This window comes from Clostridium amazonense, from assembly GCF_056431285.1.
In genome coordinates this window covers 1,018,645-1,076,315 of record NZ_JBWKMH010000033.1, presented here as the reverse complement: position 1 = coordinate 1,076,315, position 57,671 = coordinate 1,018,645, and the positions used below count along the sequence as shown (strand labels likewise).

50 protein-coding genes and 1 other annotated feature (1 of these 51 running past the window's edge) are annotated in these 57,671 nt (G+C 26.7%); of the genes, 46 read left to right on the top strand and 4 right to left on the bottom strand.

Translation table 11 applies throughout. The features are described from left to right. The 3 genes from AC07E4_RS19770 to AC07E4_RS19760 form a co-directional block, all read left to right on the top strand. Nucleotides 1-545, top strand: the end of a protein-coding gene (locus tag AC07E4_RS19770; RefSeq protein WP_478217267.1) for an ABC transporter ATP-binding protein. Its footprint begins 1,204 nt before the window's first position; 545 of the gene's 1,749 nt are visible here — the last part of the coding sequence; its start codon lies beyond the left edge, outside the window; the stop codon is at nt 543-545. Nucleotides 546-557: 12 nt separating this feature from the next. Continuing rightward, nucleotides 558-1,916 (top strand): MATE family efflux transporter, encoded by a 1,359-nt coding sequence (locus tag AC07E4_RS19765; RefSeq protein WP_478217266.1) that lies wholly within the window; start codon nt 558-560, stop codon nt 1,914-1,916. Nucleotides 1,917-2,332: 416 nt separating this feature from the next. Further along, the gene (locus tag AC07E4_RS19760; protein ID WP_040329969.1) at nt 2,333-3,250 is read left to right on the top strand and encodes a DMT family transporter; all 918 of its coding nucleotides are present in this window, start codon (nt 2,333-2,335) and stop codon (nt 3,248-3,250) included. A gap of 54 nt (nt 3,251-3,304) precedes the next feature. Here the strand turns inward: AC07E4_RS19760 and AC07E4_RS19755 are convergent, their stop codons facing one another. Next, entirely contained in the window at nt 3,305-3,820 is a 516-nt protein-coding gene (locus AC07E4_RS19755) for a ferritin-like domain-containing protein (protein WP_478217265.1), read from the bottom strand. Nucleotides 3,821-4,018: 198 nt separating this feature from the next. Here AC07E4_RS19755 and AC07E4_RS19750 point away from each other — a divergent pair, with 198 nt between their 5' ends. From AC07E4_RS19750 to AC07E4_RS19715, 8 genes are all read left to right on the top strand, one after another. After that, complete coding sequence (locus AC07E4_RS19750) at nt 4,019-5,098, top strand: uroporphyrinogen decarboxylase family protein (protein ID WP_040329970.1); 1,080 nt, start codon at nt 4,019-4,021, stop codon at nt 5,096-5,098. A gap of 654 nt (nt 5,099-5,752) precedes the next feature. Further along, nucleotides 5,753-6,730: a DUF4003 family protein gene (locus AC07E4_RS19745; RefSeq protein ID WP_040329971.1), complete on the top strand. Its 978-nt coding sequence runs from the start codon at nt 5,753-5,755 to the stop codon at nt 6,728-6,730. Nucleotides 6,731-7,138: 408 nt separating this feature from the next. Beyond that, nucleotides 7,139-7,507, top strand: a complete 369-nt coding sequence (locus AC07E4_RS19740; RefSeq protein WP_040329973.1) for a GntR family transcriptional regulator — start codon at nt 7,139-7,141, stop codon at nt 7,505-7,507. A 1-nt stretch (nt 7,508) separates the two neighbouring features. Then, nucleotides 7,509-8,384: an ABC transporter ATP-binding protein gene (locus AC07E4_RS19735; protein WP_040329974.1), complete on the top strand. Its 876-nt coding sequence runs from the start codon at nt 7,509-7,511 to the stop codon at nt 8,382-8,384. A 2-nt stretch (nt 8,385-8,386) separates the two neighbouring features. Beyond that, complete coding sequence (locus tag AC07E4_RS19730; RefSeq protein ID WP_478217264.1) at nt 8,387-9,181, top strand: hypothetical protein; 795 nt, start codon at nt 8,387-8,389, stop codon at nt 9,179-9,181. Between the two features lie 469 nt (nt 9,182-9,650). Then, nucleotides 9,651-10,124: an HAD family hydrolase gene (locus AC07E4_RS19725; RefSeq protein WP_478217263.1), complete on the top strand. Its 474-nt coding sequence runs from the start codon at nt 9,651-9,653 to the stop codon at nt 10,122-10,124. 92 nt (nt 10,125-10,216) lie between these two features. After that, nucleotides 10,217-10,443 (top strand) — a binding site (T-box leader). Between the two features lie 173 nt (nt 10,444-10,616). After that, the gene (aspS, locus tag AC07E4_RS19720) at nt 10,617-11,900 is read left to right on the top strand and encodes an aspartate--tRNA(Asn) ligase (RefSeq protein ID WP_478217262.1); all 1,284 of its coding nucleotides are present in this window, start codon (nt 10,617-10,619) and stop codon (nt 11,898-11,900) included. 436 nt (nt 11,901-12,336) lie between these two features. Continuing rightward, nucleotides 12,337-13,059: a LytR/AlgR family response regulator transcription factor gene (locus tag AC07E4_RS19715; protein WP_478217261.1), complete on the top strand. Its 723-nt coding sequence runs from the start codon at nt 12,337-12,339 to the stop codon at nt 13,057-13,059. Nucleotides 13,060-13,092: 33 nt separating this feature from the next. Here the strand turns inward: AC07E4_RS19715 and AC07E4_RS19710 are convergent, their stop codons facing one another. Beyond that, nucleotides 13,093-14,454, bottom strand: coding sequence for an MATE family efflux transporter (locus AC07E4_RS19710; RefSeq protein WP_478217260.1), 1,362 nt, complete (start codon nt 14,452-14,454; stop codon nt 13,093-13,095). 196 nt (nt 14,455-14,650) lie between these two features. Here AC07E4_RS19710 and AC07E4_RS19705 point away from each other — a divergent pair, with 196 nt between their 5' ends. Together AC07E4_RS19705 and AC07E4_RS19700 are read left to right on the top strand one after the other, a co-directional pair. Continuing rightward, nucleotides 14,651-15,457, top strand: a complete 807-nt coding sequence (locus AC07E4_RS19705; RefSeq protein ID WP_478217259.1) for a MerR family transcriptional regulator — start codon at nt 14,651-14,653, stop codon at nt 15,455-15,457. A 67-nt stretch (nt 15,458-15,524) separates the two neighbouring features. Further along, nucleotides 15,525-16,964: a lipopolysaccharide biosynthesis protein gene (locus tag AC07E4_RS19700; RefSeq protein WP_478217258.1), complete on the top strand. Its 1,440-nt coding sequence runs from the start codon at nt 15,525-15,527 to the stop codon at nt 16,962-16,964. Nucleotides 16,965-16,988: 24 nt separating this feature from the next. Here the strand turns inward: AC07E4_RS19700 and AC07E4_RS19695 are convergent, their stop codons facing one another. Continuing rightward, nucleotides 16,989-18,164, bottom strand: a complete 1,176-nt coding sequence (locus AC07E4_RS19695) for an aminotransferase class V-fold PLP-dependent enzyme (RefSeq protein WP_040329983.1) — start codon at nt 18,162-18,164, stop codon at nt 16,989-16,991. Nucleotides 18,165-18,354: 190 nt separating this feature from the next. Here AC07E4_RS19695 and yedE point away from each other — a divergent pair, with 190 nt between their 5' ends. From yedE to AC07E4_RS19550, 29 genes are all read left to right on the top strand, one after another. Next, nucleotides 18,355-19,443, top strand: coding sequence for a YedE family putative selenium transporter (gene yedE / locus AC07E4_RS19690; protein ID WP_478217257.1), 1,089 nt, complete (start codon nt 18,355-18,357; stop codon nt 19,441-19,443). Further along, nucleotides 19,436-19,642: a sulfurtransferase TusA family protein gene (locus tag AC07E4_RS19685; protein ID WP_478217256.1), complete on the top strand. Its 207-nt coding sequence runs from the start codon at nt 19,436-19,438 to the stop codon at nt 19,640-19,642. The genes yedE and AC07E4_RS19685 overlap by 8 nt, the downstream gene beginning before the upstream one ends. Before the next feature lies 1 nt (nt 19,643). Next, a complete protein-coding gene (locus AC07E4_RS19680) occupies nt 19,644-19,883 on the top strand; it encodes a putative Se/S carrier protein (RefSeq protein WP_040329986.1) in 240 nt (79 codons plus the stop codon). Between the two features lie 469 nt (nt 19,884-20,352). Next, the gene (locus AC07E4_RS19675) at nt 20,353-21,261 is read left to right on the top strand and encodes a hypothetical protein (RefSeq protein ID WP_478217255.1); all 909 of its coding nucleotides are present in this window, start codon (nt 20,353-20,355) and stop codon (nt 21,259-21,261) included. A 296-nt stretch (nt 21,262-21,557) separates the two neighbouring features. Continuing rightward, complete coding sequence (locus AC07E4_RS19670; RefSeq protein ID WP_478217254.1) at nt 21,558-22,613, top strand: uroporphyrinogen decarboxylase family protein; 1,056 nt, start codon at nt 21,558-21,560, stop codon at nt 22,611-22,613. Nucleotides 22,614-22,720: 107 nt separating this feature from the next. After that, nucleotides 22,721-23,395, top strand: a complete 675-nt coding sequence (locus AC07E4_RS19665) for a response regulator transcription factor (protein WP_478217253.1) — start codon at nt 22,721-22,723, stop codon at nt 23,393-23,395. A 1-nt stretch (nt 23,396) separates the two neighbouring features. Beyond that, nucleotides 23,397-24,425 carry a sensor histidine kinase gene (locus AC07E4_RS19660; protein WP_478217252.1) on the top strand — a complete coding sequence of 343 codons (1,029 nt, stop codon included), beginning with the start codon at nt 23,397-23,399 and terminating at the stop codon, nt 24,423-24,425. An 88-nt stretch (nt 24,426-24,513) separates the two neighbouring features. Then, the gene (locus tag AC07E4_RS19655) at nt 24,514-25,278 is read left to right on the top strand and encodes an ABC transporter ATP-binding protein (RefSeq protein WP_478217251.1); all 765 of its coding nucleotides are present in this window, start codon (nt 24,514-24,516) and stop codon (nt 25,276-25,278) included. Continuing rightward, nucleotides 25,265-27,169, top strand: coding sequence for an FtsX-like permease family protein (locus tag AC07E4_RS19650; protein ID WP_478217250.1), 1,905 nt, complete (start codon nt 25,265-25,267; stop codon nt 27,167-27,169). Before AC07E4_RS19655 ends, AC07E4_RS19650 begins: the two co-directional genes overlap by 14 nt. 666 nt (nt 27,170-27,835) lie before the next feature. Further along, nucleotides 27,836-28,459, top strand: coding sequence for a DUF4004 family protein (locus tag AC07E4_RS19645; protein ID WP_478217249.1), 624 nt, complete (start codon nt 27,836-27,838; stop codon nt 28,457-28,459). 124 nt (nt 28,460-28,583) lie between these two features. Then, nucleotides 28,584-28,964, top strand: a complete 381-nt coding sequence (locus tag AC07E4_RS19640; protein ID WP_040330309.1) for a DUF2089 family protein — start codon at nt 28,584-28,586, stop codon at nt 28,962-28,964. Nucleotides 28,965-28,991: 27 nt separating this feature from the next. Next, complete coding sequence (locus tag AC07E4_RS19635; protein ID WP_430830502.1) at nt 28,992-29,435, top strand: SHOCT-like domain-containing protein; 444 nt, start codon at nt 28,992-28,994, stop codon at nt 29,433-29,435. A 35-nt stretch (nt 29,436-29,470) separates the two neighbouring features. After that, nucleotides 29,471-29,725 (top strand): hypothetical protein, encoded by a 255-nt coding sequence (locus AC07E4_RS19630; RefSeq protein WP_040329995.1) that lies wholly within the window; start codon nt 29,471-29,473, stop codon nt 29,723-29,725. A 25-nt stretch (nt 29,726-29,750) separates the two neighbouring features. Beyond that, entirely contained in the window at nt 29,751-30,749 is a 999-nt protein-coding gene (locus AC07E4_RS19625) for an ABC transporter ATP-binding protein (protein WP_478217248.1), read from the top strand. A 9-nt stretch (nt 30,750-30,758) separates the two neighbouring features. Beyond that, entirely contained in the window at nt 30,759-31,583 is an 825-nt protein-coding gene (locus AC07E4_RS19620) for an ABC transporter permease (protein WP_478217247.1), read from the top strand. 10 nt (nt 31,584-31,593) lie between these two features. Further along, nucleotides 31,594-32,409 (top strand): ABC transporter permease, encoded by an 816-nt coding sequence (locus AC07E4_RS19615; protein ID WP_040329999.1) that lies wholly within the window; start codon nt 31,594-31,596, stop codon nt 32,407-32,409. Between the two features lie 30 nt (nt 32,410-32,439). Beyond that, on the top strand, nt 32,440-33,732 hold the full coding sequence (locus tag AC07E4_RS19610; RefSeq protein WP_478217246.1) for an MFS transporter: 1,293 nt from the start codon (nt 32,440-32,442) through the stop codon (nt 33,730-33,732). 1,078 nt (nt 33,733-34,810) lie between these two features. Continuing rightward, nucleotides 34,811-35,377, top strand: a complete 567-nt coding sequence (locus tag AC07E4_RS19605; RefSeq protein ID WP_478217281.1) for a CNNM domain-containing protein — start codon at nt 34,811-34,813, stop codon at nt 35,375-35,377. Nucleotides 35,378-35,742: 365 nt separating this feature from the next. Continuing rightward, nucleotides 35,743-36,495, top strand: coding sequence for an ABC transporter ATP-binding protein (locus AC07E4_RS19600; protein ID WP_040330001.1), 753 nt, complete (start codon nt 35,743-35,745; stop codon nt 36,493-36,495). After that, nucleotides 36,482-37,303 carry an ABC transporter permease gene (locus AC07E4_RS19595; RefSeq protein WP_040330002.1) on the top strand — a complete coding sequence of 274 codons (822 nt, stop codon included), beginning with the start codon at nt 36,482-36,484 and terminating at the stop codon, nt 37,301-37,303. The genes AC07E4_RS19600 and AC07E4_RS19595 overlap by 14 nt, the downstream gene beginning before the upstream one ends. A gap of 97 nt (nt 37,304-37,400) precedes the next feature. Then, on the top strand, nt 37,401-38,420 hold the full coding sequence (locus AC07E4_RS19590) for an ABC transporter substrate-binding protein (RefSeq protein ID WP_478217245.1): 1,020 nt from the start codon (nt 37,401-37,403) through the stop codon (nt 38,418-38,420). 170 nt (nt 38,421-38,590) lie between these two features. Continuing rightward, nucleotides 38,591-39,763 (top strand): MalY/PatB family protein, encoded by a 1,173-nt coding sequence (locus tag AC07E4_RS19585; protein ID WP_478217280.1) that lies wholly within the window; start codon nt 38,591-38,593, stop codon nt 39,761-39,763. Between the two features lie 144 nt (nt 39,764-39,907). After that, nucleotides 39,908-40,489, top strand: coding sequence for a biotin transporter BioY (locus AC07E4_RS19580; protein ID WP_478217244.1), 582 nt, complete (start codon nt 39,908-39,910; stop codon nt 40,487-40,489). A 392-nt stretch (nt 40,490-40,881) separates the two neighbouring features. Continuing rightward, entirely contained in the window at nt 40,882-42,591 is a 1,710-nt protein-coding gene (locus AC07E4_RS19575) for a methyl-accepting chemotaxis protein (protein WP_478217243.1), read from the top strand. A 495-nt stretch (nt 42,592-43,086) separates the two neighbouring features. Then, complete coding sequence (deoD, locus tag AC07E4_RS19570) at nt 43,087-43,788, top strand: purine-nucleoside phosphorylase (protein WP_040330008.1); 702 nt, start codon at nt 43,087-43,089, stop codon at nt 43,786-43,788. 721 nt (nt 43,789-44,509) lie between these two features. After that, on the top strand, nt 44,510-46,192 hold the full coding sequence (locus AC07E4_RS19565; protein WP_478217242.1) for a hypothetical protein: 1,683 nt from the start codon (nt 44,510-44,512) through the stop codon (nt 46,190-46,192). Nucleotides 46,193-46,475: 283 nt separating this feature from the next. After that, nucleotides 46,476-48,434 carry an OPT family oligopeptide transporter gene (locus AC07E4_RS19560; RefSeq protein ID WP_478217241.1) on the top strand — a complete coding sequence of 653 codons (1,959 nt, stop codon included), beginning with the start codon at nt 46,476-46,478 and terminating at the stop codon, nt 48,432-48,434. 130 nt (nt 48,435-48,564) lie between these two features. Then, nucleotides 48,565-48,903, top strand: a complete 339-nt coding sequence (locus AC07E4_RS19555; RefSeq protein ID WP_478217240.1) for a PqqD family protein — start codon at nt 48,565-48,567, stop codon at nt 48,901-48,903. 63 nt (nt 48,904-48,966) lie between these two features. Beyond that, nucleotides 48,967-49,323 carry a hypothetical protein gene (locus AC07E4_RS19550; RefSeq protein ID WP_040330012.1) on the top strand — a complete coding sequence of 119 codons (357 nt, stop codon included), beginning with the start codon at nt 48,967-48,969 and terminating at the stop codon, nt 49,321-49,323. 29 nt (nt 49,324-49,352) lie between these two features. Here AC07E4_RS19550 and AC07E4_RS19545 read toward each other — a convergent pair whose 3' ends face one another. Further along, on the bottom strand, nt 49,353-52,001 hold the full coding sequence (locus AC07E4_RS19545) for a cation-translocating P-type ATPase (protein ID WP_478217239.1): 2,649 nt from the start codon (nt 51,999-52,001) through the stop codon (nt 49,353-49,355). 1,151 nt (nt 52,002-53,152) lie between these two features. On the opposite strand from AC07E4_RS19545, the gene gcvT reads away from it, so the two are divergent. The 4 genes from gcvT to gcvPB are packed head-to-tail and all read left to right on the top strand — an operon-like array spanning nt 53,153 to nt 57,486. Next, nucleotides 53,153-54,265, top strand: coding sequence for a glycine cleavage system aminomethyltransferase GcvT (gene gcvT / locus AC07E4_RS19540; protein ID WP_430830813.1), 1,113 nt, complete (start codon nt 53,153-53,155; stop codon nt 54,263-54,265). 28 nt (nt 54,266-54,293) lie between these two features. Further along, a complete protein-coding gene (gcvH, locus tag AC07E4_RS19535; protein ID WP_040330016.1) occupies nt 54,294-54,686 on the top strand; it encodes a glycine cleavage system protein GcvH in 393 nt (130 codons plus the stop codon). Nucleotides 54,687-54,688: 2 nt separating this feature from the next. Next, entirely contained in the window at nt 54,689-56,029 is a 1,341-nt protein-coding gene (gcvPA, locus tag AC07E4_RS19530; protein WP_478217238.1) for an aminomethyl-transferring glycine dehydrogenase subunit GcvPA, read from the top strand. Continuing rightward, on the top strand, nt 56,029-57,486 hold the full coding sequence (gene gcvPB, locus AC07E4_RS19525) for an aminomethyl-transferring glycine dehydrogenase subunit GcvPB (protein ID WP_478217237.1): 1,458 nt from the start codon (nt 56,029-56,031) through the stop codon (nt 57,484-57,486). The genes gcvPA and gcvPB overlap by 1 nt, the downstream gene beginning before the upstream one ends. The last annotated feature ends 185 nt before the right edge of the window (nt 57,487-57,671 follow it).

Below are 57,671 nucleotides of genomic sequence, written 5' to 3'. Positions count from 1 at the left end.
CAAAGGTTTCACTGTCTGAACTTATGGATCAAATTAGCATGGTATTTCAAAGAGTATATCTTTTCCAAGATTCAATTTACAATAATATATGTATGGGAAATCCCAACGCTACAAAAGAAGAAGTTTATGAAGCTGCAAAAAAAGCACGGTGTTATGACTTTATAATGGAACTCCCAGAGGGATTTGAAACATTAGTTGGCGAGGGTGGGACAACTTTATCAGGAGGAGAAAAACAGAGAATATCGATAGCTCGTTGTATTCTTAAAGATGCCCCTATTGTAATTCTTGATGAAGCAACTGCTAGTGTTGACGTTGATAATGAAAGTTATATTCAAGAGGCGATAAATGAATTGGTTAAAGGAAAGACCTTATTAGTTATTGCACATAGGTTAAATACTATAAAAGCAGCAGATAAAATTTTAGTTGTTTGTGATGGTAAAATTGTAGAAAGTGGAACACATAATGAACTGATGGAACAATACGGTATATATGAAAAAATGATAGAAATAAAAAATGGCTCAAATAATTGGAAACTTGTGAATTAGGAGGATGTTGTAATGAAGAAAGATATAAAAGAACAGTTACTAACAAAAAGACCAATAGATTTATTGTTTCAATTATCTATTCCGGCTGTAATAGGAATGATTGTAATTGGACTATATCCATTGATGGATGGGATATTTGCAGGCAATATTATAGGACAAAATGCAATGACAGCTTGTGGTGTTGCTATGCCACTTACTTTTCTAAATAGTGGAGTATCTACACTTCTTGGAGTTGGTTCTGCATCGATTCTTTCAAGAGCATTAGGAAAAGGGGATAAAAAAACTGTTGATAAAATGATGGGAAATCTTATCTTTTGGGTAATACTACTATCTTTAATCATCACAGTAGTAGGTATATTGATTGCTCCACACTTTCTTACAATGGTGGGAGCAAAAGGAGAAATTAAGGATTTGGGAGTTCGATATTTACGAGTTATTCTTATTGGTTCTTTATTCGTAAATTTTACTCAAAGTGCAAATATGGTTATGCGTGGTGAAGGGTTTATGAAAAGAGCTATGATGATTATGGGGCTCGGTGCATTATTAAATATTATACTTGATCCAATTTTTATGATTGCAATGGGAGATAAAGGTATAGAAGGCGCTGCACTTGCAACAATTACAGCTCAATTTGTTCAAGCAGTTGCAACATTGTATTACTTTAAAAATAAAAGTAAAACTGTAAAAATAAATAGAATAAAGTCTGATAAAAATATTGCTTCTGAAATGTTTGCAATAGGATCATCAGCGATGATGATGCAAGTATTATTTATGATTCAGCAAACTATGTTATATAAAATGGCATTTAAATATGGTGGAGATAATAATGGTATTTTAATGGCTGCATCACTAAGAATTTATGCTTTCTCATTTATTCCATTATGGGGAATGAGTCAGGGGTTACAGCCTGTTATTGGAACTAACTTTGGAGCAAAAAAGTATGACAGAGTTAAAGAATCAATGAAGGTATTTTCTTTAGGAGGATTGATTCTTGCAGCAGTATTTTGGATTCCAGCACTTGTGTTTTCAAGCCAAATTTTATCTTTGTTTGGAGTGGAAGCAGATATAATATCTCAAGGAGTAAATAACTTTAGATTATTCTACTGTGTATTTATTTTATATGGAATTATGGTAATGACTATTACATTTTTCCAATCCATAGGTAATGGTAAGAAAGCTGGAATTATCGTTATGTTAAGACAGTTTATAGTCTTTGTTCCAGCGATAATTTTACTTCCTAAAATATTTGGCGTGAGTGCAGTGTGGTATACGCAGCCACTTGTTGATTTTATTATGATAATTATAGGGATTATTATGATGTTGAATGAGCTTAAAAAAATTAGTAAACAAGAATACTCTCATAATTGTTAAAATCAATAAACTAGCTAAGAAGTAAGTTTCTTGGCTAGTTTATTTTTAATATTTTAAAATTTAATTGAAATAAATGATATGAAATTCTAAATTAATATGGAAATAAAATTAATCAGAAGGTAGTTAATTTATGTTTGCAAAAAAGATATATATGAAATTATAAAATGGTAGTTACTTATATTATGGCGGATATTTATGATGTTGGAGAACACTGTTTTGAAAATCATATTGTTTCCTAAAATTATCACATTACAGGATTCTGATATAGGAGTTATTAGATTAGCAATACAGTATATTTTAAAATAATATTTAAGGTTTAGAAATTAAATTAATTCCCCAAAAAATACTATTACTTTTATATGTATTTTGTAATATAATTCAATAGGAAAATAAATTTATTTATTGGAGGGGGAGAAATGAAGGATAGAAACAAAGGAATATTATTAGTTGTAATTGCTACAATTTTTTGGGGCATAATGGGAGTGACGAGTAGAAGTTTAGCTAATGCAGGCTTAGATCCAATGAGTATATCTTTTTTTAGATGTATAATAGCAAGTGTAGGATTTTTATTATGGCTTCTTAAAACTAACAAAGAAGTTTTAAAAATTGATAAAAAAGGAATTATAGTATGTAGTTTATATGGAATATTTACATTTGCATTATGCTTTGTTGCATTTAATATGTCGGTGGCTAAAATTCCAATATCTATAGCCACAGTTTTAATGTTTACGAATCCAATATGGGTTACTATTTTTAATGCCATATTCTTCAAAGAAAAAATAACATTAAGAAAAATAATTGTAATTATATTTGCTATGATAGGTTGTTTATGTATAGCAAATGTATTTAGTGGTGAAAAAATACAATTAGACACTATAGGGGTAATAGCTGGTGCTGTAACAGGGATACTGTTTGCTTTGCAAATTGTTATACCAAGGTTTTTTGAAAATACATATAAAAAAGATACAATGCTTATATATGGATTTATAGCAGGAACAATATTTTTAGCACTATTTACTGATTTTTCAGCTATTAATAAAGCAATTAGCACTAATTCTGAGCCAATAAAAGTTATATTAAATATATTATCCATAGGACTTTTAAGTACATTTATATCAAACACTTTTTATGTAAAGGCTACGGAATATATAGATACAGGGCTTACAAGCATATTAGTTGCTTTAGAACCAGTGCTTGGAAGTATATTTGCATTTATAATATTTGGTGAGACTTTAAATGGAATTCAAATATTTGGTGCATTAATAATTGTACTTTCAGCAATGTTGCTTGAATGTGATTTTAAGAGATTTAAAATATTAAAATTTAGCAAATAGATAAATAAGAAATGATAATGTGAAGTAATTTTTACATTATCATTTCTTATTTTTTTATATGAGCTTTTCATATAAATTACTAAATAATTTTAAATGAAGTTCTTCATCCATTATAATTCGTTCTATTATGGCTTTAATGTACTTATCATCTATTAAAGCTAAAGTTTGAATATATTGTTCAATGGCTTTTTCTTCAGCATCAATATCATCTAAAATCATCTCAGGTAAAGTCTTTCCATAATCTATAAATTTAGGGGTCCAATCTAGAAATTTACCTTTTCTGTTTATACCATATTTAGGACTACAACCAAGTAAAGTTACAATTTCACCAAGCATTTGTAAGTGCATCATTTCTATCATTGCAATTCCTTTAATAGTTAATGAAACTTCAGTATTATCATGAAATGCATATATTTCATGATAAATATATTGAGTAACTGCAGTAAACTCAGAAACCATTCCACTGTAATTTTGAAGAATTAAGTTAGCATATTTAGAATTTTTACTTTCAACTTTAATAGGAGGATAAGGCAAATTTACTTTAAATTTATCCATATTCATAGATGTCATAATTATCTCCTTATATAAAATAATTTTAATAGTATTTTATTCTTGGAAAATTTTAATAGAACAAGAAAAAACTATATCAATTTCTAATAGAAAATAATCATTTATAGAAATTTCATATGATTAATCAAAAGTAATTTAATAAATGTAATATATAGATATAAGCAAATAAAATTATTATGTTATAGGGTGGTATGAAAGATGTATAAAGATAAGATGACTCCAATGGAAAGAGCAAGAGCAATTACAAGAGGAGAAGAAATTGATAGAATTCAATGTAATCCTAATATTGCAAATGGAAGTGCAAAATATACAGGGTTCAAGATAGGTGATTTTAATACTGATGCAAAAGCACTTGCTAAGGCAACTATAGATACATATAAAAAATTAGGTTATGATAGTGTACGAGTTTTCACTGATTTATTTATTTTAGCAGAAGCTATGGGTGCTACTATGAAATATCCAGAAGATAATACTGTAGATTTGTTAAAACCAGCTATTGATGATATTAAGGATATAAATAAAATAAAAACAATAAATCCATACAAAGATGGAAGAATACCAGTTCAATTAGAAGCTATGAAGAGGGTCGTAGATGAAATTGGAGATGAGGTTCCTTGTGCTACAGCAATAATAGGGCCTTTTACTAATGCATCTTTTTTAATAGGTGCAGAGAAGTTAACTAAAATGCTTATAAAAGATGAAGAATCTGTATTTAAACTTATGGATATATCACTTGAAAGTTGTTTTAGATTTATAGATGCTGCAATAGAAACGGGAATAGGATTTAGTATTTCAGAACCTATGGCGTCATGTACTGTTATAAGTCCTAAACATTTTAAGAAATTTGTTAAACCATATTTAGAAAAAGTAATAGAATATTTAGCACTAAAAAATAAGAAAACGGCTATACATATATGTGGGAAAACGGAAGGACTTTGGGATGATCTTAGTAAGATGGGATTTAGTGGTTTTAGCATAGATAATGTTGTAAGTTTAAAAGACTGTGTAGATAAAATAGGTAGTGAAATAAAGATAATGGGTAATATTCATCCAACAACAGTAATGTACAGTGGAACAGTTAATGAAGTTAAAGTGGAAAGTTTAAAATGTATTAAGGATGGATATAAATCACCAAAGGGGTATTTGTTAATGTCAGGATGTAGCTTGCCAGTAGAAACAGATATAAAGAATTGTGAAGCAATGATGGATATAGTAAGAGAACTTGGTTGGCCAATTACTGATGAAAAAATAGAGAATTTAATAAAAAAATATATTTAAAAAATAGCTGAGTTTTTCTCGGCTATTTTTTTATTTAAAGGTTAGTTTTGAATACTGTTAAATTTTGATATGTATACAAAATGAGTGTTATTAAGAGAGAAATTTAATATAGATAGCTTGGATAATTTAAATAAATATAGTAAAGTAAAGCTATATAGGGTTACTGAAGAATGAAATTATTCAAATATAAAATTAGAGTTTTAATTAATTAAATAATTAAATTGAAATTTGAAAGTGAATATTAGAATGGAGTTTCTAAGTATTGTTATTCTAAAATGTCATTACTACATTTGCATGAGAGAATTCATTCTTGCCAAACATTATTAGAAAATGTTGTTTTTAAGCGTTTATATACAAAGCAAAGACCGCCAAGGTTAAAACCTCAGCTACGAAGGTACTATAGCTTTTATCTACAAAGGAAAAATAAAATATTACAATTGAACTATATGAGAGGGTTCAACCTTGCCTAGCGACATTTGGATATATTATCTTATAATTCTAAATGTATTCCTATTATTATATATAGAACCAATTGATAATTATTCATTGTCAATTTTAAAAATATAGATTTAAAATTAATATTAAGATTCTTAATTTAAATATGTATGAATTATAATTCAAGTTTGGAGTTCTAGAGTTAAAGGAGATGTGGAAATGATTAAAAATGTATGTGATTTATTAGTTAAAAATTCAGATGAAGTTAAGAAGGCAACAGGGTTTTGGGGTTATGATATGATGAATAAAGCAGCAGCTTTATCAGCTACATTAAAAGGTGAAGTTTTGGATTCAGAAAAATTAAAAGAAAAAATAGAGATGATAAAAAAGAACACTTCAGCATTTTCATATTTTAGAGGTATAACTCAAACAATTTTAGCAATGGAATGTTCTATAAATAATTATGAGAAAGACGATTTGCTGAATATATTAGAAATATATAAATCTCTTAAAAGCGAAGGTGCATCAAGCTCAGAATATTTAGTTACATGTGCTTTAAACATATATAAAAATAGATATAAGTTTGAAATTTCAAGTATGGTTAGAAAAACTAGAGAAACTTATAAAGTTATGAGAAAAAATCATCCATTTTTAACTGGTGCAGAAGATTATATTATGGCGAGTATAATATCATTTAAAGCTATTAATATAGATGATGCAACAGTTGAGATTGAAAAGTGTTATAGGTATTTAAAAGAAAGATTTATGGCAAGTGATGAACTTCAAACATTATCTCATATTATGTATTTTGTGCCTGGGGAAGCTAAAGAAAAATGTTATGGAACAATTAATTTATATGATATGTTTAAAAATGAAAAAATTAGAGTTAGATATGTAAAAACATTATTACCAATTTTAGATTTAGTTTGTGAAGATAAGGGAAGATTAATAGAAGAAATTAAAAATACTGATGAGTATTTAAAACAATTTAAAGGATTTGGAAATTTATCATTAGGAAAAGATCTAAGATGTCTATTTGCTGCAAGTATTATATTGTCCGAAAATAGTAAGGAATATATTGATGAGATAAGTGGAATTTCGGAAAGTATAATTACTAATATTATAATAGCTATGCAAATAGCACTAATGACTGCAGTAATAGCTTCATCAGCTGCAGCAGCGAATAGTTCATCATAAGGAAATTTATCAAAATAAATTATTCAAAACTTTAAAATTAAATATAAAAAGATAATATAGGAATACAAGTTTGAACTTTAAGTTATTCATGTTTCAGTTGAGAAAGAACAATTTGAAGTGGTATACAAAATTAACTATTAATTGTTAATTGGTTCCAAGTATAATAATAGAATAAACTATAAGATTAGTAGTATCATTTAAGAAAGATGTTATTTAAAACTTGAACTTGGAACCCTATAGAATAATAAATAAACAAATTAAGTTTATAGACAAAGCGTGTGAAAACATGCTTTTTTTATTTTTTATAAAAATATGGTTGCATTTTTATTTAATAGTAGTATTATATAAGTATATGTTAGTTAGTTAAGTAATTAACCACTACACTAATAAGGTAGGTGAGACTAGAAAATGAAATTAATATTAAATGAAAATGAACCGATATTTACCCAAATAGCTAGAACTATAGAAGATGAAATAATAAGTGGGGGAATAGCTGAAGAGGACCAAATTCCATCTACAAATGAATTATCTAAGTTATATAAAATTAATCCAGCAACTGTTCTTAAAGGTATAAATACATTAGTTGAAAGAAATATATTATATAAAAAGAGGGGTATTGGAATGTTTGTATGTGAAGGAGCTAAGAAAATTATAAAAGATGATAGAAAACAAAGCTTTAAAAATATATTCTTGAAAAATTTATTAAAAGAGGCAGAAACATTAGAGATAAGCAAAGAAGAATTAGTAGAAATGATTAGGAGTTGTAAGGAGGATTAAAATGGATAAAATAATTGAAGTAAAAAATTTATCATATACTTTTAATAAAACACAAGCTTTAAAAAACTTATCTGTTAACTTTGAGGAAAATAAAATATATGGATTATTAGGAAAAAATGGAGCTGGAAAAACAACATTAATAAATATAATTACTAGACAACTTATAAATAAAGAAGGAGAAATAAAAATATTTGGTAAGTCCATAAATGAAGATATTACTTTGTTACAAGATTTATGCATAGTAAAAGAAAGAGAATTTTACAATTTAGATAAAAAAGGAAGAGATGTATTAGATATATACAGTTTATTCTACAAAGATTATGATAAAGAATTAGAGAAAAAATTATGTGATTTTTTTGAATTACCATTAAAAAAAAGTTATAAAAAGTACTCTAGAGGTATGAAAACATTAATATCTAATATAATAGGAATTTGTTCAAATGCAAAAATAACTATATTTGATGAACCAACAATAGGTCTAGATGCAGTTAATAGAGAACATTTTTATAATATTTTATTAGAAGAATATATAAAAAAACCTAGAACTATAATAATTTCAACACATCTTATAGAAGAAGTAGATAATTTACTTGAACATGTAGTTATAGTAAATAAAGGAGAAGTTATTTTAGATGAAGATATAGATAATATAAAGCAGAAATCATATTTTATAACAGGAAAAAAAGAAGATTTAAGTAGTTTAAAAATATTAAATGATAAAAAACCTAAACAAGAATTTGGAAGCACAGAGGTATATTCATATTATGGTGAACTTTCTGATGAAGATTTAAATACTATTGATGAGTTAAATATAAATTTAGAACCTATGGGACTTCAAAAATTATTTATAGAAATGACAAAAGGAAAGGAGTACTAATCATGGATAATTTAAAAACGTATTTAAACTTCTTTAAAAGAAACTATAAAAAAGATTATATTACTTATGCAATCACAGTAACTATTATAAGCTTAATATTGGTTGTTTTTACTATATGGACAAGTAAAGTATCATTAGCACCAGAAATGTCCTTTGCTTATTCCATAAGTGGCTTAAATTTAATATTTCTATTTGTTATGGGAATACTGTGGGGAAGTAAAGATTTCGCAGGAGCTATGACTATAAGAAGTGATAGGAAAAGTTATTTTAAAGCAATGATTATATTTTCAATAATATCAATTTTGATAATGTATGTATTAGATATGTTTGTTGTAGTAACTTCGAATATAGCTATAACTACTTTTACAGATAATGTAAAGGTAAATTCAATTAATATATTAAATCTTAGTAATAGTTTTAATTTAGATGGAGATGTAATTAATAATTTAATCAAAAATATGAATGGATTGCAAATATTTATACTTAGTATTATTAAAAGTTTTATGATTATGGTATTTGGAACTTTTTTAGGCTCTTTTGCATATAGGCTGAGAAAAGCAACTGCCGTTATTATATATATAGGTATGCCTATGTTATCTGTAGCATTATTAGCTAAAATAGTAATAGTGCTTAATGATAGCACATTAGTTAAAATAAACAATCTAATATCAAGTATTGCAAGTAATTTTTATGCATTAAGTTTATTTTATATAATAATGTCAATTGTGTTTATAGGTTTATCTTATTTATGTTTAAGAAAAGCACCTATAGGGGAATATGCACATGATTGGTTATAATTCAAAGTAAAAGATATAAAATTTGAAATTATTATAAAAATTAATTCAAAAAAACTGAAAGCTTAGTTTTAAAGAATGTAAAAAAATTAAATTTTATAAAATATCCTAAGAAATAATTATATTTACTATATAAAACTATGGTTAATAAGAATATTATAATGGGGAATTTATTCTCCAAAATAAACTTTTTATAGATAAATATTATATTAACTTTATTTGAAGTGCAAATAAAACATTGTAGCGGGGATTTCAATCCCCGAGGATATTTTAGTCTTGTTAATTGGCTCCCAAAATGATAATAGAATAAACTATAAGCTTAGTAGTATCATTTGATAAAAATATTATTTTTAATTTGAACCTATATAAGTGATATCTTTTCTTTTATTGGATTTAGTAATAATTGTAGAATTTAAAATGAAAATGATTTAATATAGCAAAAGGATAATAAAGTTTATAGGATGTGAAATTTTTGATTAATTTTAATGTACCAGGTGAAGGTGAATTTCAAATAAAAAATTTAGTATTTGATTTTAATGGGACTATTGCTAAGGAGGGATTAGTGTTAGAAGATTTTAAGGTAAAAGTAGAGGAGTTATCTAAAAAAGATGTAAATATTTTTGTAGTTACAGCAGATACATATGGTTCAGTTAGAGAGCAGTGCAAAGACTTGCCATTACAAATAAAAGTTTTTGATAAGGACAATGCAGCAGTTGATAAAAGAAGAATTGTTGAAATGTTGAGTTCAAAAAATACTGTAACTATTGGAAATGGAAATAATGATGCTTTAATGTTTAAAGAGAGTGTATTAAGTATATGTATTATAGGGCATGAAGGCTGTAGTACAAAAGCTCTTTTAAATTCAGATATTGTGGTTAATAATATAATTGATGCAATAGATTTGTTATTAAATGTTAACAGATTAAAAGCTACTTTAAGAGGGTAAAACTTATTATGAAAAGACAAAAAAATCAGAAAATAAACAATTAGTAGTTGACATAGTTAATATTTAGGCATATTATACATATAATATAAAAATTAAATTCAATGAAGAGAAGAGTAAATATTAATTAATATTCAAAGCGAGTAGAGAAATGGTGAAAGCTCTATAAGAAAATTATTATTGAAAGACATCTCAGAGAAGTTTGTTTGAAAAAGCTTTTTAGTAGAACAAATCGGATTCCACCGTTATAAGGATTAGAGATAACTTAAAAATTTAAGTTAAATTAGGATGGTACCGTGAAATTAATGCTTTCACTCCTATTATTAGGAGTGGAAGCTTTTTTTATTAGAGTTGGGCCCAATCAGTAAAAATACATTGTACAATTTTAATTTATATTTGTTTAAGTTAAAAAGAGTGGCAACGCGAAATTTTCGCCTCTTGAATTTGTTAATAACAAGTTCAAGGGGCGCTTTTTATTGAAAAGGAGTGATTTTTATGAAAAGAATAATGATAAATAAATTATATAAATATATTAATGAAAAGGTATTGATAAAGGGATGGATATATAGAGTTAGAAAACTTAAATCTATAACATTTGTAATTGTAAGAGATAGAAGTGGTTTAGTTCAATGTGTATTAGATAATACGGATGAATTTAATTTAAGACTAGAATCAGTTATAGAAATTGAAGGTAAAGTTAGATATGGAAAGAATAAATTTGCAGATTTTGAAATTGGAGTTGAAAATATAAAAATTTCAAATGAAGTTAAATATGAGTTGCCAATAGAGATAAATAAAGATGGGTTGGAAGTAAATTTAGACACTATGCTTAACAATAGAGTTTTAAGCTTAAGAAATCAAAAGAAAAATGCAATATTTAAAATAGAGGGGTTAATTGCACAGGGATTTAGAGAATTTTTAATAAATGAAGGATTTACTGAAATTTTCACACCTAAAATAGTTTCTGAGGGTGCTGAAGGTGGAACTGAAATGTTTGAGGTTAAGTATTTTGAAAACAAAGCATATTTAGCTCAAAGCCCACAATTTTATAAGCAAATGATGGTGGCGGCAGGATATGAGAGAGTATTTGAAGTTGGTGCTGTTTACAGGGCTGAAGAGCATAATACTAATAGGCATTTAAATGAATATATAAGTATGGACCTTGAAATGGGATTTATAGAAAATGAAGAAGAAATTATGGCTATGGAAGAAAATTTATTAAAATACATTTTAGAAAAGTTATTGAAAGAAGGAAAATTGTATATTGATATTTTAGAAGCACAAGTTCCTAAAATAGAGAATACTATACCAAGGGTATCATTTAGTGATGCAATAGAAATATTAAAAGATAAATATAACAAAAATGACTTAGAAGGGGATTTAGATCCAGAAACTGAAAAACTTTTAGGAAAGTATGCAAAGGAATATTTAAATAGTGATTTTATATTCTTAACAGACTATCCAAGAAGAAAGAGACCAATGTATACAATGCCCAAAGGTGAAAATATAACACATAGTTTTGATTTATTGTTTAGAGGACTTGAAATAACAACTGGAGGACAAAGAATTCATGATTATAATATGTTATTAGAAAATATAAAATATAAGGGATTAAATCCTTATAACTATGAGGGATATACCAATGTATTTAAGTATGGAATGCCTCCGCATGGTGGATTAGCTATAGGTCTTGAAAGGCTTACAGCACAAATTTTAAATATTTCAAATGTAAGAGAAACATCATTGTTTCCAAGAGATAGAACAAGACTTATACCATAAATATAATTTTAAATATATACAAAATAATAAATAATCATAAATAATATACATGATGTATAGATATAAATTAAAGGAGCTTTTTAGTAGTTCCTTTAATTTATTCATATTTCAATTGATAATTTTATTGCTAAATTTTAATTTATGTTTTTAAAATTGACAATGGATAATTGACATTGGACAGTGAATGTGAAATTTGAATTTCCAATTTAAAAGAATGATTTTTTTTTATTAGATTTGAATATATACTATCATTTTTCACTCTTACTTATTACTTGGTTCCCCATATAAAATAAACATGAATTTAACTTGAAATATTAGATTACAAAATTTACAATATATATGATATATCTAAAAATAAGTACATATATAGAGAATAAATATATAAATTTTAAATATATATTGAAACTCTATGATTGGGTTAATTGGGGGGATATTTATGGAATATAATATTGCTATATGTGATGATGAAAAAATTTTTAGAGAGATAATTAAAGATAATATAAAGCTTGTGTATAATAAGATAAAAAATAAGGCTAATGTTGATGAATTCAGTAGCGGAGAGATCTTAATCTGTGAAGTGAAGGAAAACCCCCAAAAGTATGATATATATTTCTTAGATATAATAATGAAAAAGATTAACGGAATAGATATAGCAAAAGTTATAAGAAGTTATAATCCACTTGCAATAATCATTTTTATAACATCGTCTAAAAAACACGTGTTTCAAGGTTATGATGCAGGTGCATTTAATTACTTATTAAAACCTATAGATGAAAATAAATTTAATGAAGTTTTTTTCAATGCAATAAATATTATAGAGTTAAGAGAAAAAGAATTTTTTGTATGCAAATATAAAAGCACTATAGCTAAGATATTGTTAAGAGATATAGAGTTTTTTGAAAGCGAAAAAAGAGTGGTAAAAATTCATACAAAAGATAAAGAGTATATATTTTATGGAAAGTTATCAGATGTGGAAGAAGGATTAAATAAAAAAAGTTTTATTAGATGCCATAAAAGTTATATAGTTAATATAACTAAAATAAAAGAATTGGACAAGATGATACTTTTACTAGAGTCAGGAAAAGAAATACCAATAAGCAAAACATATTTGGAGAACACTAAAAAAGGATTTATAGAATATTTAGGTGAGTGGTGGTAAAATAACTAAAGGAGATGCAGAGGCATCTCCTTTTTATGCACTTAAAGTATCAGTATCTTCATTTATATTTTTTAAAAGTAGCTTTCTTAAAATTATCAGAGATACAAATAGGCATAAACCTTCAGAAATTATAGTTACATACCAAATACCAGATCCACCAAACATTTGAACCATTCCAAATAGTACGATAGATACAAGTACAAAACCTCTTAAAAGAGAAATTAAAGTGGCATTCATAGGCTTTTCTAAAGATGCACAGAATCCAGATATAAGAATGTTATAACCAACAATTAAAAAAGAAAAAGAATATATTCTAAAGGCCTTAACAGAATAATTAAATAAATCTAGATTATCAGAACTTATAAATACACCTACAATTCCTTTAGTAAATAACATCGAAACACCAAAGACTAAAATAGATGCAAAAGTTATAGATTTAATAGCCATATTTAATAATTTTTTTATAGTTAATTCATCTTCTCTTCCATAATAAAAACTTGTAAGTGGTTGCATACCTTGAGTAATACCTATCATTGTCATCAATACTAAGGTACTTACATAACAAATAATACTATAAGTTACAATACCACTTTCTCCAATATTTCTTAAAATAGATTGATTGAATAAAAGTATAACTATACCAGAAGTAAGTTCTGTTATTGCGTCAGGAAAACCAATAGATAAAACTCTTCTTATAATACTAAAATCAAATTTAAATTTAACAAAATTTAATTTAGAAGCTGACCTAAAGAAGTGGAAAGTAAAAAATATAGTTGATGCAACTTGGGAAATTCCTGTAGCAAAGGCAGCACCTTTAACACCCCATTGAAAATGAATAACAAATATATAATCAAGAATGATATTTGTTATAGCTGAAATAACAACACCTATTATTGCAAGTTGTGGAAACCCATCTGTTTTGGTCAAAACTTCTAAACAGTATGAAACTATAAAAAATCCGTTAAAACAAATAATTATTCTAAGGTAATCTTTAACCATGTGAATTGTAGTGTCTGTTGCACCTAAAAAGAGTGATATTTTATCTAAATTTAGTAAGCTAAATATCATTATTATAAGTGAAAAGCAAATCATTGAAATAATATTAAAAGTAAAAACTTCATTTGCTTTTTCATTTTTATTTTGTCCAAGATAAATAGAAATAATTGTAGATGCTCCAGTTGAAAATAGCATAGAGCAAGCAAAAATTAAATTTACAAAAGGCATGGCTATATTAACGGCAGCCAAGGCAGAAGAACCAACACCTCTTCCAACAAAAATGCCATCGGCCATAGTATAAATTGAATAAACCCACATAGCGGCAACTGATGGTAATAAATAATTAAAAAATTTCTTTTTCAGTGCCGACTTATTGGCGGCTACATCTAAATTTGACATAAAAAAATCTCCTTAAAATTAATGTTTATATAAGTTGCTAATAAATACTAATTAAAATCATCATAACTTAAAGAAATTTAAAATTTAAGTTAGAAAATAAGACTTATTGCAACATATATACCTTATAATTAAATTATAAACCTTGGTATAATACTAAGGTCAAACACAAATAAAATAAATTTGAAAGGAAAATGAAATGAAGGATTATTATAAAATTGGGGAAATATCTAAAATTTATAATATAGGAAGAGATTCTCTTATGTATTATGAGGAAATCGGTATATTGAATCCAATAAGGGATATAAATGGATATAGACTTTATAACATAAGTGATATATGGAAATTAAACTTAATAAAAGAATTAAGAGCATTGAATTTTTCTATGAAAAGAATAAAACAGTATATAGACAATAGAAGTATAGAATGTACTAAAGATGTTTTGAATGAGGAAATAGAGTTAATAGATGAGAAGATAAAAGAATTAGAAAAACAAAAAAATAATATAAAAAGAAGATTAAATAATATAAATGATGTTATCTATAAAAGTAAATTATATGAAATAGAAGTTAAATATATAAAATCAAGAAAAGCATTAAAGTTAAATGGAAATATATCAAGAGATGAAGATGTGGATTTTTTAGTTAAAAAATTACAAAAAGAGTATGAGGATAAATTTTATGTCTTGGGAAATAATAGCATTGGAGCTATATATAATATTGAAAAAATAAAAAATAGTATATTCAATGAATATAAATCCGTTTTTTGCCTTTTAAATGAAGAAGATGAAAAATACAACTTAGTACTAGAAGAAGGTAGATATGTTATTTACACATATAGAGGTTCTTATAATACAAATAAAAATTATATACCAAAGTTATTAGAATTTATAAAAGAAAATAAATATAAAATAAAAAATGACCCTATAGAGATATATAAAATAGATATACATGAAACTGCAAATTCAGATGAATTTATAACAGAAATTCAAATACCTATAGAATAATTAATTTGACAAAAATAGTAAAAGGATATATTATATTGGAAATAAAAGGGCATTAAGGAGAATAATAATGAAAGAAGAAGGGTTGTTGAAAAAATTCACATCATTTTCTTTTGGGACTATTATAGCTACTATTTTAGGAGTTATAACAGTGCCAGTAACTACAACAATATTTTCACCAGAAGCAACAGGAACTTTTGGATTTTTTACATCTATAGGTGGATTAGTTTTATCATTAGCTATATATGGAATGGATCAAGCATTTGTAAGATTTTTTTATGCTGAAGAAGAATGTGATAGGAGCATACTTTTATATAAGTGTTTAAGAATACCAATTATAAATATAGCTATATTAACATTAATATCTTTAATATTTAGAAAGATGATATGCAATTTTATATTTGGGGAATATTCTCGTTTTTTGATAATAGTTTGGATTTTAAATATAGTTTTTTTAGTATTGAATAGATTTTCACTTATGGTTATAAGAATGGAACAACATTCTAAAAGATATTCAATGTTGACTATTTTATCTAAAGTATTTAACTTTGCAATTATGATTTTAGCATTTTTATATTGGAAAGATAATTATATATGCTTGTTAATAGCATATATTTCTTCAAATGTTATTATAACTATACTTGCAATAATTTCTGAACAGAATTATTGGATTAAAAAGCAAAAAGATAGGAAAATAAAAACTTGTAATAAGGATATAATTTCTTATGCTAGACCATGGATTGTAATAAGTGCATTAACTTTTATGTTTCAAACAGTAGATAGGATTGTAATAAAATTTGTTTTAGGTTATAAAATGGTTGGAATTTATAGTGGTGCAACTACAATAGTTAATTTAATAGGCACTATTCAAGCTTGTTTTTGCACATTTTGGGTTCCAGTAGCTTTTGAAAGATATGAAAAAAACCATGATGATTTTGAATTTTTCGAAAAAGTAAACTTTAATATATCTTGTGTTATGTTTTTGGTAGCAATTTTAATAATAAGCTTCAAAGATATAATAATATTGTTTTTAGGAGCTAGATTTAGAGAGGGTAGGTTTATAATACCATTTTTAAGTTTTATGCCAATTATGTATACAATATCTGAGACAACTGTTATTGGAATAAATTTCAACAAAAAACAAGAAAAGCACATATACATATCACTTGTATCTTCAATAGTAAACATTATAGGAAATATTGTATTAGTTCCTATGATAGGTGTAGTTGGAGCAGGGATTTCTACAGGATTATCTTATATATTATTTTTTATAATGAGAACAAATATATCATTAAAATATTATAAAGTAAATTATAATTTAAAGAAATTTTATACTATGACTTTTATAATAAGTTTATATGCACTTTATGCAACATTTAATACTATTAATGTTTTATATGCATTATTAGGTTTTATTAATCTCATTATATTAATAATTTTATATAAAGAATCATTCAATTACGGTATTAGTTATATAAAAAAATTTATGAAAAATAAATCATTGAAATAAAGAGAGAGAACTTACTAATTATATTTAGTAGGTTCTTTCTTTCAAATTGTTATTTTTAATAACTTTATTTAATGCATCTATTGTATAATTAACATCGCTTACAGTATTAAAATGGCCGAAACTAAATCTTAAAGTTCCATGAGGAAATGTATTTAATGTTTTATGTGCAGAAGGAGCACAATGAAGACCACTTCTAGTAGAGATACCATAATACTTGTTTAAGTGATGTGCTACAATGCTATTATCTAAATCCTTAAAATCCAAGGAAACCACAGAAGTTCTATTTTCAAGTAAATCACTTCCTATAATAAAAGAACTATTCATGTTTTTTATTCCCTCAATAAATTTTTTCGTAAGATAAAGTTCCTTTTCTTTTATTGTATTTGTTCCAATGCTATTTAAGTAATGTAAAGCTGTATTTAATCCAAAAATGCCAGGTAAATTAAGAGTGCCGCTTTCAAATTTATCAGGCATATAATTAGGTTGAATTTCATACTCAGAAAGGCTACCAGTTCCACCTTCAATTAATGGATTAATCATAGGAACAATATTATCTTTTATTAAAAAACCACCAGTACCTTGTGGTCCTAAAAGACATTTATGTCCGGTAAAACAAAGAATATCTGCATTTAATTTATTTATATCAATATCTAAGAATCCTGCTGTTTGAGCACAGTCTACAATAAAAATTATATTATGTTTTTTTGCAAGTTGTCCAACTTTTTCTAATGATAATATAGAGCCACAAACATTAGAGGCTTGAGTCATTATAATTGCCTTAGTATTTGGGCGTATAGAGGCTTCAACATCATTAGGATTTAAGAAGCCTAAATTACTACATTTTATTTGGCTAATAGATACTCCTAACTCTTTTAAAGAAGCAAGTGGTCTCATAACTGCATTATGTTCCATGGAAGAGACAATTACATTATCACCTGGCTTTAATAAACCTTTTATAGTCATGTTCAAACTATAAGTTATACTTGGTGTGAATATAACGTTTTCAGGTTTGTCAAATTTAAATAAGTCGCAAATAAGTTCACGAGTTTCAAAAATTGTATTTTCAGCATCAATAGCATCATAATAAGCACCACGATTTATGTTACAACCTATATTATTTATGTAATTTAGCATTGATTCACCTACATTAGGTGCTTTTGGAAAAGAAGTTGCACTATTATCTAAATAAACTTTTCTCATAAAAATACCTCCTTCAAAAACATCATTATTCATAAAGTCAATAGATATAGAAGTAATGATTGAATATTTCAATTTAATTAAAACTATAACATTTGATAGAATGGACATGGAACGATTTAGATAATTTTGAATTATCTAAATTTATTTTACTTTTAATTAAATTTTAACAAATAAAAGGGGGATAGTAAACATGAAAGAAAAAAGAGGAATTATAATTGGTGGGGCAATAATTGGATTTTTAGCAGTACTTTCAGTTTATTTTGGAAATCCTAAAAACATGGGTATTTGTATTGCATGTTTTATAAGGGATATTGCTGGTGGTCTTGGATTACATAATGCTAAAGTAGTTCAATACATAAGACCAGAAATTTTAGGAATGATTTTGGGAGCATTTGGAATCGCAGTTTATAAAAAAGAATTTTCAACAAGAGGTGGATCATCGGCCTTCTTAAGATTCATTCTAGGTGGAATGGTAATGATAGGGGCATTAGTGTTTTTAGGATGTCCAACGAGAATGGTTTTAAGACTTGCAGGTGGTGATTTTAACGCTATATTTGGAATTGTTGGATTTGCGGTAGGTATAGTTATTGGAATAGTATTCTTAAATAAAGGTTTTACATTAAAAAGAAATTATAAACAAACAAAATTAGAAGGATATGTTCTTCCAATAATAAATGTTATTTTACTTGTATTAGTAGCTATGGGTTCAACATTGCTTATATTTTCTAAAGAAGGACCTGGTTCTAATCATTCACCAGTTTGGTTTGCTTTAATAGTAGGATTAGTAGTTGGTGTTATATGCCAAAGAACTAGACTTTGTATGGTTGGTGGAATAAGAGATATGATTTTATTTAAAGATTCATATTTAATATGGGGATTTATAGCTATGCTTTTAGCAGCATTCATAGGAAACTTAATTTTTGGATTTTTCAATCCAGGGTTTGCAAAACAGCCAGTAGCTCATACTGAATGGGTATGGAACTTTTTGGGGATGGTAGTTGCTGGTTGGGGTTCAGTTCTTTTAGGAGGATGTCCAATGAGACAGTTGGTATTATCTGGAGAAGGTAATGTAGATTCAGTAATAACAGTTTTAGGAATGCTTGTTGGAGCAGCATTTTGTCATAATTTTAAATTGGCATCATCACCAGAAGGAGCAACTCCAAATGGAAAAATTGCAGTGATTTTATGCTTTGTAGTTTTAGGTGCTATATCATATTTTAGTATACCAAAGAGTTCAAATGTGAAAAACAAAGTAAAGGGGGAAGTAACAGTTGATTAAAATAGATGCTAGAGGAATATCATGTCCACAACCAGTATTAATGACTAAAAAAGGATTAGAAAATCACAAAGAAGGTATTATTGTTTTAGTTGATAATAATACAGCAAAACATAATGTGGAAAGATTTATGAAAAGTGCAGGTTATAATGTTTCAATAGAAGAAAATAACGAGGAGTTTGCTTTAAAAGCAACAAAGTAAAATGAATTATTTAGCAACATTTTTTACACATTCAGGAGCAATAAAATTTAAAAGAAACTTAATTAAAAAAAACATTGAAAATGAAGCATTACCTGTGCCAAGACAACTTAGCTCTAACTGTGGAATAGGTGTTAAGTTTCTAATAAATGAAAATATAGAAGAAGTATATAATGATGATATAGAAAAGATATTTAAAATCGAAAAAGAGGGATATAAACTTTATAAAGATTTTGATGAATAAATTAAAGGGATAGTTCATTTATGAACTATCCCTTTAATATTTAAAAGATTGAAAAGAATATTAATTTACATACAATTTTCATTTAAAAAATTATGTTGTATAATTCTTAAAGTAATATAGTTACAGATTTAAAAATAGTTTTGAATTCGAGCTTGTTTCTCTATAGAAATGTGTATTGAATTTTTAATTTTAATAAAGTAGAATAAAGATTTTAAATTAGTTAAAAGCAATGAATTTAAGATAAAATTTAAGAAAGTTATAGAAACTGGTAGGTGAAATATATGAAAGAAAAGATTAAAAAAGTGCTATTAATTGGTGCAATTTTTGCAGTAGGAATAGTTGTATGTTTGTTTTATTATAGTGTGAAAGCTAAAATGGCTGCATAAATGAAAGAATCCCCCTTAATGTAAAGTTTAATTCAAAAAAATGTAATTTTACTTTATAATAATATTAAGGGGGATTAATTTTTATGTTTGATAAATTATTAGGTTTTTTATTGGGTATAGTTTGTGTAATATTTGTTTTAAGTGCATTTTTCTGGGGAAGTAATGTTACAGTTATATGCATTATATTATTGATAGTAATACTACAAATTATAAATCCTATTACTGAAATTAAAAAAAATAGGAAAGATATTAGTGATGTTGAAAGAAAAACTTTTAAGCGTGAAGTGTTTAATTTATTTGAGGGGAGTATATGCTTAGCAACTATTGTTCTAATCACATTTTTAGGTAGTGATATTACAGAAAAAACATCAAGGATGATAAATATAATGTTTTATTTAAGCTTAGCCATAATAAATGTGGATCTTATAAGAATTATAATAGTAGATTTTAAAAAACAACATTCAAATAAAGACAATTATAAGGAAGAAAAGGAAAAAACATTAGGGGACAGAATAGGTGTGTATATATTTGCATTTATGATTATTACATCATATACATTACCAGCAATAGGGACTTTATTTCAATATAATAATATTATAAGTGTGCATGATGAAAATCAAGAAAAAGATATAGGGATATATGTAACAGTTAATACTAATAATAAAAATAAATATGAAGTGAATGATAAAGAAAAAGTTAAATATATAAAAAATGCTTTAAAAGATTGTAAGATTCAAGAGTTTAAGGGATATGAATATGTTCAATATAAAAATAATATTGGAATTAAGAAAAATGTGAATTTATATTTTACGCCTATGATATATAAATCACCTATTATAAATGAACTTCAATTTGATACAAATGGAAAAATATATATTATAGATCATATTCATAATAAAAACTTTATAAAAAGATTATTTAGCAACGATAATAAAATATATAAAGTTATAGATACTAACACTAATTTATACAAAATTGTAGAAAGTATGTAACTGTTTTAATAAGTAAGTTAACATATATTATATAAATTTAAAGGACTCATATTTTTATATGAGTCCTATTGTTTTGAAAAATTATTTATTAATATTTGATTTTGAGTTTATGAGATTTATTCTTCTTTTCCAATACAATTTAATACCAAATGAAATATGATTAAAAACATATTTAATATTTTAATAGGTAAGTTAGTAACTATATAGATTTCATATTAGACAGTGAAGTAATGGCATAGTAATATGTTTATTAATTTGTATAAGCAAAGGATTAAATTTTATGAGGGGGGAATATTATGTTGGAAAAAATGAGTTCTGGTGAAAGAATGTTAGGTGTTATAACAAAAAGTAAAATAGATAGGGTTCCAATACTAGCTATGGGATCAGCGTATGAAGCTTATTTGTGCAAGAAAACATTAGAGGAATACTACAATAATCCTAAATTAGTTTATGAGTGTCAAAAGTGGGTACATAGCATGTTACAAGACGATGGCGGTGTAGGATACAATATTCCAGGTGGTTATAATTTAGATTTTGGTGGAGAGTTGAAATATTCGAGAAATCCATGTGTACAGCCTATAGCTAAGAAATTAATAATAAATGATATTAAAGAAGTAAATGATTTAAAAGTACCTGATTTGAAAAAGGCACATTTAACTAAATTGTCTATGGAATTTGATAGAATTTGTATGGATAATGGAGAAGGGGTTGGTGTAACTGCAGGTTCACCTATGGAAGTTGCTAATGATCTTATAGGTATTAACAATCTTGTGAAATGGACATTAAAAGAACCAGAAGCAATACACAAAGTACTTAGGGTAAGTACAGATTATCTGTTAGAAACAATTAAATTGAGAATAAATGAATTTGGAGCTGATAATTGTGGAGCATTTTTACCATTACCATTAGAATCACACCATATAATTTCACCTAAGATGTTTAAGGAAATATCGCTTCCTTATATAAAGGAAATATTTACATATTTAATTGATGTAGGTGTGAAAAAATGGACTATACATTTATGTGGAAATCATATAAATAATATAGAAACAATTTTAGAAGAACTTCCAATAGTGCCAAGGACTGTTTTTAGCATAGGTGGAGAAATGAAATTAGAAGATGTATCTAAAATAATAGGTGAAGAGCATATTTTAGCTGGAAACTTATCTACATCTATAATAAATGTAGGCACACCACAAGAAGTATATGATGAAACAACAAGACTATTAAAAAAAGTAATGAATAGAGAAGGTGGATATATAATGTGTCCTTCATGTGCAATACCACCTAAAACTTCGGCTGTAAATATACATGCTATGATTAAAGCCGTAAAAGATAACGGAAAGTATTAAATATAATAAATGATAGGGATGTATATAGTTTTATACATCCCTATATTTTTTTAATCAGTGACTAAAATTTTTATGTTTTGTATAATTAGTTTAGAAGAGGTGATTTAATGTATAGAATTTTTATAGTTGAGGATGATAAAAGTTTAAGTAAACAAATTAAAGATGGACTTGAAAAGTGGGGATTTAAAGGTATAGAAGTAAATGATTACGAGAATATAGTGGAGAAATTTAATTTAGCATGCCCAGATTTAGTATTGATGGATATAAATTTGCCTTGTTTTGATGGGTTTTATTGGTGCAAAGCAATTAGAAATATTTCTAAGACTCCTATAATATTTTTATCTTCTAGAGATAGCGATATGGATATAATCATGGCTGTAAATCTGGGTGGAGATGATTATTTAACAAAGCCATTTTCAATGCAAGTTTTAATAGCTAAAATACAAGCATTACTTAGAAGAACATATTCATATAAAGAAGAGGAAAGTAATTTAATTCAAATTGGTGAAGTAATATTAAATTTAAATAAGGGAAGTTTAAGTTATGGAGAAAAAAACATTGAACTTACAAAAAATGAATTTAAAATACTTCAAATGCTTATGAGTAGTAGAGGAAAAATAATAAGTCGAGGAAGGATAATGGAAGAACTTTGGGAAAGTGAAGAATTTATAAGTGAAAACACTTTGTCTGTAAATGTAAATAGATTAAGAAAAAAATTAAGTGATATAGGATTAGAAGAGTTCATAATTACTAAAAAATCTCAAGGATATATGGTGGAATAATATGTTTTTTAAATATATAAGAGAAAAATATATAAATATAATATATTTTTTATGTAACTTTATAATAGTAAATTTAGTTATTTACTTAAGTCCTATTATAGATTTAGAAGGTACAGAGACATATTATCTGAATTTTTTAATGATAGCTGCATTTTTAAGTATATATGCTATTGATTTTTATAAATGGCATAAACATATAAAAGAATTAAATCAGAATAAAGATACATTATTAAGCTATTATGATAACTTAAAATATAAAACAATAAAAGATGAAATAAATTTAGAATTTATGAGAACAACAGAAATATTAAATGAAAATAAAAACTTAGAATTACGAAAATCACAAGATGATGTAATAGATTATATTACTAATTGGGTACATCAAATAAAAATACCAATATCAGTTTTAGAATTAGTTATAAAGGATATGGAAGACAACTTTTTAGATTATGAAGCTTGTAAAAAATTGAGGATTGAAGTTGAACGGGTAAAATTTTTAATAGATCAAGCTTTATATATAAGTAGAGCATCTTCATATAGTGAAGATTTTAAAATAGAATATGTTAATTTAAAAAGCATTATAAATGAAGTTATAAAGAAAAATAAAGTTTTAATAATATATAATAAAATAGAATTAGATATATATGAATTAAATTTTGAAGTTTTAACAGATAGAAAGTGGATTATTTATGTAATTGAACAAATTATAAACAATAGTTGTAAATATATAAAAGACGATGGAAAAATAACTATTGCAGCAGAAAAAAATGATAAAGGAATACACTTATTTATAGAAGACAATGGAAGAGGAATAGAAAGTGAAGATTTAAATAGAATTTTCTATAAAGGTTTTACGGGGAATAATGGCAGAAAAATAGCTAAATCTACAGGTATGGGTCTTTATATATCTAAAATGATTTGTAATAAATTAAATCATGATTTATACGTTAGTTCAGAGGTTAATAGGTATACAAGATTTACAATAGGTTTTTATAATATTTCAGATTATTTTAATCTTACACAAATGTAACTTTAGATAGATAATTTGTTAGCTAAAGTGATGGCTTGAAGATGAGTATCCCTTTAAAATATAAGTATAAGAAAAAGGAGGTACGATTATGGAAATAGTATTAAAAGCCAGTAATTTGAAAAAGCAATATGGAACAAGAGGAATTATGTATGATGCGTTAGATGGTATAGATTTAGAGGTTAAAAAAGGTGAATTTTTAGGTATAATGGGTCCTTCAGGAGCAGGGAAAACTACACTCTTAAATGTATTGTCAACTATAGATGTACCTACAGCTGGCGAAATTTATTATGAAAATAAAAGTATAGTTAATATGAAAAACAAGGAACTTTCTAAATTTAGAAGAGATAATATAGGATTCATATTTCAAGACTATAATTTATTAGATAGTATGACTATAGAAGATAACATAGCATTACCTTTAGCATTATCAAAAATGAATAGTGATGAAATAGAAAAAAAGGTTAAAGATCTTGCTGAATTTTTTGGAATAGAAAAACAACTAAAAAAATATCCATATGAATTATCGGGTGGTCAAAAGCAAAGAGTAGCAGCAACAAGAGCACTTATAACATCACCATCAGTAATATTTGCGGACGAACCAACTGGAGCATTAGATTCTAAATCAGCATCAGAGCTTATGGCTTGTTTATCAAAAATGAATGAAGAATTTAAAACTACTATAATTATGGTAACTCATGATTCATTTTGTGCAAGTTATTCAAAAAGGATACTATTTATAAAAGATGGTAAAATACATGCTAACTTAGATAGAGGAAAATCTAGAAAAGAATTTTTCAATAGAATAATGAATTTACTTTCATCTATGGGAGGCGATATAAGTGAACTCTTTTAAACTTTCCATGATGAACTTAAAACAGAATATAAAAAATTATGCATTATATTTGTTTGCTATGATTTTTTCAGTAGTAGTATTTTATAATTTTGTATCAATTTATTGCTCAAAAGAATTTAGCAGCAACATGGATGCTCATTTAGTTGCTCAAGGCGCATCCATGTCAGCGTCAATGATATTGATATTATTTTTTATGTTTTTTATAAACTATTCTAGCAAGTTTTTTATAGATAGAAGAAAAAAAGAATTTGGTATATATACATTTATGGGTATAGAAAATAGTAAAATAGCATTGATATTTGCCGGAGAAGGGCTATTAGTAGGTGTTTTATCATTAGGCATAGGTCTTATCATAGGAATTATAACTAACAAAGTATTTCTTATGGCGCTTACAAAAGTAGCTATGATTGACAATGTAATTAAGTTTACTATAAATAGCAAAGCTATTATAGAAACTTCAATCATATTTTTTGTCATATTAAGTGTTGTTTTTATAAAAGAGTATTTTTTAATAGTAAAAAGTAGCACAATAGAACTTATAAATTATTCTAAGATAGATGAAAAAATACCTAAAAAAAGCTATGTGGTGGGAACTTTAGGGATAATATTATTGCTATTATCATATTTTCAAATAATAAATGCAAACAAATTAAGGATTGGTATGAATTGTGCCATAATAATCGCAGTAGTTGGAACAATTACAAGCACATACTTGGTTTTTTATGGATTTTTCCCATTGGTAATTCAAAGCATTATAAAAAATAAAAAAATTCTCTATAAAGGTGTAAATATAATAAGTTATTCTAATATAATTTTTAGAATAAAAAATAATTACAAAACATTAGCTGCTGTTACTATCTTAGTTACCAGTGCAATGACTGCTTTTGGAACAGTATATTCACAGAAATATTTTATGAAACAAAATTACAGAACAGAGGTTCCATATGCAGTTAGTTATTTAACTAATGATGAAAATGAAAATGAAAAAATAAATAAAGTTGTAGAAGAAAATAATAATAAACTTTATGAAAATAAGTTTGAGATATTATTTAAAGGTAAAATTAATAAAACAGAAAATTCAATAGTTATAGGAAAATATTCAGATTTGAAAAATGGTATAGAAAAGCTTGAAATTAAAAGTGCTAAAAGTAATTTGAAATACAAATTAAATAATGATGAGTGTATATTTTTATGGAGACCAGGTGTATCAATGTCACTTTCAGAACCATTAAAGAAAATTAGTACAGGAAATGAAGAGCTTAATGTAATAACAGAGATGAGTGCACCATTTATTGGAAGTATAGTGGATTCACCTGTAATTTTAATAAATGATGAAAAGTATGATGAAATTAAGAGTGCTTATAACAAAGCATACTATCATGGAGTAATGCTTGAGAGTTTTAATGATACCGAAAAAATAACCAATGATTTGCTAAGCTTAGGAGAACAAGCATTTTATACTGAAATGGGAAATTTCCCATTTTACACATCATATATAGCAGATGCTACAAAATATGATTTTTCAGCAACAGTATATTTTATAGGAAGTTTTCTAGCAATAGTATTTGTTATTTCTATTGGAAGTATAATGCATTTTAAATGTTTAGGTGATGCAGATATGGATAAAATTAAATATGATTCACTTCAAAAAATGGGTTTAAATGAAGAAGAATTAAAAAAATCTGTATATAAGCAAGTTGGAATATTCTTCGGGTTACCTGTACTACTTGGAACAATTCATAGTTTAGTAGCTATAAAAGTTTTAAGTGATATCATGAAATGTAATATAATTATACCAACTATACTTACAGTAGTTTTATTTTTAATAATATATATATTATTTTATGTATTTACATCTAAAAAATATATAAAAGTACAATTAAGAAAATAATAATACAAAAAGAAAAGAGATTAAATTAATGAAATCTCTTTTCTTTTTTATGTTAAATTTTTAAAACAAATAAATAATAGAACAATGTTTTGTTATAAAGGTGTATAATATAGGGAAACAAGCTAAAATATTAAGTTATTCAGGTTTTAGTTGAGAAAAAGCAAATTAAAGTGTTATATAAAATTAACAATTAATGATGAAGGATAAAACTGAAGTCTCAGCTACAAAGGGAATAAATGATAACTTGTCCCAAATCTCTGTAGGCGAGAATTCATTCTTGCTATAGGGTTCCAAGTTCATCTTCATAATTATTAGTTCCAAAACTTGGATACCCTTAAGAGTGAGACTAGCTCGGAATCATTTTATACTAAGTATTTCTTTTGAAAGCAATATATTTACAGCTTTAAAAATAGTTTTGAATTCGAGCTTGTTTCCCTATATTACATGTTGGTATTTTTAAAATCATAAAATTATTGATTTAAACGTAGGGTGGAATTCATTCTACCTGGACTTAGGTCAGTGTGGAAATCAAAGACCGCCAAGGTTAAAACCTCAGCTACGAAGGTGCTATAAAAGATTAACAATTAATTATTAATTAGTTTCAAATATAAATATAGTAATAAACTGCAATATCGTTAGTATCACATTTGAGAAGGAGAGGTTAGTATGAGTGAAAAATTAATTTCTAAAAAAGAATTATTAGAGTTAACAGGTATCTCTTATGGACAGTTATATAGATGGAAAAGAAAAAAGTTAATACCAGAAGAATGGTTTATAAAAACAGCTACATTTACAGGACAGGAGACGTTTTTACCAAAGGATAAAGTGTTAGAAAGAGTTGAAAAAATTATAGAACTTAAAGATGAAGTATCATTAGATGAACTTGCTAGTATGTTTTCACCAAACTTCAATGAAGTAATTATAGACGAAGATAGACTCATAAGAGAAAATATAATTTCAGTAGGTGCAATGCAATTATATAAATATAATTTTGGAGAAAAAGAAAAGTATAATTTTTACGATACAGTAGTATTAAATATATTTGAAATGTTAATAACTGTGAGTAATGTTAAAGTACAGAGAAGTGTAGAAATAATAAAAAAACTAAAAGATATAGAAAAGGAAATTAAGGAGAAAGATTATAATTTGGTAATAGCAAAGATAAAAGAATGTGATGAAAAAATGATATTTTTATATTGCGGAGATGTTATTTTACTAGATGATTATAATATTCTTAAAGAGATAAGTATAAATGAAAAAATTAGTGAAATAAAAGAAAAATTAATATAACAATTAAAAATATTTATTTTAATAACAACATAAATAAATAAAATTAATATAAAAATTAATTTTATTTATAATTATGTTTACAAAAGTTAAAGAGAAGCATATAATATTTATTAAGGAGGAAGAAATAATGTATAAAGTACTAAGTAAATGTCCAGTATGCAATGAAAAGCTTAAGATAATGAAATTAAAATGTAGCAAATGTAATACAGTTATAGAAAATGAATTTTCGTTTTCTAAGTTTGAAAGTCTTTCAAAGGAACAGTTAGAATTTGTAGAAGTATTTTTAAAGTGTAGAGGAAGTATAAAAGATGTAGAAAAGGAATTAGGTATATCATATCCAACAGTAAGAGGTAAATTAGACGATGTTATAGAAAATTTAAACTTAGAAAAAAATGATATAGATAAAAGTAGTGAAAAGAAATCTTTAAATGATAATAACAAGATTTTAGATATGTTAGAAAAGGGTGAAATAACACCTGAAGAGGCTATGAATTTGTTAAAGTAAAAATTTATATATAAGGGAGAGAATAAAATGAAATCAGAAGTAATGAGAATATTAAAGATGGTTGAAGATGGGAAAATAGATTCAGAAGCAGCTGCAAAGCTTATAGATGCTTTAAATAATGGTGAAGAATTAATTATAGAAAATGATAAACCTAAAAAAAATGAGAAAGCTTTTTCAAAAGAGGAAATTAGTGATGCAGCACAAAAATTTTTAGAGGAAACACCAAAAAATGGTGAAATGATGCTATATGTTTTTGTAATGTCAGGAGATGGAGATAAAGTAAAGGTAAAAATACCTATAAGTTTTATAAAAACAATATTAGATGCCACTAATAAAATGCCAAGTATGAAGGAATTAGATGATAAAGTGGATATGGAAGTTATAAAACAAGCTATTGAAAATGGTGTTTGCGGAAGAATTGTAGAAGTTGAAAGCGCTGATGGGGACTTTGTTATAGTAGAAATAAAATAGAAATATAAATAATGTTTATTAAAAGGGTGAAAAATATGTGGATTACTATTAAAGAAAGTGGACATAGGGGTTTCAAAATCCCTATTCCTATGTGTTTTATTGGATTAGGAATAAGTATTGCAGGCAAAGCAAGTAAAAAAAATATCAATGAAGATTTAAATAAAGTATTTGAAAACATGGATAGTAGAGAATTAAAACGTGCATTTAGAAAGTTAAATAGAACTTGTAAGGGAATGACAATAGTAGATGTGGAATCAAAAGAGGGGGATCATGTGAAAATAGTAATTTAACAATCAGTTAAAGGGGTACTGGGGTATGGAGAAAATTGTAGAAGTTAAAGATGTAAAAAAAACATTTATAATAAAAAAGAAAAAATTTTTTAGGGTAGTAGAAAAAACTGAGTTTAAGGCAGTAAAAGGTGTAAGTTTTGAAATTAATAAGGGTGAAATATTTGGGCTTTTAGGACCTAATGGTGCAGGAAAAACTACAGTTATAAAAATGATAATGGGGCTTTTAAAACCTACATCCGGGACTGTTTTAGTAAATGGTGTAGATACAGATAAAAAACAAATTAAAGCATTAGCCCAAATTGGAAGTGTGTTAGCTGGCGATAGAAGTGTATATTGGAAATTAACAGCTAGAGAAAATTTAGAATATTTCGGAAATTTATATGGATTATCAACTAAAGAAGCTAAAATACGTACAGAAGAAATACTAACAAAGCTAGGAATTATTGATAAAGCTGATGTAACTGTGGAAAAATTTTCTACTGGAATGAAACAAAAAGTTGCGCTAGGTAAAGCACTTATACCTAATGCACCAGTAGTTCTTTTAGATGAACCTACATTAGGATTAGATCCTCAATCAGCATTAAATTTAAGAGAAATAATTATGAAATTGAAAGAAGAGGGAAAAACAATATTACTTACAACTCATTATATGGAAGAAGCAGATTATCTATGCGATAGAATAGCAATAATTGATAATGGAAAAGTTATTGCATTAGACACAAGTGAAAAATTAAAAGAAGAAGTTAGTAAAGTTAAGATTATTAAACTAGAAGTTGATAAAATTAATACAAATACAGTTGAAAATTTAAAAAAAATAGCTTATGTGGAAAATGTTTTAAAAAATTATTTAGAAGATACGGGGAATTATGAGATTTTAATTCACCATACTGATGGAAATGAAATAGTTCAAGAAATAATAAATATAGTAACTAAAGAAAACTTAAGTATAAAAAATATGAATGTATTAAAACCTTCTCTAGAAGATGTATTTATAAAGCTTACTGGAAAAGCTTTAAGAGAGTAGGTGTTTTAAATGTATAGAATAAAAACTATAAAAAATATAGGAAAAAAGGAATTCTTAGAACTTATTAGATATAAAGATTGGATAATAAATATGCTTATTTGGCCAGTTATATTTCCACTTATATATATATTAAGTGCCGTAGCATTGGCAGGAAAAGATGGCAGTGGACTTAAAAATTTTGAAGCATTAACAGGAACTACTGATTATAAAAGCTTCATATTAATTGGAAGTATGGTATATATGTGGGTAAATATGACCATGTGGAGTTTTGGAACTTTTTTAAGACAAGAACAAAAAAAAGGAACATTGGAATCGTTGTGGATATGTCCTATAAAGAAATTTGATATTTTATTAGGTGGTGCATCTATAACAGTAATACGTTCAGCACTTTATGTTTTAGTAAGCCTTTTGGAATATAAGATTTTATATGGAACACAATTTCAAGGTGGAATATTAGAATGGATAGTAATTTTTATAGTATTACTTCCAGGAGTAATAGGAATTGGGGCAATATTCTCATGTTTAGTACTTTGGGTTAAAGAAGCTAATGTAGCAGTAATGTTAGTAAGAGGATTAGTAATGGCTCTTTGTGGAATAAGTTTTCCAATAATAATTATGCCTAATGTATTACAAGGGGTTTCAAAATGTTTATCTTTTACCTTTGGAATTGAAGCAGCAAGAGGGATTATGATTAATGGTTTAGGAATCTCAGGAGTAAAAGAAGATTTGATTAAATGTTTATTAATAGGAATTATATATATAATTATTGGAAGAATATCTTTTTATTTTGTAGAAAGAAAAGTTAGAGTAGAAGGATCATTATCTAGATTTTAAGGGGGGTATCATGGATTTTAATCATATTTTAAAAGTTATAAAACAAAAGATAATAATTAAAATGAAAATTTATTTTAGATATCCATTGAATATATTGAGTGTAATACTTCAACCCATAATATGGTTAACACCATATTATTTTATGAATAAGGTGTTTGGAAATGGTAGTTCTTTTAAGCAAATGACGGGTTCAGATAATTATATGGAATTTATAGTATTAGGGTTTGTACTCGCATCATATTTAACAGCAGCTATGTGGGGAGCAGGTTTTAGTTTGAAAGAAGAAATGTGGGATGGTGTTTTAGAGTCAAATTATACAATGCCTGTTAGCAGGGTAGTTCTTATGATTTCAAATATTCTATTTGAATTTATAATGGCAACAATAGAAATAGTACTTACAATGACAGTTTGCTATTTTGCATTTAATATTAATGTGACTCATGGAATTTTAAAATCTTTAATATTTATAATACCAGGAATAATTTCATATATAGGAATAGGATTAATTATAGGAAGTATAGTATTAATACTAAAAAATGCTAACACTGTTGTTGATGTATCAAGTGGTTTAATGCAAGGATTTTCAGGCACAGCATTTCCAATCGAAATATTCCCCAAAGCACTATTGATTATAAGTTTTGTATTACCATTAACATATATGAATGATAGTGTAAGAGCTTTAATTATTGGAGTAAATCCAATAATAGATTTAAAATATCAATTTGTTATATTGATATTTATGATGTTTATTTTTTTAGCATTGGGAATATTTATTTTTAATAAAGTAGACAATAAATGTAGACAAGAAGGTATAAGTGGATATTAAAGCTTAATTATAAGTAAATAGGGGGCAAAAATGGGAGAGGTAGAAATTGTTAAGGAAAAAAATATAAAACTTTGGAATAAAAATTTCTTTTTATTATGGCAAGGTCAATTAGTTTCTGTATTAGGAGATGTTTTATATGCTATAGCACTAGAATTTTGGATTTTTGATGTTACAAAATCTACAGCACTTATGGGGACGTTGGCAGCACTAACCATGTTACCAAGAGTAATACTTGGTCCTTTTGCAGGTGTGTTTGTAGATCGATGGGATAGAAAGAAAATTATTGTTTTAACGGATTTTATAAGAGGTATATTTGTAACATTTGTTGGAGTTGCAGCTTTGTTAGAATTTATTGAAGTTTGGATGGTGTTTATAGTTGGGATAACTAATGGATTATGTTCAGCATTTTTTAATCCAGCTGTGTTGTCAGTAAAACCAGATATAGTTCATAAATCTAAAATAGTCAAAGCAAATTCAGTAACAAGCATTGCACAATCTGGAATGGACATGCTTGGAAATGCAATAGGGGGAATATTATATGTAACAATAGGAGCACCATATATGTTTCTATTTAATGGAATTTCATATATATTTTCAGCTTTTACAGAAATGTTTATGAAAATACCTAGAATAGAAAGAAAAAATGTAGATGCTACATTCAAAGAAGATTTTAAAGAAGGATTTAAGTTCATATGGAGTTTTAAGGCATTCAGAAATGTGTTTATATTTGCATGTGGAATAAATTTATTTTTTCAAGGTGCATTAATTTTATTAGTACCTTATTTTAAGCAAACATCGTTTTTAGGACCTAAAAGATACGGATTTGCGATGACTATTCTTGCTATAGGAATGATGAGCGGAAGCATATTATTGTCTATATTAAACTTAAATAAAGATATAAAATATAAGCTATATAGAATGTCTATAGTCCTATGTACACTTGGATTTTCTACAACTTCATTAATTAGAAATTATAATATTATCTTAATAGTCCTTTTTTTAAGTGCATTTCTAAATGTAATATTCAACACTATATTTAATAGCGCTACAATGATGATTATTCCAAAAGATATAAGAGGAAAGGTTAATGGGATAAATAATGCATTATGTATGGGATTAATGCCACTAGGTTCATTGATTGGTGGTGTTCTAGGAGAAATTATTTCCATAAAAATGGCAATACTTATATTATTTTCATTAAGTTTTATTATGTCGGTTGGATGCATATGTGTAAAAGGAATGAAAAATGTAATTGAATTTGAAGGTGAAGGTAAAGATATAGATGAGCTAATAAATTCTACTAACGCATTATATAATAAATAGAAATTTTAAGATTACGATTTCATAAAAATAAAATTGTAATCTTAAAATCTACAACAAGGGGGAAGTGGAAGGTATTATAACAATATGGATAAGTTTATAACAAATTACACATATATATATGGTAATATTTTAAAATTCAGCAAAATTAATTAAGTAATAGAGATATATAATAGTGTAGAATTTAAAAATAGAAGTGCTAGTTATCTACAATGTGATTTAAGATGATTGAAGAATTTAGTTATTTAAAAGAGTTTATTTTGAGTTAAATTGAACTTTTTAAGATATTTACTTTTAAATGAAAACACCGTATAGTATATCTTAACAGAATAAGTGGTGCAGTATCCTAGTCAGGTAAATATCTTTGAGGACGGGGCTAAAAATCCGTTGAAGAGCATATCGATGAAGTTCCTGGTGCTGGCTTGAGACGCCCAGTTTTGGGCTGGTGCTGGGAGTTAAGGTTGTGGGACAATCACAAAGGCATGTGAAATTGACTCCTACTTCCGTGGAGACCATTGTATGTGCTTTAGGAGAGATATCTAAAGTACGGCAATGGATTAAACCTGCAATGTGGTAAACTTAGCTATGTGCAGAGTAGCTTGCCTTGAGTGATATAGGGGGAGGTAATAGAGGAGGTATTATTTCTTAGGCCAAGAGATAGTACTTATTGCTTACTGAAACCTATATTGCAAAAGAGGATAAAAAGATATCCAACTGTTGAGGAAATCTCCTAGGCTGTTTAGAAATAAGGCATATTAGGGATTAAGGTGCAGACTAAGTGGCAATCTAGCCCTATAGTAGTAATGCTATAGATAAGGTATTAAAAGGAAACTGCTGAGATGGCGACATCTTAGTTACTTTATGGGAAATCCTGCTAGACCTAAGCTGCAAAATTAACTTAATATGCTACCACTATTTCATGTATAAACATAGATATACAAATATAATTTGAATTATGAATATAAAATTGAAAATAGATTACAATATATAAAGATAAAGTTTTAATGTATATACTTATATTAAAACTTATTAATTTTTTAGGAGGATATAATTGGGGTCGTCGAGTAAAAAAGGTAAAGCTATGAAAAAGGATAAAAGTGATCGAGGGTGGCTTATAATTATTGTTATAACTACTTTTATGATAAGTGGAACTGTTTCGTTAATATCAGAATCAACATTGTCTCAAGTTAATGTAGTAGTAGCATTAATGATATTATTTGTAATAATATTATTAGGAGTTATATTTGATATTATAGGTACAGCAGTTACAGCTGGAGATGAAACACCTTTCCATGCAATGGCTGCAAAAAAGATAAAAGGTGCAAAAGTAGTTGTAAAATTAATAAGAAATGCAAGTAAAGTTTCAAATTTTTGTAATGACGTTGTAGGTGACGTTGCAGGAATTATAAGTGGATCTGTAGGTGTTGTAATTGTTGCAAAAATACTGGAAACTAATAGAGGGTTAAATCAAATATTAGTGAGTGCATTAGTGAGTGCTATAATTGCGGCAATGACAGTTGGTGGAAAAGCTATGGGTAAAAAGTTTGCTATTTCTAAAAGTAATGACATACTTTTTAAAGTAGCAAAAGTTATATATTTTTTTCAAGAAATATTCAAAGGGAAAAATCCTTTTAAGAATACAAAATAGACTATGGAAGATTTCTATAGTCTATTTTTTTATGGAAATTTATAAATTATTTTCAATGTACAATTTTAGGTTATTTTTTTACAAAAATATTTATAAATATAAAAAATAACAAATAAATCATCACAAATTATGTAATATTTAAATAATATATGTATATAGGTAATATTATTTAAGTCATAGGAAAACAATATAATATTTTGAGTTATTTAAATTTCAACTATTAAGTTTTAGCTGGTTCCAAATATAAATTAATAAATATTAATTATTAAATGTATAAATTAAAATTATTTTGGAAACTTATATTAATTTTTAAAAAATAGAATTCAAAAGTTAAATTGGGATCCTATAATATGGGGGTGAAATTTATGTCCTCTATTGTGGATGTTAACAATATAAATATGACTTTTTATACATTGGAAGGTGAATTAAATGTTTTAAAGGATTTAAGTTTTTCACTAGAAGAAGGGAAGATATTAGCACTTTTGGGACCATCGGGTAGTGGAAAATCTACAATGCTTAACATTTTAAGTGGTTTACTTAAACCAACATCAGGTGAAATAGATATAAAAGGTAAAATTGGATATATGTTTCAAAGAGACAATTTGCTAGAGTGGAGAACTATAATGAATAATATAACAATTGGACTTGAAATACAAAATAAATTAAATAATGAAGCCATGAAGAAAATAGAACATCTTCTTAGAATATATGATCTTTGGGATTTTAGAAATAACTATCCAAGAGAATTATCAGGAGGAATGAGGCAAAGAGTTGCACTTATAAGAACACTATCTGTTGATCCTGATATATTACTTTTAGATGAGCCGTTTTCGGCATTAGATTATCAAACAAGATTGTTAGTTAGCGATGATATATATAAGATTATACAAAATGAAAAGAAAACTACTATATTAGTAACACATGATATATCAGAGGCAATATCTATGGCAGATTCTGTTGCTGTATTATCAAGGAGACCTGCAAATATAAAGGCAATACATGATATAAACCTTACAGTTAAAGATGAAAAAACACCATTAACCGCAAGAAAAGCACCAGAGTTTAAAGATTATTTTGATACACTATGGAAGGAGCTTGATGTAAATGAAAAAGAATAATAGTTCCTTATCTGGATATGAGAAATATCTAAAAGAAAGAAAAACAAAAAAAATAAAGATACTTTTTTGGCAAATAGCTATTTTAATAATATTTTTAGTTCAATGGGAGATACTGGCGAGAATTGGAGTTGTAGATACATTTCTATTTAGTAAACCTTCAGATATTTGGGTTCTTTTTAAGGAATATATGGGCAATGGTGAGCTATTTAGGCATATAGGTATATCTGTATGGGAGACTGTACTAGGATTTACAATAGGAACTATACTGGGTATTATAATTGCAATACTTCTTTGGTGTTCTAAAACAGTTGCAAAAATATTAGATCCATTTTTAGTTGTATTAAATGCACTTCCTAAAACTGCATTAGCACCAATTCTTATTGTTTGGGCAGGGGCTGGTATAAAAGGAATAGTTGTAATAGCTATAACAATTTCAGTTGTTACAACAATATTATCAGCATACAATTATTTTATAAATGTAGATGAAGAAAAAGTGAAAATGCTTAGAAGTTTTGGGGCTACAAAAGGACAAATATTAACAAAGCTTATAATGCCATCTAATATAGGCAATATAATAAATATAGTAAAAATAAATATTGGAATGTCATGGGTAGGCGTAATAGTTGGAGAATTTTTAGTATCACGGTATGGTATAGGATATCTAATAGTATATGGAGGTCAGGTATTTAAATTAGATTTAGTTATGATGGGAGTAGTTGTACTAGCTATATGTGCGCTTATTATGTATGAAATTGTTAATGTAATTGAAAAAGTTTATAGAGCAAGACAAAATGTAGAAAACAATTAATAGAAATTAAATTTTAAATTTATATTATTAAAAAATAAATGTATAACCTAAATATTTTGATTTAAATATTATAAGAGCAATAAAAAGGAGTATAAAAATGAAGAAATTCAAGAAGCTGACAGCTATAATAACTAGTTTATTTATGTGTACGCTTATTTTTTCAGGATGTAGCAAGTCAAATGATAAGTTAACTAAAATTAAATTAGCAGAAGTTACTCACTCTGTATTTTATGCACCACAATATGTTGCAATAAATGAAGGCTTTTTTAAAGAGCAAGGTATAGATATTGAGTTAATGGCAGCACAAGGAGCAGATAAGACTATGGCCGCATTGGTATCTGGGGAAGTTCAAATAGGACTTATGGGACCAGAAGCATCAATATATGTTTATAACAAAGGAAGCGATAATTATGCTATAAACTTTGCTCAACTTACCAAAAGAGATGGAAGCTTTTTAGTTGGTAGACAAAAGGAAGATAAATTTAACTTTGAAAATTTAAAAGGAAAAGAAATACTTGGCGGAAGAAAAGGTGGAGTGCCTGAAATGACATTAGAATACACTATAAAAGATAATGGCATTAAAATAGGAACAGGGAAAGATGAGGCTAATGTAAGAACAGATATACAATTTAATGTTATGGCAGGTTCATTTACAGCAGGAGAAGGAGATTATGTTACATTGTTTGAACCATCAGCTACTGCAATGGAAAAAGAGGGTAAAGGTTACATTGTAGCATCTATAGGAGAAGCATCAGGTGAAATTCCATATACAGCTTATTCAGCAACTAATAAATATATTGATAAAAATAAAGATTTAATTCAAAAATTTACAAATGCAGTTTATAAAGGCCAACAATATGTAAAAACTCACAGTGCAGAAGAAATAGCAAAATCAATAGCACCATTTTTTAAAGATATAAAAATGGATGATTTAATTACAGTTGTAAATAGATATAAATCAATAGATGCATGGTGTGAAAATCCAATACTTGAAGAAAAGAGTTTAGATAGACTTATGGAAGTTATGGAAAAAGCAGGTGAACTAGATAAGAAAGCTCCATATGATAAAATTGTAACTAGAACCTATGCAGAGAAAACAATAAAAGATAACAAATAGGAAATGAATTATTTATAGAAATTTTAAATACTAATTAAGGTTGTTAATGATTGAAAAAGTAGATAGTATATAATTAAAAGGGATAAAATTGCAAAAATTTTTAATTGTATAATAAAAATCATTAGCAATCTTTTATTTAATTAATTCAACATATGTGGAGGATAAATATAATTATGTACAGTTTTGAAAAAAGAGTTGATAGAAGCAATAGCAATTGTATTAAGTGGGATACAGTTAAAGAACTTTATGGATGTGAAGAAGTTATTCCAATGTGGATAGCTGATATGGATTTTGAAATAGAACCATCAATAGTTAAGGCTATACAAGAAAGACTAGAACATTCAGTTTTAGGATATACATTTACACCTAATTCATACTATGATGCAGTAATAAGTTGGTTTAAAAAAAGATTTGATTGGAATGTAGAAAAAGAGTGGATTAAATTTTCTCCAGGAGTAGTACCTGGTGTAAATAGCATAATTGCTGCATATACAAAGCTGGGAGATGAAGTAATACTTCAAACACCAGTATATCATCCATTTTATAAACTAGTAAAAAATAATGGGTGTCAAGTTATAGAAAATCCATTAATATATGATGGCGAAAAATATGAGATGGATTTTGAAAACTTAGAAAGCATAATAACTGATAGGACAAGAATGATAATACTTTGTAGTCCACATAATCCAGTTGGAAGAGTATGGACTAAAGATGAATTGAAAAAATTAGGAGATATATGTATAAAGCATAATGTTTTAATAGTTTCAGATGAAATACATGCAGATATAATATATAAACCTTATAAGCATACAGTATTTAGTTCTATAAGTGATGAATTTGCTGAGAATTCGATAATATGTACTGCTCCTAATAAAACATTTAATATAGCAGGACTTCAAACTGCAAATATAATTATAAAAAATGAAAAACTAAGAAAAGAGTTTGATATTCAATTAGATAAGCATTGTGTACATGAACCAAACGTTTTTGGAGCTATAGCACAGGAAGCAGCTTATTCAAATGGAGAAGAATGGTATAATGGACTTATGGAATATTTAACTGAAAATCTTAAGTTTACTATAGATTTTTTTGAAAAAAGAATACCTAAAATTAAACTAGTAAAACCAGAAGGTACATATTTATTATGGTTAGATTGTACAAATTTAAATATGAATGCTTCAGATTTAAAAGATTTCTTTGTGAAAAAATGTAAAGTTGGATTTAATGATGGTAGTATGTTTGGGATTAAAGGTGAAATGTTCCAAAGAATGAATATAGCTACAAGTAGAGAAATTATTAAAGATGCATTAGAACGAATTGAGAGAGAAGTTAATAAGTTATAAAAATATTATTAGAGAACTTAAAGTGTTGTTTTTAACAGCACTTTTTTTATTTGAAAGGTAAACCTATTTTAAAAATAGGTTTACAAATATAATGTTTCTATGTATACTTATTTAAGAAAATATAAGGTTGGGGGAGTGAACCTAATGTATAAGACGAGAAATTTAATATTAGTATCATTATTTACAGCATTGACAGCTATAGGTGCATTTATAACAATACCAATACCTGTAGTTCCATTTACACTTCAATTTTTATTTTGTGCATTTGCAGGAATATTATTAGGTGCTAAACTAGGGGCTTTATCGCAGTTATTGTATGTACTTATTGGATTATTAGGAGTACCTGTATTCACACAAGGTGGGGGAATTGGATATATATTAAAACCGACTTTTGGATATTTGATTGGATTTATTGTAGCAGCATATGTTATAGGAAAAATAACAGAGAAGATTAAAGTATTGACTATAAAAAATTCATTATGTTCGATACTTATAGGATTATTTTTTGTATATCTTTTTGGGGTAGTGCATTTATATCTTATAAAAAATTTGTATTTAGGAACTTCAAATTTTGGGATAATGACAGCTATTTGGTCCGGTGCTATAGTATGTTTAGGAGGAGATATTTTACTTAGCATAATAACTTCAGTGGTGGCAGTAAAAACCATGCCTATAATAAGAAAAATTGGTTATGCACCATATAATAAAAATATTAAAAGCAAATAAAAAAAGCTTTAAAAAAGTTAATAAACTTTTTTAAAGCTTTTTTTACAATGAAATATAGGAATTTGAAATATGTACTACTAAATGATAAAATGTGACATAAACACTAATAAAAGTATATTAAGAAGGTACTGAAAAAACATTTAAATTAATAGGAAAATTAAACAAAATATTGAAGAACTTTTAGGAAACTTCGAGATTATAAGAGAGGGAAATAAAGATTTAAATATAGCATTGTAAGGAGGGATAAATTTATAAAGTAGACTTTAACTAAAATTCTATTGAAAGCTTAGGTTGCTTAAAAGAGTAGTTTATATTTTAAGTATTATATAAAAGGCTAGGGTGAAATTATTATTCTAGTCTTTTTTGTGAGAATAAAGAATAGGACGGTAGTTATGAGAAATAAAAAAGTAGGTGTAAAGCTTGTAGTTTCATTTTCAATAATAGTTCTCTTTATATTTATAATAGGATATACATCTAGTAGGGAACTAAAAATTGTAAATGAAATTCATAAACAAATTCAAATCAATGATAATGGAAATATATCATTAAAAGATATTCAAAAAAATATATATGATATAAGTTGCACATTTTCAGAAATAAATTTAAAAGATAAATCAGATTTTGAAAATCAAAATAAGAAAATTCAACAATCATTAAGTAATTTAAAAAAAGCTTTTGAAATTTATGATGATGAGGATACAAGTGGTGAATTTTTAGAAGGCGAAGAAGAAATATATAATGTTTTTGTCACTCAGTATGATAGTTACAAATCTAAAATAGATGAAATTTCAGCTAATGTAAAAAAAGATAGTACAAAAAATATTAATGAAATGTACATAAGTTATCAAGAAATAAAAAATAACTTAGTGTTAGCAGCAGATAAATTAGTTGAATTAAATGATGCTAATACAGAAAAATTACAGATAGAGGCTGAAAAAATAACTAAATCAAGTAAGTTTCAAGTATTTTTAATGTCATTTATAGGATTAGTAATATCAGTACTAATGGCTATAAGAATTATTTATGATATTAAGAAGCCATTAGAAAGCATGAAAAAGTTTGCAAATGAATTAGCTCATTATAATTTAAATTATGATGTTACTATAAAGAATAAAGATGAGTTTGGCGAAGTTGCAACAGCACTAAAAAATATTAGAGAAAATATGCGTGATATAGTTAGTGTTTTAGATAATAAATCTACAGAATTAACAGATGAAAGTAATAGATTATCAGATAATATAGAGAATATAACAGGAAAATTCGAAGATATAAGTGAAGAAAGTTCAGAGATTGCAGCACAAGTTCAAGAGGCAACAGCTGCCACAGAAGAAATATCAGCATCAGTAGAAGAGATTAATTCAAGTGTAGAGGAACTAACAGCAAGGTCAACAGAAGGTAGTAATAAAGCTATAATGATAAAAGAAAAAGCTATTAAATCTAAAAACATGATTAATGATTCTAGAAAAGTTTCATTAAAAATTTATTATGAAAAGCAAGATGGTATAGTAAAAGCTATAAAAGATGGGGAAGTTGTTAATGAAATAAAAGTTATGGCAGATGGAATAGCACAAATAGCAGAGCAAACAAATCTTTTAGCATTAAATGCTTCAATAGAAGCAGCAAGAGCCGGGGAACAAGGAAAAGGTTTTGCTGTAGTTGCTAATGAAGTTGGATCGTTAGCAGAGCAGTGTAAGGAGACTGTTTCTACAATTCAAGGCACTGTAGAAAAAGTTGAAAATGCATTTAAAAGTTTATCAGAAAATGCAAATGGAATTTTAGAATTCTTAGATGGACCTATAACTAGAGATTATGATGAATTTGAAGAAGTAAGCGCACAATATGAAGAAGATGCTAATTTCATAAGTGAAATGTCAGAAGATATAGCTGCGATGACAGAAGAAATAAGTGCAACAATAAATGGTGTAGCAGATGCAATTCAAGGTGTAGCAGCATCTTCACAACAAGCTAGTGAAAGCACAAATAAAATAAGTGATGTGATAAATACATTAAATACAAGCATGGAAAGTATAGATAAAAATTCACAAATTCAAGCAGAGTTAGCAGAAAGTCTAACAGAAGTTATAGGAAAGTTCAAAATATAAACTAAGTAATACTCTTTTAAGCAACCTAAGCTTTCAAACTTTTATAGTGTTCCAAGTTGAAAAATGAAATTATTTTTATTTAAGTTGAGAAAGAGAAATTCAAAGTATAGTACAAGAATCAACAATTAACGATGAACAAGTAATAGCTACAGTTACTATTAAAACTATGGTTAGTAAGAATATTATAATGGGGAATTTATTCTCAAAAATGAACCTTTTATGGATAAATATTATATTAATTTTATTTGAAGTACAAATAAAACATTGTAGCGGGGATTTCAATACCCGAGGATATTCACAATCACTATTCACTCTTACTTTTTACTTGGTTCTCAACATGACAATAGAATAAACTATAAGCTTAATAGTATCATTTGATAAAGAGGTTGTTTTAAATTTGAATCTGGAACCCCATAGATGTATGTTATAATTATTAAAGAAAATAATATATTAGATAAATAATAAAATTGAAAGCATGAAGAGGAGTGAATAGATATGGCAAAACACTTACATATAATGGCTGAAGAAGGTTCTATAGCAGAAAAGGTTCTTTTACCAGGAGATCCACTAAGAGCTAAGTTTATTGCAGAGACTTATTTAGAAAATCCTGTTTGTTATAATGATGTTAGAGGAATGTATGGATATACAGGAACTTATAAAGGTGAGAGAGTTTCTGTGCAAGGAACTGGTATGGGACTTCCATCATTATCTATTTATGCAAATGAACTTTTACAGTTTTATGGAGCTAAAAAGTTAATAAGAGTAGGTAGTTGTGGAGCGATAAATAAAGATGTTAAAGTGAGAGATATAGTGCTTGCATTAAGCGCATCTACAAACTCTGGAATAAATAGAAGAAGATTTAATGGAATGGATTATGCACCAAGTGCTAACTTTGAACTTTTAAGTAAGGCGTATGATTTAGGGAAAAGCAGAAACTTAAATGTAAAAGTAGGAAATGTATTATCTAGTGATTTATTTTATGATGACACAGGCATGGGAATTCAAAAATGGATTGATTACGGAACATTAGCAATAGAAATGGAGAGTGCAGAGTTATATACATTATGTGCAAAACATGGAGCTAAAGCATTATCTATTCTTACAGTTTCAGATCATATAATAACAGGAGATGAAACAACACCAAAAGAAAGACAAGAAACTTTCACAGATATGATGGAAATAGCATTAGAATTATAATAATATAGAAGTTGGCTACAGTTAGATTTACTTAAATTTGACTGTAGTTTTTTTATTTAATGTGAAATTTAATTTTCGTATACAAGATTGAATACACTTCATTTGTAGGTAAATTTAAATCACTCTCCTCAGTAGGCGAGAATTCATTCTTGCAAAACGTTATTTGAATGTATTATTAAAAAAATATATATTAAAATCAAAGACCGCCAAGATTGAAATCGCAGCTATGAAGGAAAATAGAAAATTATATTAACCTATGTGGGTGAATTTAAATCACGCTCCTCAGTAGGCGAGAATTCATTCTTGCAAAACTTTATTTAAATGTATTATTTAAAAAATATATATGAAAATCAAAGACCACCAAGATTGAAATCTCAGCTATGAAGGAAAATAGAAAATTATATTAACCTATGTGTGTGAATTTAAATCACGCTCCTCAGTAGGCGAGAATTCATTCTTGCAAAACGTTATTTGAATGTATTATTTAAAAAATATATATGAAAATCAAAGACCGCCAAGATTGAAATCTCAGCTACGAATGAAAAAAGAAAATTATATTAATCTATATAGGTAATGATTTAATCTTTTAAAAGGGTATTTCAATTATAAATTTACAACAGTATTACTAAATTTTAAATGAATATATAAATAAACATGATAAAATAGAGATGAAGGTGAATTTAAAAAATTATTGATATAGATATACGAGGGGGAGGTCTATATGAAAAAAAAGATTAAAGTGGTAGCAATATTAACATTATTAATTGGTGTTATAACAATTGGTAGTATTGTATTTGCTAAAGATGGATGGGGATTTAACAGAAATATAATGCCGCATGATTTAATGCCATTTGTAAAGTTTGATAAATTAGAAGATGAATATAAAATTTATTCTAAAGTAGAAAAAGATGGTGAAAATTTAGTTCTGGCTAGTGATAAAGATGAAAATGTAATAATAGAAAGAGAAGATGAAGGTAATCCATATCAAAGTTGGATTTTAGAATTGAGTTGGGTTGATAGTGATAATTTTTTCGAAAATGATAAGTTTGCAGGAACATATTATACAATAAAAAATAAGGCAACTGGAAAGTATCTTTATTTATCATCTTTTTCACACTTGGATAATAAGGGGTTAACAACTAAAAAACTAGAAGGTGGTTCACATTTGTGTTCTATGGAATATTGTTTTGGATTTGGAACTGGCGAGTTCTCAAAGCAAACATCATTAGGGGATGATAGATTTGATTTAACTAGAAGTAATCCAAACTATTATTATATACAAAATTCCTTTGGTGGATTAACAGTTACAAGGGTAAATGAAGAAAAAACAGCAACAATTCAAACTTCAAAAATGGATTTTAATAAACAAGATGAGTATATATTTACATTCAAAAAAACTAAAAGTTATAAACATAGTATAAAAGGACAAGTGTATCAATTACCATTATCCTATGATAATAAAGAATATAATTTGATAAGTGAAGCTAGTATATATGAGAAGAATTCAATAAAAGATATGGTAAAAAATGATGGCAAGGATTTTGATAAGTTGCTAAATGAAAATAAGGTTATAGATGATTGTAAAGTTGAGATAGTAAATAAAGCAGATGATGATAAGTTAAAATTGAATAGAGATGGGACTTTTGAAATCTTAACAAATAAAGATGAAATAGAAATAAACTTAAAAAGAGATGGATATGAAGATGTTGGAGCAACAATAAATATAAAAGATTGTGAAAAAAGCGAGTTTTTAGCTTTTATGAAAGAAATTAAAGAAGTAAAAATAGTATTAAAAGGAAAAGTATTAGAAGTTACTGAAAATGATAAAGCGGGAGTATTTTACACAGAACAAAGTAGCACAAAAGGAATATCAGCTAAAATAAAATTAATAGATTCAGAGGGAACTTCCAAAGAAGTTAGATCAAATAGTAGTGGTATATTTAGTTTTGAAGATATTGCATTAGGTGAGTATAAGTTAGATATTAGTGCCAGCGAATATGATACTAAAAAGATAAATGAAAGTAAAATAGTTTTAAAAGAAGAAGAAAATAATATTTACATTTATTTGGAGAGAGAGATAAAAGATGATGGTAAAAATCCTGAAGCAGAAATTATGTTTGAATATAATTCAGAAGATGAAGGTGCATTTACAAGTGCAAAATCTACACTTACTAATTATAGTGAACCAGTTTATGTTTTAAAAGGTTGGATTGAATATAATGATGGAACAAAAGAAAAATGGGATGTTGATAAAGATAAAAAAAATCTAATTGTAAAATTTGATGATAAGAGTGTAAAAAAATCGAGTATAAATAAAAATGCAGTAATATATTATGAAATAGTTGATATGAAAGGAAATAAATCTACTATTTCAGAAACATTAGTATTAAAACAGGATAGATAATATAAAAGCAATGATAAATTATAAAAAATAATTTATCATTGTTTTTATTTTTAAAATTAAATTTAAATATATTTAATTAAATTGTGGTAAATATTTCATGACAACTTATTATCAACTTAAGTTAAAATCTGAATTTAATTTTTATAAGTTTAAATTAATTAAAATTCATGTAAAAATTTACTTAATTTACACTTAGTTAATACTATAAATACATAAAGAAAAATAGAATTAAATATAGGAGTAAAATATTCAGGGCTAAACCAAACATAAAGGGGGATTATTTATGAAAAAAGGATTACCAGAAGGGGCATATGGACTGAAAGATGGGCAGAAAAAGTATATTCCATATATTCCGGCTAATAAAATAGTTCCGGAATTTACAGTATTATCTGTTGTTGTAGGTATTATTTTATGTATTATTTTTGGTGCTGCAAATGCGTATTTAGGTTTAAAAATTGGAATGACTGTTTCAGCATCAATTCCAGCTGCTGTTATTTCAATGGCAATTGTGAGAGTTATACTTAAAAGAAAGTCAATACTAGAAAACAATATGGTGCAAACAATAGCATCAGCAGGAGAGTCTTTAGTTGCAGGAGCAATATTTACATTACCAGCGTTATTTTTATGGGGAGAAGACCCAAATGCATTTACAATGACAATAATAACATTAGTTGGTGGTGTGTTAGGTGTTGTATTTATGATACCTATAAGAAGATATTTAATAGTAAAAGAGCATGGAACATTACCTTATCCAGAAGGTGCAGCTTGTGCTGAGATTTTAGTTGCAGGTGAAGGTGATGGGTCTAGTGCTAAAATGATATTTATAGGTGGAGGTATTGGTGCATTATACAAACTATTTGGTGATGGATTTAAAATGTTTCCAACAGAAATAGAAAAAACTATTCCAAACTTCTCAAATGGAACAGTTGGTATGGATACACTTCCAGCACTTTTAGGTGTAGGTTATATTATAGGACCTAAAATATCTTCATACATGCTTATTGGAGCATTATTAGGATGGCTTTGTTTTATTCCTATGATTACTTTCTTTGGTAGTAGTGCAACAGATGTTATATTCCCAGCAAAAGATATTATAAAAAATTTAAATGCAGGAGCTATATGGTCAAATTATTTAAAATATATAGGAGCAGGTGCAGTTGCTGCTGGTGGAATAATAAGTTTAATAAAATCTTTACCAACTATAATATCATCATTTAGAGATGTAATTAAAGGTGCAAAAGGTAATGAGAAACAACTTCAAGTTGAAAGAACTGATAAAGACTTAAGTAGCAGATTTATAATTATTGTACTTGTAATTTCAATAATAGCTATAGCAGCATTTCCACAAATTCCAGTTGGAATATTAGGAGCAATATTGATAGTTATATTTGGATTTTTCTTTGTTACAGTTTCATCTAGAGTTGTAGGTGTTGTAGGTAGTTCTTCAAATCCTATATCAGGAATGACAATAGCGGCTTTATTATTAACAACAATAATATTAAAAGCCACAGGAATGAATGGAAAAACAGGTATGATATCAGCATTATGTATAGGTGCAGTTATTTGTACAGCTTCAGCAATAGCAGGAGATACTTCTCAAGACTTAAAAACAGGTTATTTAGTTGGAGCAACTCCATGGAAGCAACAATTAGGAGAGCTTATAGGTGTTGTAGCAGCAGCTATATCAGTTGGATTTATAATGATTGCATTAGATAAAGCATATACTTTTGGTTCAAAAGATTTTGGAGCACCACAAGCTGGGCTAATGAAACTTATAATAGAAGGTATTATGGATGGAAACTTACCTTGGAACTTAGTATTTATGGGAGTTATGACATCAATAATATTTGAAATATTAGGTGTAGCATCATTACCAGTTGCAATAGGTTTATATTTACCAATACATTTATCAACACCAATAATGCTTGGTGGACTTATCAAAGGTGGCTTTGATATGCTTACTAAGAATAAAGACAAAGATAAAAAAGAAGCTGTTAATCAAACTGGTATATTATATGCATCAGGACTTGTTGCAGGTGAGGGACTTATGGGTGTAGTTCTTGCAATATTTGCAATAGCAAATATTGATATGGCAATGAAGAATCCTATACTAGGTCAATTGGGTTCATTAATATTATATTTGTTATTAGCGTTAAGCTTTATATATATTTTGAAAAAAGGTATGAATGATGATATAAATAAAAATTCTAATAAAAAGTCTAAACAAAAAATAAAAGCATAGATTAATATAAATGATGAATGGAATAATTATGTTTCATTCATCATTTTAATATAGAAATTAGACATAAAACTATAAATTTAAAACTATAAATTTATAAAGAGATAAATAAAATAAAAAGGTGAGGGAAGTTATGAAAAAAACTAAGAATGATAACATATTGGAGAAAGTGCCATTTAGAAATGAAAAAATTAATTGGGATGATTCAGGAGAAAGTATAGTATTAATCATAAAAAGAGATTCTTTTGCTGAGAAGATAATGCATAAAATTTTTAAAAAATCTGAAGTTATAAAAATAGAATTAGAGAAAATAGGATCAACTGTTTGGAGATTGTGTGATGGACATAATAATGTATATGAAATATCAGAAAAATTAAAGGAAAGTCATGGTGAAGATATAGAACCAGCACTTCCAAGACTAATAGAGTATATAAAAATTCTTATTAATAATGGATATATATCATTGAAGTAGTGATTAAAAATACAGTAATTAAATATAAATAAACTTGGTAAGTAAAAATAATGGGAGGTTAAAATGATAAAATATATTATATATATTGTACTTATTATGATTGTAACTATGTTATTTATATATATAGGAATAATAAAAGATAGACAGTTAGGGATGAATCTTATGGACAAACTATATAATAAATGTTGTAATAAAGTTTTGAAAAATATGAAGGTAACCAAGAAAATGTCTGCTGTTGAAATAAGAGAATTAATAAAAGACGAAAAAGCAAGTGTAATTTGGAGTAAAAAAAAGGTTGGTGTTACAAATAAAATACAGTTTACTAATTATGTTATAGAAGGATTGTTAAAATTGAATGAAATAGAACTTATTGACAAAAGTAAAAGAATATACGGATTGAGTGAGAGTTCAAAAAAATAGAAGTACTTTTTAAGTACTTCTATTTTAAATTATAAACTTATTGTTGATTTTTCAGTAGAAAGAATTTTTGAAAATTTTCTATCATCTACAATAACTTTTTTTATTTGAATTATTAAAGTTGGTATAAATGATAACAAATATATTAAACCTAATTGTTGTATTGAAAGTGTTGATACTTCAAATAATGATTTTAAAGGTGGAACAATTAGAACTAATGTAAGCATAATGAAGCCTGATAAAAATGCTAAAATACTATACTTATTAGAGTTAAGTCCAAGTTTAAATATTGATAAGTTTCCTCTACAGTTAAAACCATGAAATAATCTAGCAAGGCAAAGTGTTGCAAATGCCATTGTACTAGCAGTAGAAGCATCACCTGTTTTTAGTCCTGTCATAAAGGCAATTATAGTAAAAATAGAAATTAATAGCCCTTCAAGTGAAATAGCTTTTACAAAATCTTTAGTTAAGATAGAATCCTTAGCATTTCTAGGTTTTTCATTAAGAATATCATCATTGCCAGGTTCAACACCAATTGCTATAGCTGGAAGGCTATCTGTAAGCAAGTTTATAAATAATAAGTGAACAGGTGCAAAAGGCATTGGTAATGCTAATAATGATGTAAACAATATAGCAATTATTCCAGCAGTGTTTCCAGATAGTAAAAATCTAATAGAATTTTTAATATTTCTATAGACATTACGTCCATTAGCAACGGATTTTACAATAGTTGCAAAATTATCGTCAGTTAAAATCATGGAAGCTGCATCTTTTGAAACTTCTGTACCAGTTATTCCCATGGCAATACCTATATTAGCTTGTTTTAATGCTGGAGCATCATTAACACCATCACCAGTCATTGCTACTATATTGTCTTTATCTTGAAAAGCTCGTACTATTCTTATTTTATGCTCAGGAGAAACTCTAGCGTAAACAGAGATTTTATCTACTTTTCCTCTTAATTCTTCATCAGAAATTTTTTCTAGTTCTAATCCTTCCATAGCAAGATCACCGTCTTTAAAAATTCCGATTTCCTTAGCAATAGCACAAGCAGTTATTTTATGATCCCCAGTTATCATAACAGGTTTTATACCAGCTTTTAAACATTCGCTTACAGCATGCTTTGATTCTTCTCTAGGAGGATCAATCATTGATATTAAACCTAAGAATGTATATCCATATTCATCTTCTAAAGAAAGAGAATAATCTTCAGATATTTCTTTATATGCAAAAGCTAAAACTCTTAAGCCATTTTCAGAAAAAGATTTGTTAGTATTTTGTATATTTTCAATATCCTCTTTGGTAATTTCTTTTATACCATTAGAAGTTTTAATATATTTGATTCTAGTAATTAAAACATCAAGGGCACCTTTAGTAAACATCAGATTATTATTGTTTAAATTATGAGAAGTACTCATTAACTTTCTATCAGAATCAAAAGGGATTTCTGATATTCTAGCATAAGAATTTCTAAGAGATACTTCATCTAAATTATATATTTTACCTAAGTTAACTAAAGCAACTTCTGTAGGATCACCAATTTCATTATTATTAATAACTGTTGAATCATTACAAAGAATGGCTGACTTTATTAATAAATCTTCAGTTTCATTAGATAAATCATATTCATTAGAGTTTATAATTTTGTTATCAACAAAAGATTTTTTTACAGTCATTTTATTTTGTGTAAGTGTTCCAGTTTTGTCAGAGCATATTACAGAAACACATCCAAGTCCTTCAACAGCTTTTAACTGTTTAACAATAGCATTTTCACTAGCCATTTTTTGAGTTCCTAATGCAAGAACGATAGTTACAATTGAACTTAAGGCTTCTGGAATAGCAGCAACAGCTAAAGCAACAGCAAACATTAAAGAATCTAATATAGGGGTTCCACGATATACGTCAATTCCAAATATAACAACTGAAATAGCTAGAATTATAATAGCTAATTTCTTACTGAAATCATCTAAGTTAGCTTGTAATGGTGTCTTTTTAGCTTGAGTATTCTCAAGAAGAGATGCAATTTTACCAATTTCCGTATTCATGCCAGTATCAGTAACTATAACAGTAGCTCTACCATAAGTTACTAAACTACCTGAGAAGACCATGTTTTTTTGATCACCAAGTGCTAGTTCTGTAGAAGATATAACGTCACTAGTTTTATTAACACTTTCAGATTCTCCAGTTAGTGAACTTTCATTAACTTGAAGTGAATAATTTTCTATAACTCTACCATCAGCTGCAACTAAGTCACCAGCTTCCAAAATTAAAATATCTCCAGGTACAACTTCTCTAGATGGTATCTCAGTTTTAACACCATTTCTAATTACCTTTGAGTTTGGTGCAGATAAAGCTTTAAGGCTATTTAGTGATTGTTCAGCTTTAATATGCTGAACAGTACCAAGTATTGCATTTAATGTTATAACTACAAAAATTACTAAAGTACTTTCCATATTACCTATAGCCATGGAAACAAAACCAGCAATTATAAGGATAAGAACTAATAAATCTTTAAATTGCTCTAAAAAAATTACAAAGGTACTTTTCTTTTCTTTTTCTTTAAGTTCATTTGGGCCATGTTTTTCATTTTGTTTTTTTACCATTTCGTCATTAAGTCCTTCAAGAGAAGAATTTAATTCATTTAAAATTTGATTTGTTGATTGTGAAAAATAAGTTTTCATAAAATAAGTACTCCCTCCTATATTTTTACATCTAATTTAACAAAAAAGACCTTTGACATAGATTTCAAGTCTTATTGAAATCTATGTCAAAGGTCTTGTAACCAACTTTCAATTGGTATATATCTCCAGGCAAATTGCCGGAATGTTGAAGATACATTTATAACTACTCCCCTTTAACATGGGATTAATTTTATTAAATTATGTTTTAATAATATATTTATTCTAAATAAAAGTCAATAGATATATCAAATAAATTTATAATAATTATATTAATATAGTCTATGACTAAGATGTATAAATGGAACTAAAAGTTGTAAGTTTTAAATAATGATAATTTGAAAATATTGTTAAAAATTAAATTTACAAATGTATTTAAAGTTTATTTATATTTAATAAGGTTTAAATTTTAAAATAATATATTACAAATTAGTGAGATTATATAAATAAAATAGAAATTAGATAGTAGTAATAAAAACCTAAACAAAGCACCAAATTTATGCTTAAAAATATAAAAATTTAGATATATTAAAAAAGTATAATTTAAATCAAGAAAATATAAAAACATAACTTTACCGAATTAGTATAAAAAAATATATAAAAATCTTAATAAGAATCTAAAAAATAAAGTTATAATAACTATATGGAATAGATGTAATTATAAGTATTTAAAATATAAATAATTACTATTTGAAATCTAAATTACCAAATTAAATATTTTAAAAATTTACAATAACAAATGTATAAATATAAAACAAATAATATATTTAATTATGTATATGGTTTACAAATAATAGAAACGCAATTATAATGAAAGTAAATAATAGAAAATTTAGAAAATTATATAAACTTAAACAATTATTTAACAAACTTAATATAAATTTTAGTTATAAAATTTATATTAATGAATATTTAATATTATAAATAAGTATAGGATTACAATTAGCAAAGTAGGTAATAAATTATTGATTTAAAATTATTGTTAATTTTGAAATATTTTCGGGCTGATCTTATTATTTATAAAAATAAAAGCAAAACATTAAAATAATTATTAAGATTTGAATTGAAATATTAGATATTAATAATTATTAGTATCTTTTATATATTTTAATTTCATTATTGAAATTAATATGATAATTGGGGGGTATATTTAAATGCAAGAATTAAAAAAAACTCCATTAAGAGGAGTGTATGAACAGTATGGTGGAAAAGTTGTTGAATTTGCAGGCTATGAACTTCCAACACAATTTAAAGGCTTTTTACATGAACATGAGACAGTAAGAGAAAGAGCAGGATTATTTGATGTATCTCATATGGGGGAAGTTACAGTAATAGGTAAGGATGCACAAAAATTTGTTCAATACTTAGTTACTAATGATGTTAATACTCTTAATGATAATGAAGTTTTATACACTTTTATGTGTAAAGAAACTGGTGGAGTAGTAGATGATTTATTAGTTTATAAATTTAAGGAAGATGATTTTTTCTTAGTTATAAATGCTAGTAATAAAGAAAAAGATGTTAAGTGGATATTAGATCATAAAGGTAATTTTGATATTGAGATAAAGGATGTATCAGAAAATATTGCTCAATTAGCATTACAAGGTCCAAAAGCTCAAGAGATTCTACAAAAATTAGTTTCTATGGATTTAAATGAAATAAAATTCTTTAAAGCTAGAAGAAATGTAATTGTGAATGGGAAAGAATGTTTAGTATCAAGAACTGGATATACTGGGGAAGATGGTTTTGAAATTTATTGTAAACCAGAAGATGCAGAAGAACTATGGAATGCTATGTTGAAAAATGGAGAGGAATTTGGGGCAGAACCAATAGGTCTTGGAGCAAGAGATACATTAAGATTTGAAGCAACATTACCTCTTTATGGAAATGAAATGGATGAAAATATAACTCCATTAGAAATGGGATTTGGATTCTTTGTAAAATTGAAAGTTGAAGAGGATTTCATAGGAAAAGATGCACTAATAAAACAAAAAGCTGAAGGAATAACTAGAAAATTAGTTGGTTTTGAACTTTTAGATAAAGGAATTGCAAGACATGGATATGAAATTTTAAAAGATGGAAAAGTAATAGGACATGTAACAACAGGATATAAATCACCAACATTAAAAAAATCAATAGGACTTGCATTAGTAGAGATAGATTACACTAAAATTGGAACAGAATTTGATATAAAAGTTAGAAATAAAGAATTAAAAGCAGTTGTTATAGACAAGAGATTTTATACAAAGAAAACTCAAAGTAAATAGATATTTTAAATAAATAGGGGGTATAAATATGAAAGTATTAAATAATTTATTATACACAAAGGACCATGAATGGATAAAAGTTGAAGGAAATAAAGCATATATAGGTATAAGTGATTGTGCTCAACGTATGCTTGGAGATATAGTTTTTATAGAATTACCAGATGTTGATGATGAATTAGAAAAAGGCGATAGCTTTGCAACAATCGAATCAGTAAAGGCAGCATCAGATAGTTATATGCCAGTATCAGGAACAATAGTAGAGGTTAATGAAGAATTAGATGATAATCCAGCAGCATTAAATGAAGATCCATATGAAAATTGGATGATAGCTATAGAGTTAAAAGACGAAAAAGAGTTAGAAGAATTAATTAAACCAGAAGATTATGAGAAAATTTGTGATGAGTTAAGTAAGGAGGCATAATGATGTTTCCTTATATTCCAAATACAGAAAAAGAAACTAAAGATGTATTGGATTTTCTAAAAATGAAATCAATGGATGACTTATATTATGATGTAAGTGATGACGTTAAGCTTAAAAGAGATTTAAATTTAGAAAGTGGATTATCAGAACTTGAAGTAGAAAAACGTTTAAAAGATATGAGTATAAAAAATAAATCAATAGAAGATTTAACATGTTTTCTAGGAGCAGGAAGTTATGATCACTATATTCCTGCAGTTATAAAATACTTAACTGGAAGATCAGAATTTTATACAGCATATACACCATATCAAGCAGAACTTAGTCAAGGAACACTTCAATCTATATTTGAATATCAAAGTATGATTTGTAACTTAACAGGAATGGAAGTTTCAAACTCATCTATGTATGATGGTGCAACAGCAACAATGGAAGCTGCATCACTTGCAGTTGTTAGTACAAAAAGAAAGACTGTAATAGTTTCAAAGTCAGTAAATCCAGAAACAAGAAAAGTATTAAAAACTTATTTAAAATTTAAGGGACATAATTTAATTGAAGTAGATTTAAATGATGGAGTAACTGATATTGAAAAGGTAAAAGGATTACTTAATAAAGATGTGGCTGCTGTAATTATTCAAACGCCTAATTTCCTTGGCTTATTAGAAGAGGTTGAGGAGCTTGAAAAAGTTGTTCATTCTAATAAATCATTACTTATAATGAATGTAGATCCAATATCACTTGGAATATTAAAAAGTCCAGGCAGTTTAGGAGCAGACATAGTAGTAGGTGATGGTCAATGTTTAGGTGCTAATATGAGTTTTGGGGGACCAGGACTTGGATTTATGAATACAACTAAAAAGCTTATGAGAAAAATGCCAGGTAGAATAGTTGGAGAGACAGAGGATGTTGATGGAAATAGAGGATTTGTTTTAACACTTCAAGCAAGAGAGCAACATATAAGAAGGGAAAAGGCAACTTCTAATATTTGTTCAGATCAAACATTAATGTCAATTGGAGCAGCTATGTATATGGCTACACTTGGAAAAGAAGGAATAAAAGAAGTTGCTAAACAATGTTTAGCAAAATCCCATTATGCTTATAATGAATTAATTAAGAGTGGAAAATATAAACCAGTATTCAACAAACCATTCTTTAAAGAATTTGCAATAAGATCAGAAGCTTCACCTTGTGAGATTAATAAAGAATTATTAAAATCTAATATTTTAGGTGGATATAATTTAGAAAAGGTTTACCCTGAGTATGAAAATTCAATGCTACTTTGTGTAACAGAAAAGAGAACAAGGGAAGATATAGATAAATTAGTAAAAGTGATGGAGGCGATATAATGGGAAAGTATAATAAAGTTATATTTGAGCTGTCATCAGAAGGTAGAAGAGGCTATAAACTTCCAAAGTTAGATGTACCAGAGGTAAAACTAGAAGAGATTCTTCCAGAAAATCTTATAAGAAAAGAAGAATTAGAACTTCCAGAAGTTAGTGAAGTTGATATTGTAAGACACTATACAGCTCTTTCAAATAAAAATTATAGTGTAGATAAAGGATTTTATCCATTAGGTTCATGTACTATGAAATATAATCCTAAAATAAATGAAGATATGGCAGTACTTTCAGGATTTTCTAAGATACATCCATGTCAAAGTGAAGAGATATCACAAGGTGCATTAGAACTTATGTATGATCTTTCCGAAAGATTAACAGAAATAACTGGTATGGATGATTTTACATTGCAACCAGCAGCTGGAGCACATGGAGAACTTACAGGACTTTTATTAATAAAGGCATATCATGAAAATAGAAAAGATTTTAAGAGAACAAAAATAATAGTTCCAGATTCAGCACATGGAACTAATCCAGCAAGTGCAGCAGTTGCTGGTTTTGAAGTTGTTGAAATAAAATCAAATCCTGATGGAAGAGTTTCTTTAGAAGAACTAAAAAAAGCTCTTAATGATGAAATTGCAGGTTTAATGCTTACTAACCCAAGTACACTTGGATTATTTGAAAAAGATATAAAAGAAATAAGTGAATTAGTTCATGAAGCTGGTGGACTTTTATACTATGATGGCGCAAATATGAATGCTATTATGGGAATAACAAGACCAGGAGATATGGGCTTTGATGTTTGTCACTTAAATCTTCATAAAACATTTTCAACTCCACATGGTGGTGGAGGTCCAGGATCAGCACCAGTAGGAGTTAAGAAGGAATTAGCAAAATTTCTTCCTTATCCAATTGTAAAAAAAGAAAATGAAAAATATATATTAGATTATGATAGACCAGATTCAATAGGAAAAATAAGAAGTTTTTATGGAAACTTTGGAGTTATGGTAAAAGCATATTCATATATATTAACAATGGGAAAAGAGGGCTTGAAGGCAGCATCTCAAAATGCGGTTTTAAATGCTAACTATATAAAAGAGTCCTTAAAAGAATATTATAACTTAGGAAAAGATGATGTATGTAAGCATGAGGTGGTTTTAAGTACATTAAAAGACAATCCACATCATATTGCTACTATAGATATAGCTAAAAGGCTTATAGACTATGGAATTCATCCACCTACAGTATATTTTCCACTTATAGTTGAAGAAGCTTTAATGGTAGAACCAACTGAAAGTGAAAGTATAGAAAATTTAAATGAATTCATTGAAGTAATGAAAAAAATAGCAGTAGAAGCTAAGGAAAATCCTGAATTACTTCATGAAGCTCCTCACAATACTCCAGTAAGAAGATTAGATGAGGTAAAAGCAGCAAGGACACCGGTATTAAAGTGGTCTAGCAAATAATTAAAAAGGGTTAAGATTTAAGAAAAGTGTATATAGGCAATTCTTAAGTCTTAACTTTTTTATTCTATAGGAATACAAGTCTAAACTTTAAGTTATTTATGTTTTAGTTGAGAAAGAGCAATTTGAAGTGTTATACAAAATTAACAATTAACGATGAACAATTAACAATGAAGGATAAAACTGAA

Coding starts and splice junctions, on each gene's coding strand:
- AC07E4_RS19765 (WP_478217266.1), top strand. CDS start 558: ATGAAGAAAGATATAAAAGAACAGTTACTAACAAAAAGACCAATAGAT.
- AC07E4_RS19760 (WP_040329969.1), top strand. CDS start 2,333: ATGAAGGATAGAAACAAAGGAATATTATTAGTTGTAATTGCTACAATT.
- AC07E4_RS19755 (WP_478217265.1), bottom strand. CDS start 3,820: ATGACATCTATGAATATGGATAAATTTAAAGTAAATTTGCCTTATCCT.
- AC07E4_RS19750 (WP_040329970.1), top strand. CDS start 4,019: ATGTATAAAGATAAGATGACTCCAATGGAAAGAGCAAGAGCAATTACA.
- AC07E4_RS19745 (WP_040329971.1), top strand. CDS start 5,753: ATGATTAAAAATGTATGTGATTTATTAGTTAAAAATTCAGATGAAGTT.
- AC07E4_RS19740 (WP_040329973.1), top strand. CDS start 7,139: ATGAAATTAATATTAAATGAAAATGAACCGATATTTACCCAAATAGCT.
- AC07E4_RS19735 (WP_040329974.1), top strand. CDS start 7,509: ATGGATAAAATAATTGAAGTAAAAAATTTATCATATACTTTTAATAAA.
- AC07E4_RS19730 (WP_478217264.1), top strand. CDS start 8,387: ATGGATAATTTAAAAACGTATTTAAACTTCTTTAAAAGAAACTATAAA.
- aspS (WP_478217262.1), top strand. CDS start 10,617: ATGAAAAGAATAATGATAAATAAATTATATAAATATATTAATGAAAAG.
- AC07E4_RS19715 (WP_478217261.1), top strand. CDS start 12,337: ATGGAATATAATATTGCTATATGTGATGATGAAAAAATTTTTAGAGAG.
- AC07E4_RS19710 (WP_478217260.1), bottom strand. CDS start 14,454: ATGTCAAATTTAGATGTAGCCGCCAATAAGTCGGCACTGAAAAAGAAA.
- AC07E4_RS19705 (WP_478217259.1), top strand. CDS start 14,651: ATGAAGGATTATTATAAAATTGGGGAAATATCTAAAATTTATAATATA.
- AC07E4_RS19700 (WP_478217258.1), top strand. CDS start 15,525: ATGAAAGAAGAAGGGTTGTTGAAAAAATTCACATCATTTTCTTTTGGG.
- AC07E4_RS19695 (WP_040329983.1), bottom strand. CDS start 18,164: ATGAGAAAAGTTTATTTAGATAATAGTGCAACTTCTTTTCCAAAAGCA.
- yedE (WP_478217257.1), top strand. CDS start 18,355: ATGAAAGAAAAAAGAGGAATTATAATTGGTGGGGCAATAATTGGATTT.
- AC07E4_RS19680 (WP_040329986.1), top strand. CDS start 19,644: ATGAATTATTTAGCAACATTTTTTACACATTCAGGAGCAATAAAATTT.
- AC07E4_RS19675 (WP_478217255.1), top strand. CDS start 20,353: ATGTTTGATAAATTATTAGGTTTTTTATTGGGTATAGTTTGTGTAATA.
- AC07E4_RS19670 (WP_478217254.1), top strand. CDS start 21,558: ATGTTGGAAAAAATGAGTTCTGGTGAAAGAATGTTAGGTGTTATAACA.
- AC07E4_RS19665 (WP_478217253.1), top strand. CDS start 22,721: ATGTATAGAATTTTTATAGTTGAGGATGATAAAAGTTTAAGTAAACAA.
- AC07E4_RS19660 (WP_478217252.1), top strand. CDS start 23,397: ATGTTTTTTAAATATATAAGAGAAAAATATATAAATATAATATATTTT.
- AC07E4_RS19655 (WP_478217251.1), top strand. CDS start 24,514: ATGGAAATAGTATTAAAAGCCAGTAATTTGAAAAAGCAATATGGAACA.
- AC07E4_RS19645 (WP_478217249.1), top strand. CDS start 27,836: ATGAGTGAAAAATTAATTTCTAAAAAAGAATTATTAGAGTTAACAGGT.
- AC07E4_RS19635 (WP_430830502.1), top strand. CDS start 28,992: ATGAAATCAGAAGTAATGAGAATATTAAAGATGGTTGAAGATGGGAAA.
- AC07E4_RS19630 (WP_040329995.1), top strand. CDS start 29,471: ATGTGGATTACTATTAAAGAAAGTGGACATAGGGGTTTCAAAATCCCT.
- AC07E4_RS19625 (WP_478217248.1), top strand. CDS start 29,751: ATGGAGAAAATTGTAGAAGTTAAAGATGTAAAAAAAACATTTATAATA.
- AC07E4_RS19620 (WP_478217247.1), top strand. CDS start 30,759: ATGTATAGAATAAAAACTATAAAAAATATAGGAAAAAAGGAATTCTTA.
- AC07E4_RS19615 (WP_040329999.1), top strand. CDS start 31,594: ATGGATTTTAATCATATTTTAAAAGTTATAAAACAAAAGATAATAATT.
- AC07E4_RS19610 (WP_478217246.1), top strand. CDS start 32,440: ATGGGAGAGGTAGAAATTGTTAAGGAAAAAAATATAAAACTTTGGAAT.
- AC07E4_RS19605 (WP_478217281.1), top strand. CDS start 34,811: ATGAAAAAGGATAAAAGTGATCGAGGGTGGCTTATAATTATTGTTATA.
- AC07E4_RS19600 (WP_040330001.1), top strand. CDS start 35,743: ATGTCCTCTATTGTGGATGTTAACAATATAAATATGACTTTTTATACA.
- AC07E4_RS19595 (WP_040330002.1), top strand. CDS start 36,482: ATGAAAAAGAATAATAGTTCCTTATCTGGATATGAGAAATATCTAAAA.
- AC07E4_RS19590 (WP_478217245.1), top strand. CDS start 37,401: ATGAAGAAATTCAAGAAGCTGACAGCTATAATAACTAGTTTATTTATG.
- AC07E4_RS19580 (WP_478217244.1), top strand. CDS start 39,908: ATGTATAAGACGAGAAATTTAATATTAGTATCATTATTTACAGCATTG.
- AC07E4_RS19575 (WP_478217243.1), top strand. CDS start 40,882: ATGAGAAATAAAAAAGTAGGTGTAAAGCTTGTAGTTTCATTTTCAATA.
- deoD (WP_040330008.1), top strand. CDS start 43,087: ATGGCAAAACACTTACATATAATGGCTGAAGAAGGTTCTATAGCAGAA.
- AC07E4_RS19565 (WP_478217242.1), top strand. CDS start 44,510: ATGAAAAAAAAGATTAAAGTGGTAGCAATATTAACATTATTAATTGGT.
- AC07E4_RS19560 (WP_478217241.1), top strand. CDS start 46,476: ATGAAAAAAGGATTACCAGAAGGGGCATATGGACTGAAAGATGGGCAG.
- AC07E4_RS19555 (WP_478217240.1), top strand. CDS start 48,565: ATGAAAAAAACTAAGAATGATAACATATTGGAGAAAGTGCCATTTAGA.
- AC07E4_RS19550 (WP_040330012.1), top strand. CDS start 48,967: ATGATAAAATATATTATATATATTGTACTTATTATGATTGTAACTATG.
- AC07E4_RS19545 (WP_478217239.1), bottom strand. CDS start 52,001: ATGAAAACTTATTTTTCACAATCAACAAATCAAATTTTAAATGAATTA.
- gcvT (WP_430830813.1), top strand. CDS start 53,153: ATGCAAGAATTAAAAAAAACTCCATTAAGAGGAGTGTATGAACAGTAT.
- gcvH (WP_040330016.1), top strand. CDS start 54,294: ATGAAAGTATTAAATAATTTATTATACACAAAGGACCATGAATGGATA.
- gcvPA (WP_478217238.1), top strand. CDS start 54,689: ATGTTTCCTTATATTCCAAATACAGAAAAAGAAACTAAAGATGTATTG.
- gcvPB (WP_478217237.1), top strand. CDS start 56,029: ATGGGAAAGTATAATAAAGTTATATTTGAGCTGTCATCAGAAGGTAGA.